Origin of the sequence: Kitasatospora sp. NPDC093806 (assembly GCF_040683335.1) — a bacterium.
In the GTDB taxonomy this organism is placed as follows: domain Bacteria; phylum Actinomycetota; class Actinomycetes; order Streptomycetales; family Streptomycetaceae; genus Kitasatospora.
Genome location: NZ_JBFBDO010000062.1, coordinates 1 through 49,160 on the forward strand (window position 1 = coordinate 1; position 49,160 = coordinate 49,160).

Sequence of the window (49,160 nt, forward strand, 5' to 3'; positions counted from 1 at the left end):
GGCGAGCGCGGCGCGGCCGTCGTCGCGGCGGCCGCCGTGCTCGGCGTCCCCGCCGACGAGGAACTGCTCACCGCCGTCGCCGGACTCGACCCGGAGGCCGGCGCGGACGGCCTGACGGAAGGGCTGCACGCCGCCGTCCTGCACGAGGTCGCGCCCGACCGCTACGCCTTCCGCCACCCGGCCGCCCAGCAGGTGGCCCTCCAGGGCGTCCCCGGTCCCCGCCGCCGGGTGCTGCACCGGCGCGCGGTCGCCGCGCTGGACGGCCTGGTCCCCCGTCCGCTGGCCCGGATCGCCCAGCACACGCTGGCCATGGGCGACCGGCGGGCCTGGCAGGACCTCGCCCAGGCCGCCGCCGACCAGGCCGTGGCGCTCGGCGACCCGGGCGGCGCCCGGCGGATGCTGCGCAGCCTGCTCGACGAGCCCGACCTCGACCCGCCGCGGCGCGGCCGCGCCGCCCTGGCGCTGGCCCGGATCGCGGCCGACGACGTCGATCCGGCGGCCAGCGTCCAGGTGCTGAGCGGCATGGTCGCCGATCCGCGCCTGCCGATCGCCGACCGGGGCGAGATCCGGCTCGCGCTCGGCTTCCTGACCGCCGTGCACAGCGGCAACCGGGCCGGCTTCGACCGGATCCGGGAGGCCCTGGACGAACTGGTGGAGCGTCCGGCCCGGGCCGCCCGGGCCATGGTGGCGATCGCCATGGACGAGCGGCACGGCGCGGGCCGCAACGCCCGGGACTGGCTCGCGCGGGCGGAGCGGCTGCTGGCGGACAGTCCGGACGAGGACGTGGCCGCCGCGGTGCAGGCCACCTCGCTCACCTTCCTGGCCCGCGACGGGGACCCGGCGGTCTGGGACCGGCTGGACGAGCTGCCGCGCGCCTCGGAGCGGCCCGAGGTGGTCCGGCAGACCACCCGGGCGCTGTACAACGCGGGTGAGATCGCCATCGAGCTCGGCTACGACCGCCGGGCCGCCCACCTGCTGGCGGAGAGCCGGCGGCTGGCGCGGCTGGCCGCCATCCCGTACCTGGAGTGCTACAGCCGGCTCGCGCTGATCCGGCTCGACGTGCTGGCCGGGCACTGGGCGGGGGTGGAGGAACGATTCGCCACGCTCGGGGCCGAGTTCGACGACCTGGCGATGGCCGGGGCGGAGCGTTCGCTGCTGTTCGGGCGGCTCGCGGCCGGCCGGGGGCGGCTGGCACTGGCCCGGGAGGAGTTCGAGATCGCGGCCCGGTTCGGTCAGCGGGAGTCCCAGGTGACCGTCGCGCTGCGGGCGGCCGCCGGGCTCGGCGGGCTCCAGCTGCTGGAGGGCGACGCCGCCGGGGCGGCCGAGACGGTGGGTCCGGCGCTGGCCACCGCGCGGCAGGCCGACGCGTGGGCGCGCACCGCCGAGCTGTTGCCGGTCGCCGTCGAGGCGCTGCTCGCGACGGGCGGGCACGCCGAGGCCCGGAGCGTCACCGAGGAGGCCGCGCAGGCCCTCACCGACCGGGACGCGCCGGCCGTCTCGGCGGCGCTGGACCTCGCCCGGGGGCTGGTGCTGAGCGCGGCGGACGAGCCCGGCGCCGAGGAGGCGTTCACCCTGGCCCGGGACCGGTGGCAGGACATCGGGCGGCCGTACGAGGCGGCGCGCGCCGACGAGCGGATCGCGGCGGCGCTCGCCGCGCACGACCGGGCCCGCGCGGCGGAGCGGATGGCCGCGGCCGAGCGGGTCTACGTCGACCTGGCGGCGACCACCGACACCGCCCGGTGCCGGAAGCTGCGCCGGGACCTCGACCTCGGCGGGATCGGCTCGCCGGGGCGCCGGGGCTACGGCAAGCGGCTGTCGCCGCGCGAGCGGCAGGTGGCCGAGCTGCTGGCCCAGGGGGCCGGGAACCAGGACATCGCCCAGGCGCTGTTCCTCTCGCCCCGGACCGTGGAGCACCACGTCGCCAACGTGCTGCACAAGCTGGCCACGAGCCGGGCGGAGACGGGGCGGGCGCTGGCCCGGGCGGACGCGGACGACGCGGCGGGCGCGGGCTGACCGGGGGCCAGCCCCCGAGCCGGGCTGCGCGGGCCCGGTCGTGCGGGCCCGGGGAGCCCGGCTGTGCGGGCCCGGTCGCGGGTGCCCCCAGGATTCGCGCGGGCCGATAGGTAGTCACCCGCATTGATCCGGCCGGTCCGGACCGGTTCCCTGGTGTCACGGCGAGCAGGGCAGCCGCTCCCCGACCAGGAAGGACCCGACGACATGAGCGCACGTCACCACGCACCGAGCGCGACCACCGCACCGACGCCGGGCGGGCCGCGCCCGGTCCGGTCCACGGTCCGGATCTCGCCGTCCCCGCGCAAGGCGGGCCACCACCCGCTCGCGCTGGTCCGGCTGGCCAGGCTGAGCCGGTCCGGCCCCGTGCACTGAGGACGCCCCCTGCACTGAGGTGAGGTGACCGCGCACCGGGTGTGCGCCGTACGGATGGAGCGGGGCCCTGCCTGATCGACCAGGCAGGGCCCCGCCGCGTGCACCGGCCGGGGGAGCGACCGGGGGCGGGTCGGCTCAGCAGCCCGCCGGCACGGCGAGGGTGACGGTGGAGGGCGGCCAGCCCCACTGGGTGACCTCCAGCGTGGCCGCGGCGGTCGCGCCGCACGGCACGACGCCGGAGAGCCGGCCCACCGAGGTGGTGGTCCCACCGATGACGACGGTGGGTGTCACCGTGCCGAGTTCGGCGCCGCCGACCACCGTGGCGGTGAACCGGAAGGAGACCGGGCGCGCGGTCCACGCGACGCTCGACGGGGCGGCCTGGCCGAAGAAGACGACCTGGTCGCCGTTGACGACGGCGCAGATCTCGTCGACCACGACGCCCCGGTAACCGGTGACGCAGGTCCCCGGAGCGGGCACGGACGACGCCCCCGCGGTGATCCCGGTGGTGCTCGCGACGGCGGGTCCGCCGGCGGGTCCGTCGGTGGTCCGCGCGGCGGCCTGGGTGACGCCGGCCGCGGTCAGAACGGCGCTGGTGGCGAGGATGGCGAGGGGCCGATTCATCGGGTGCTTCCCGTTCGTGGGTAGGGACGGCAATGTGAAGCCATGTGACATTTCACGCTTCACACCTCACATGATGCCATGGATTCAATCGGCCAATCGCCAACTAGCCTTCTTTTCCAAGTTGTCCACAGATTCAAGCCTTCATCTGGCCGATTCCTGCCGCTCTGACGCCCCGTCATGGCGCCCCGTTTCCGCCTGTGAACAGTTGATTGCAGCCGTTGCCCCCGCTCCGCCGCGCTGCGCAGGATGGGCGGGCCCGGCCACGCCGCAGAGCGCGCGGTCGCAGGGCGGCTGACAGGAGGCGATCGTTCGTCGTGCCCAGAAAACAGATCCACCTCGCCGCGTTCCTTCCCGGCACCGGGAACCCCACGGTCTGGTCCGACCCCCGGGCCGGCAGCCAGATCGGCTTCGACACCTTCACGCACGCGGCACGCACCGCCGAGCGCGGCAAGTTCGACTTCCTCTTCCTCTCCGAGGGCCTGCGGCTGCGCGAGCACAAGGGCGAGCTCTACGAACTGGACGTCGCGGGCCGGCCGGAGGCGCTGACCGTCCTCAGCGCGCTGGCCGCCGTCACCTCCCGGCTCGGACTGGCGGCGAACATCAGCTCGATCTTCAACGAACCCTACGAGGTGGCACGACGGCTGGCCGCGCTCGACCACCTGAGCGAGGGCCGCGCCGCCTGGAACGTGGTGACCGGCTGGGACGACTCCACCGGGGAGAACTTCCGCCGCGGCGACTACCTGCCGGAGTCCGAGCGGTACGCCCGGGCCGCCGAGTTCCTGCACACCGCACGGGAGTTGTGGGACAGCTGGGCGGAGGACGACCTGCCGGCCGACCCGGCCGGCGGCGAGTTCGTCCGGGCCGGTGCGGGCGCGTTCACCCACCAGGGGACGCACTTCGACATATCCGGCCGGTTCAACACACCGCGCTCGCCGCAGGGCCACCCGGTGATCATCCAGGCCGGCGAGTCCCCGCAGGCCCGGGCCTTCGCGGCCGCCGACGCCGACGTGATCTTCAGCCGGCACAACCGGCTCGCCGAGGCCCGCGGCTTCTACCGGGACATCAAGGGCCGCCTCCCCGGCCACGGCCGCTCCCCCGACGACCTGCGGATCCTCTCCTCCGTCTCGTACGTGCTCGGCGACACCACCGAGGAGGCGCACGAGCGCGCCGCGGAGATCCGCCGGGTCCAGACCAGCCCGCAGACGGCGATCGCCCACCTGGAGGCGATCTGGGGCCGCGACCTCTCCGACCACGACCCCGACGGCCCGCTGCCGGACTTCGACCCGGACCCGGGCGACGTCCTGCTCAAGGGCCACGCGCGGTTCCGGGTCGACCGGATCGACACCGCCCGGCAGTGGCGCCGGCTGGCCGGCGAACGCGGCCTGAGCATCCGGGAACTGGTCACGGAGGTCACCGGGCAGCAGACCTTCGTCGGCACGCCCCGCGAAGTCGCGGACGCGATGGACGCGTTCGTGCAGACCGGCGGCTCCGACGGCTTCGTCGTCACCCCGCACGTGACCCCGGGCGGCCTGGACGAACTCGTCGACCGGGTGGTGCCGCTGCTCCAGGAGAAGGGCGTCTACCGGACCGAGTACACCGGCACCACCCTGCGCGACCACCTCGGGCTGACCGACGCCCGCCGACCGAGCCGGGAGACCGCCGTATGAGCCGCCCCGCCGAGCACCGCCCGGACGAGCACCAGCCCACCGAGCCCCGGCCCTCCGCCGAGGGGCTGCCGCCGCTGCACCTCGCCGTCGCCCTCGACGGGGCAGGCTGGCACCCGGCCGCCTGGCGCGCCGAAGGCGCCCGCCCCGGCGAGCTGTTCACCGCCGGGTACTGGGTGGACCTGGTCACCGAGGCCGAGCACGGCCTTCTCGACCTGGTCACCTTCGAGGACACGCTGGCCCTGCCGTCGAGCTTCAACGGGCCCGCCGAGCGCACCGACCAGGTCCGCGGCCGGCTCGACGCCGTACTGATCGCGAGCCGGGTCGCGCCGCTCACCTCCCGGATCGGCCTGCTGCCCACCAGCAACGTCACCCACACCGAGCCGTTCCACCTCTCCACCGCGATCGCCACCCTCGACTACACCAGCCTCGGCCGGGCCGGCTGGCGGCCCCAGGTCTCCGCCCGGGCCGACGACGCCACCCACTTCGGGCGCCGCGCCACGCCACGGCTCGTCGAGGACGACCTGAGCTCCTCGCTGGCGATCTCCAAGCGGCTGGAACCGCTCTTCCACGAGGCCGCCGACGTGGTCGAGGTCATCCGCCGGCTCTGGGACAGCTGGGAGGACGACGCGGAGATCCGCGACACCGCCACCGGCCGCTTCCTCGACCGCACCCGGCTGCACCGGATCGACTTCACCGGCGAGCAGTTCGCCGTCCGCGGCCCGTCCATCACCCCGCGCCCGCCGCAGGGTCAGCCGCCGGTCGCCGTCCTGGCCCACGCCCCCATCCCGTACGAGCTGGCGGCGAAGGGCGGCGACCTCGTCTTCATCACGCCGTTCTCCGCCGAGGGCACCGCGTCGATCCTGGGCGAGGTCGCGACCGCCGTCACCGCCGTCGGTCGGCCCGCCGACCACCCGCTCAAGGTCTTCGCCGACCTGGTGGTCTTCCTCGACGAGCGCCCCGGCGAGGCCGCCCGCCAGAAGGAGCGGCTCGACGAACTCGACGGCGTGCCGCAGCACTCCGACGCCCACATCTTCACCGGCACGCCCGCCGAACTCGCCGACCTGCTGCTCGACTGGCAGACGGTGGAGACGGCCGGACTCCGCCTGGAGGGGTACCGGCTGCGCCCCGGTCGGCTGCCGCACGACCTGACGGCGATCACCCGTGGGCTCGTCCCCGAGCTCCAGAAGCGCTCGGCCTTCCGGACCGAGTACACCGCCGACACCCTCCGCGGCCACCTCGGGCTCCCCCGCCCCGCCAACCGGTACGCCACCGCCCGACCCGACGCGGCCCCGGAGCAGGCCCAGGCCCCGGACCAGGCCCAGGGCCCGGAGCAGGCCTGACGGACCGGCGGGGCGACCCCGGTCGCCCCGCCGTCCGCCCTTCCCTGCCTTTTCCCGGCCATGCGATTCCCCCTGTGGTCCACGGTGGCGGTGCGACGGACGGGCGGAGCGGTCCCGCGTGCCCGCGTCCCGTCCCCCGCGTCCGTGACCTGAACCTCCCCCGGGGTCACCCGGGCCAGTCCCCCGGCGGCCCCGGCGGCCGGGGTGCGAGCACGGCTCGCATACGGAGCTTCGCTCCGGGGCCAGCCGAACGTGTGGTTTCGCCGCCGGACCGGTCGCCGTGGTGCTCAGGCGCCCGTGCGCGGCTCCATCCGGAGGTCGAAGGCGGCGGTACCGGGGTCGAGGGCGGTGACGCCACCGTCCACGGTGAGGACCGCGCCGTTCACGTAGCCCGCGGCGGGCGAGAGCAGCCAGCCGACCGCGGCGGCCACCTCCGCCGGCTCGCCCGGCCGACCCGCCGGGGTCAGCCGGGTCACCTCGCCGTACGCCTCGTCGAGGCCGCCGGCCAGCCCCTCCTCCTCCGCGAAGCGGGCCATCCGACGGTCCGCCATGTCGGTGCGCACCCAGCTCGGGCAGACCGTGTTGGCCCGCAGGCCGAGCCGCCCGTAGTCGACCGCGAGCGAGCGGCAGAGCTGGAGCAGGGCCGCCTTCGAGGTGGCGTAGGCGGCGTTGCCGACGCCGTTGCGCAGCGCCGACACCGAGGCCACCGCGACCACGGCGCCGCGCGCGGCCAGCAGGTGCGGGAGCGCCTCGCGGAGCAGGAGGAAGGGACCGGTGAGGTTGGTCCGCATCACCAACTCCCAGTCCTCCAGGGTCACCTCGCCCACCGAACCGCCCCGGCCGACCCCGGCGTTGAGGACCAGCCCGTCGAGCCGGCCGTAGGCGGAGACGGCCGCCGCCACGAGGCTCCGGACGCCCTCCGGGTCGGCGGTGTCGGCCACGTGGGCGAGTGCGCCGGTCTCCCGCGCGAGGCTCTCCAGCGGCTCGGCCCGCCGCCCGGAGACCACCACCCGGTGCCCCTCGGCCCGCAGCAGCCGGGCGGTCGCCGCGCCGATGCCGGTCCCCCCACCGGTGACGATGACAACCCGCTGGTCCGACATGGCCGCTACCTCCGACGCTCGACGATCGATGCTCTGCGAACCATCGATCCTAGGCTCACGGTTCGTCAGCACGGTTCCGGGGGCGGTCCGGACGGCCGGTGAGCGGCCGTGCCGGTCACGCGGCGCAGCGTGACCCGGGCCCGTACCGCCGGGTTCGGGCCTTCACCCGTGCAGGCCCGAACCCACGACCCGGCTCCCCCCGGACACATACGCGCCGAAGACCGAGGTATCGAGATCCTTGAGGGACTCCAGGACCAGCGTGGCAATCGCGAAGCGCGGATCACGGCGATCAGCGGCCTCGGGAACGGCGACGACCGTCATCCGGGCTGACGCGCCGGCGAGGACGCCGGTGAACGAGTCCTCGATCACGATGCATTCGTCGGGTGACGCGCCGAGGGCGGCGGCTGCGCGGAGATAGGCGCCCGGGTGGGGCTTGCCGTGTTCGTCGTCCTCGGCCGAGAACACGGCGTCGAACGACCCGTCGAGGCCGGTGCTCGCGAGCGCAGCCCGGATCACCGACTCCGGCGAGGAGGACACGACGGCCATCGCCCTCGATGCGCGCGCGCACGTCGTGACGGCGTGTTCGGCGCCGGGTTTCAGCGCCACTCCCTCCAACCTGCGGCACACGGCGGCCACGATCTGCTGCTCGACGTCGTCGGGGTCGGCCTGGATGGTGGCCCGATCGAACCAGTAGGCCACCATGTCCCTTTGCCGCAGCCCGCGCGTCGCCGCCTGCGTCTCCGGTGTGAGGTGCAGACCGAGCGGACCGAACACTTCCCGCTTCGCCGCGTCCCAGATCGGCTCGGAGTCGATCAGAAGGCCGTCCAGGTCGAACAGGACGATCGGTTGCATCGGTTGCTCTTTCGTTGACGATCGATCGAGGACGAGGCGCGTTCGTGGCGGGCTCCGGCCCGGACAGAACCTCGCCGCCGCGCTGCCGGGCGGTCAGCGGTCGGCCGTGGCGGTCAGGCGGCGCAGTGTGGCCTGAGCCGGTGGGCCCCAGGTGGGCTTGCCGCCGGGGCGGCCGTGGACGCCGGCCTCGCCGATGAGGAGGCAGGAGAGGGCGCGCAGCACCGCCCAGCCGCGGGCGCGCCGTAGGGTGGCGGCGTCCGGGGTCGGCCGGTAGGCCTGGTGGAAGCGGTCGGTGGCACCGTCCGGCAGCAGGACCCAGGCGGCGGCGAGGTCGCAGGCCGGGTCGCCCGCGCAGAGGTCGCCGAAGTCGATCACGCCGCAGATGGTGCCGTCGGCGGTGAGGACGTTGGCCGGGTGCAGGTCGGCGTGGATCCACAGCGCCGGTCCCGTCCAGTCGGGTGCGGCGGCGGCGTCCGCCCAGACCGCGCGGACGGCGTCCGGGTCGGGGACCTGCCCCGTGTCGACGGCCGCGGCGAACATCTTCGCGAACCCCTCCGCGTAGTCGGCGAGCGGCCCGCCGCGGCCCCGGCCGGCGGGCGCGTCGGCCGGGGCGGGTCGGTGCAGGGCCGTCAGGAAGGCGGCCAGGGCGTCGGCCGCCTCGGTTCCGCGCGTGGCGGGGGCGCGGTCGGCGGGCTCGCCCGGCACCCAGGTGGTGACGAGCCACGGGCGCGGGAACCGCTCGGACGGCTCGCCGAGGCGCTGCGGGACGGGGACCGGCAGCGGGAGGTCCGGGGCGAGGGCGGGCAGGACGGCGTGCTCCTTGCGCAGCAGCGCGTCGGCGGACCCCGTCGCCCAGGGCAGACGGACGGCCAGGTCGTCGCCGAGCCGCCACAGTTGGTTGTCCCAGCCGCGCGCGCCGAGCGTCACGGGGTGGCCGGCCAGGTCGGGGTGCTGGTCGTGCAGCAGGTCCCGGATCAGCTCGGCGGTGATCTCCGTCTCGGTGTGGGTCATGCGGAGCAACGTTAGGCGGAGCAACGGTGGTACGGCGGCGGGTTGTGCCGCAGCTCACCCCGGACCCGTGTGTACGCCTGCGTATATGAGGCCTAGTCTGCTCATATACGCAGGCGTACATTCGGGGGCGCCGGACGGTGTCCCCGAGTCGGAAAGGCGGCATCGGTCATGAGACTTCCGCGCGCAGCCCACACTGCCCAGCCCTGGCGGATCCACGAGATCACCCGGGACTTCCGGACCGAGGACGTGTGGTCCTTCCGCACCCCCGGCGCCGGGCCGGACGACTTCCCCGTGATGCTCGCGGCCATGCGGGCCGGTGGCGGCTTCGACCGGCAGACCCCGGTGTCCCGGTTCCTGTTCGCGGCACGCTGGAAGCTCGGCACCCTGCTCGGCTGGGACGAGCCCGGGAGCGGCCTCGACGGCCGGGCCCACTCGCTGCGCGAACGCCTGCCGCGCGACCTGTACGAGACCATCGACGGCACCGAGCCCGGCGGCCTGCCGCTGACGCCCGTGTACCGGCTCGCCGACGAGCAGGTCGGCGAGCTGGCCAACAAGACCGCCCACGCCGTCATGCACCTGGGCTGGGTGGCGACCGGCACCGGCGGATACGAGCTGCGGATGGCCGTCCTGGTGAAGCCCAACGGCCGGTTCGGACGCTTCTACATGGCGCTCATCGCGCCGTTCCGCCATCTGATCGTCTACCCGGCGATGACCCGGCAGTGGGAGCGCGCCTGGCGGGACCGTCGGATCCTGCTCGCGGACGGTCCCGACCCGCGCGGGTAGCCGGCTCAGCGGGCAGCCGGACGGACACCCTGCCGGCCCGCGGACCGCGGGAGGCGGCCGGCGGGGCCGGGCGCCGCGCGGGTGGCGCGCAGTTCGGCGCCCACCCGGGCGGCGTCACGGGTGACGGCCACCAGGAAGCGCGAGCGCCGAACCCCGAGGCGGCGCAGCGCGCGCCCGTGGTCGACCGCGACGAACGCGGTGGCGGCCAGGGTCAGCCCGCGCCAGCCGGCCACCGCCAACGGGCGTAGCGGCGCCGGCAGTCGGGCCAGGAAACGGCGCAGGCGGTCGATGTGGAACGGCACGTGGCGCTCCTCGTCGGCGAGGATCCGGCCCGCCACCTCGCGGGTGAGCGGGTCGGCGGTGCCGTCCCGCAGGCAGCGGTAGTAGGTGACGGCGATGAGCTCCGCGACCATCAACACCATCAACTCCAGGCGCAGCCCGAGCAGTCGGCGGGCCTCGACGAAGACCCGGTCGCTCCAGTGGCCGCTCAGCAGCGGAACACCTCCGGCTCGCAGGAGTTCGGCGAGCAGCCGGGCGTGGTTCTGCTCCTCCGCGACGAACAGGCGGACGGCGGCGGCATAGTCGGCGTCACCGGCCCGGTCCGCCTTGGCGATCAGGTGGCCGCCGTCGCCGTCCTCACCGACCTGGAACCGCTGGAGGCTGCGCCAGACGGCGGCGGGCAGTCGCGCACCCCGCCGCCAGTCGGGCTCGCCGCGAGCGGCCCGCCGCTCGCGCTCGGCCTCGAACTCCGCCGACCAGTCCCCGAAGTGTCCGACACTCATCCCGCCCCCGATGCACGAACGCCGCCGCCCGACGGTCCTCCGGCGGGCGGATCGGTCTCACCCTAACCGAAATCTGAACACGTTCAACTGTCTCGCGTCAGGAGGATCCGGGGCGGGTGAGCGGTGCGCGGGGTGGCGGGGGTCGGCGGCAGGATGGCAGACGCGCGGGCCGGCCGGTGTCGGGAGCGACGGACCCGCGGGCACGTTCACGGCGGGACGCCTGCGGCAACGCGGGCCCGGCCGTGGCGGCGTGACAGACTTCCGGGTCATGGGTGAGAGCGAGGCGGGAGTGGCCGCACAAGGTGTTCCGTTGCTGGTCGTGGACGGTGCCAACGTCGTCGGATCGGTGCCGGACGGCTGGTGGCGCGACCGGCGCGGTGCGGCGGAGCGGCTGCGGGACGGGCTGGCGCCGGTGGCGGATGGCGGGCTGGTGGACGGCCGGTCCGGGGTGCCGGACTGGGCGCGGAGCGGGCCGCTGGAGGTGGTCCTGGTCGTCGAGGGTGCCGCCCGTGGCGTAACCCCGACGCCGCAGGTGCGGGTCGAGACCGCGTCCGGCAACGGCGACGACCTCATCGTCGAGCTCGTCGCCGCCGCTCTCGCCGCCCACCCCGGGCGGGCCTGCCTGGTCGTCACGGCGGACCGCGAGCTGCGGGCCCGGGTGACCGCCCTCGGCGCCGAGGTGACCGGCCCCCGGACGGTCCGGCCCGATGCCACGGATCAGAAGCCCGGAAGGCCCCAGCCGTAGGGCTCAGCCGTAGGGCTCAGCCGTAGGGCTCAGCCGTTGATCCCGGCCGTTGATCCCGGCCGGGACAGTCCCCCGGATCCCGTCGACGCAACCGGCCCCCAGCCGACCAGCCCGACGCGGCGGCTCAGAACCCCGGCGGGATCCAGCCGTAAGGCTCCGCCATCGCCCCCGGCAGGGACGGTCCCCCGCCGTCCTCCGGGTGCCGGCGGGCGACCGAGGTGGGCAGCATCACCAGGGCCACGAGCACGGCCGCGAGCACGAAGGTGCCGAATCCGGCGATGCTCAGTGGCAGGTCGAACCAGGTGCTGAGCCAGCTCACCAGCCACAGCTTCAGCGTGTTGCCGATCGTCGCGACGACCAGGCCGGCGGCCGTCCGGGGCAGCGGGCCGTGGCCCGGCAGCGAGAGGCGGGTGAACTTCAGGCCGAGCACCGCCCCGAGGACGAGCAGGGTGAGCAGTTGCCGCCAGCCCGGTCCGTCCGCGAGCTCGGCGCGGTCGAGCACGGCGAGCGCCAGCCCCAGTCCGGCGGCGGCGAGGAGGTGCCGGACGACGCCGAGCGCCGCGTCCCCGCCCGGGTCGCGGCCGACGAGGAGGTGCCACGACTGGCGCACCGTCACGCCGACGAGCATCACCACCAGCGCGGCCACCACGGTCGGGCCGACACCGGACAGCTCGACGGGCAGGCCGAACCGGTGGCCGAGCCGGACGGCCAGCCAGAGCGCCACCGGTTCCGCGACCAGCAGCAGCGGTGCCAGCAGGGCCAGCCCGAGACAGGCCGCGCAGGACCGCGCCGGGGCCAGCAGGCGGACCAGCCCGCCCGCCAGGACGTGCACGGCGACCAGGACGGCGGCGGTCCCGAGGATCACGGCCCACCGCGTCCCCGCCGGCCCGCCCAGGTCGAACCCCGTCACCACACAGGGCGCCACGGCGATGCCGGCCGCCGTGGCCACCAGATCCAGTAGATGGACGGCCGGTCCTGTGGCCGGCCTGACTCCGTTCGACATCCGTCCCCCCGGGGTCGGCGTGTACCCCCATGGTTCCCTGCCCGGCCCTCCGCGACGCGTCCTCCGGCCTGCCGCTTTCCGGCCGACGGGCCGGGGAACGGGGTCAACCGGCGCTCCGGGTCGGCGTGTTGACGCCACACGGTGTTGACGCCGCGTCGCCCGGGGCCGCACGGTCCGGAATATTCACTGTCCGATGATCGGAACACCGTGGTAGACAACCGCCGTGGAAAACACTCTGGACTTCTCTGACCGGCTGCGACTCATCGACGAGCGGTTGACCGCTTTCCGAGCCGTGGTCGCCGCCGCGCCCGACCTCGACGCGCAGGTGCCGACCTGCCCCGACTGGACTTTGTTCGACCTGGCGCAGCACATCGGTCAGAGTCGCCGCCGTTGGGCGGCCGTCGTCGCCGCCGGGCCCGCCGAGGCTCCCCCGGCCGGGTTCCTGCCGGAGAACGTCCCGGCCGCGCCCCGGGAGCGCGAGGTCCTGGTGGAGTGGCTGGCCGAGTCGTCCCGGCTGCTGCTGGACGCGCTGAAGGCGGCCGGGCCGGACCGCGGCTGCTGGACGTGGTGGGGTGACGGGCAGTCGCCGCAGAACTCCGGCGTGGTCGCCCGGCACCAGCTTCAGGAGATCTCCGTGCACACCTACGACGCCCAGCTCACCGTGGGCGCCCCGGCCGAGCTGCCGACCGACGTCGCGCTCGATGGTGTGGGCGACTTCCTGTACACCTGCTGCTCGACGACCTCCGCCTGGCCGCACGAGCCCGCCGTCGTCGAGTACTACAGCGCGGAGGGCCACTCCTGGCGCGTGCGGCTCGACGCCGACGGCGCCCTGATCAGCCCGCTCACCGCCGCCGACGCGGGCGACGGCGAGCCGGACGTCTCCGCCCGGGGCACGGCCGCCGAGCTGGTGCTGTTCTTCTACGGCCGCACGTCGCTGGACTCCGTGGAGATCGGCGGCGACCGGCGCGTCTTCGAGCGGCTCTTCGCCTGGGACCCGTCCGCGTAGGACATCCCGACGCAGGGCCCGAACGGGGGCGGAATCGATCGATTCCGCCCCCGTTCGGCGTTTCCGGTGCCGGACAGCCGGACAGCCGGACCATCCGACCCGGGCCTTAGCACGAACTGGCCCGTGCTCGTGGCAAGTTCACCCGTAGTCCGCTCGCATTGGCGAACTGCGCGCGGGCTCCGGTTCGGCGGGCGCCGGGCACGGTAAACCTGGTGCCAACACCGCCCCGGTCGCGGGCGCGGAGCCCGTCCGCGCCGCCGCTTCCCGGCCCCGAGAGGCCCTGAAAGGCCCGGTCCCGTCCTGTCCCCTACTCTTCCGATCGTTTGAGGATGCTGAATGCTTGGTGCTGGTTCGCCACCCGGACGCCGGCGCTCCGCCCCCGTGCTCGTCTGGCTCCTGCCCACCGTCGTGACGGCCGCCGTCGCCGCCGTCCTGGTGTCCACGGCCTCCCCCGGAGCCCGGGGCCGGGTGGCCCTGTGCGCGGCGGTCGGCACCGTGGCGGTGGTCCTGGTCGCCGTCGAGGCGGCCCGCCGGGGCCGGGCCACCGAGGCCCTGCGCGCGTGGTCGGTCCAGCGTGAGAGCGAGCTGATCCGCCGGCTGACCCGGCAGGAGGCCGAGTACCTCCGGCTCGCCAAGTCGGTCCTGCCCGCGGCCATGGCCCGGCTCTCCCGCGGCGAGGGCCTCGACGACGTCATCGACGCCTACCGGCTGCAGGACGTCACCGTCGGCGCCGAGTTCCGGGCCGCGCAGCAGACGCTGCTGCGGGCCGTGCTGGAGACCGTCGACAACGAGGAGGTGATGCGCGAGTCCGCCCAGCGCTCCTTCGTGAACATCGCGCGCCGCGTCCAGGCGATCGTCCACCGACAGGCCGCCGAGCTGCGCAGCATGGAGCACCTGCACGGCAACGACCCCGCCGTCTTCGACGACCTGCTGCTGCTCGACCACGGCAACGCCCTGATCGGCCGGCTCGCCGACAGCATCGCGGTGCTCGGCGGCGCCCGTCCCGGCCGCCAGTGGAACAAGGCGGTGCCGCTGTACAGCGTGCTGCGCGGCGGCATGTCCCGCATCCTCGACTTCCAGCGGGTCGAACTGCACCCGGTCTCCGAGGTCGCGGTGATCGGCCCGGCCGTCGAACCGCTCATCCACGCGGTGGCCGAACTCCTGGACAACGCCACCCGCTACTCCCCGCCGCACACCAGCGTGCACCTGACCGCCGTCGAGGTGCAGACCGGCATCGCGATCGAGATCGAGGACGGCGGGCTCAGCCTGAGCGAGGAGGGCCGGGCCCGGGCCGAGCGGATGCTCCGGGAGGCCCAGGCCGGCATCGACCTCAACGACCTCGGCGAGACCCCGCGCCTCGGCCTGGCGGTGGTGGGGCGGCTCTCGAAGGCGTACGGCTTCCAGGTGTCGCTGCGGCACTCGGCCTACGGCGGGGTGCGGGCCGTGCTGGTCGTGCCGCAGGAGCTGATCACCACCGCCCCGGCCACCGGCCGCGCGCACGGCATCGGCGTCACCGGCTCGTCCGGGCCGGTCGTGGTGGACGACCGCCGGCCGCACACCTCGCCGCCGCCCCGGCGGCCGCTGTCCGGCTCGCTGCCCGGGCCGCTCGCGGCACGGTCTGCGGCCCGCTCCGGCGGGGACGAGGTCCCGGTGGTGACCGAGCGGACCGCCAACGGTCTGCCACGACGGCGGCGGCACGCCGCGCCGTCACGGATCGGCGTCGCCTCGACCACGCGCTCACCGGCCCCCCGGTCGAACGGCACCCCCGCGTACGGCACGCCCGTGAACGGCGTCCCGGGGAACGGCACCCCCGTGAACGGCGGCGCCGGCGGGAGCAGCGGGTACGGCGGGAGCACCGGCGGGCCGGTGAACGGCCGCGGTCCGGCCCCGGCGCCCGCCCCGGGCCCGGACGCGCCGAAGGCGGTGGAACCCGGCCTCTGGCTGGCCGCCTTCACCGAGGGCGTGAACGGCACCGCGCCGTCCGACGGGACGGCCACGGACCACCACAGCGGAGAGTCGACGGGGAAGGACGAGCGGTGATTCAGCCACGGAGCAACATGGACTGGCTGCTCAAGCAGCTGGCGGACGAGGTCCCGCTCGTCCGGAACGTCATCGTGCTCTCCGCCGACGGCCTGCGGATGGCCCAGCACGGTACCGAGACCGACGCCGCCGACCGGCTGGCCGCCGCCTGCGCCGGTCTGCAGAGCCTGGCCGCGGCGGTGGGCCACGAGTTCCCGCACGGCGACGGCCGGATGCGGCTGGTGGTGATCGAGGTGGGCGGCGGGTTCTTCTACCTGATGGCGGCCGGCGCCCGGGCCTTCCTCGCGGTGCTCGCCGACGAGGGAGTGGACGCCGGGCTGATGGGCCAGCGGATGCGCGACCTGGTCGCCCGGATCGGCGAGCACCTCAGTACGCCTCCCCGAAGGGGCGAGCCCGTCGCATGAGCACAGCCGGCCGGGACTGGGGCGACGAGGCCCCGGAACGCCTCTACGTGATCACCCGCGGCCACCCCCAGCCGGCCGGACGGGCCGCGCTGGACCTGGTCACGCTGATCGTCGCCCGGGTGGAACCCACCCCCTCGATGCCGCCGGAGCACGCGGCGATCCTGCAGCTGTGCGGGTCGCCGCTGTCCGTCGCCGAGATCTCCGCCTACCTGCGGCTGCCGGTCAGCGCGGTCACCGTGCTGCTGGCGGACCTCGTGGCCGACGAACAGGTCGAGGCACGCGCCTCCGTCCCGGCCGCCCTTCTCCCCGACCGTGCCCTGTTGGAGGCGGTGATGCATGGACTTCAACGGCTCTGACCCGGTGCTGGGGCCGTCCGACCAGGATCTGCTGCCGGACTCGGCCACCGCCGCGGTCAAGGTGGTGATCGTCGGCGGTTTCGGCGTCGGCAAGACGACCCTGGTCGGCTCGGTCAGCGAGATCCGCCCGCTGACCACCGAGGAGACGATGACCCAGGCCGGGGCGGACGTCGACGACCTGGCCGGGATCGAGCGGAAGTCCGAGACCACGGTCGCCATGGACTTCGGCCGGATCAGCATCAGCCACGAACTGGTGCTCTACCTGTTCGGCACCCCCGGACAGGAGCGGTTCTGGTTCCTCTGGAACGGGCTGTTCGAGGGCGCGCTCGGCGCCGTCGTGCTGGTCGACACCCGCCGGCTGGAGGTCAGCTTCGACGTGATCGGGCGGCTGGAGGACCGCGGCGTGCCGTTCGTCGTCGCCGCCAACGTCTTCCCCGGGTCGCCCGACTACCCGGACGACGAGCTGCGGCTGGCCCTCGACCTGCCGCCCGAGGTCCCGATCGTCGCCTGCGACGCCCGGGTCCGGGAGTCCGGGCGGGACGTGCTGCTCGCCCTCATGCACTACCTGTACGACCTCGCGGGGCCGTCGGCGCGCTGAACCCGCCCGTCCCCCGCTGTCCCGCCCGCTTTTCCGCCGCCGCGACCGCCGATGACCTCCGGAGACACTGTGACCACCCCGTTCCGCGACGACGCCGCCCTCGTCCCACCGGCCGGCTGCCCCGCCCACCAGGCCGGCGGGCCGGCCGACCTCCCGGCGGCCCGGTCCGGCGAGCCCGGAGCCGCGTCCGCGTCCGCCGCGGACCTGGCGGCCGCGGAGCCCGGGCTCGACGAACTGCCCGTCGAGGGGCTCCGGCGGCTGTACGGCCCCGAGGCCGAGGCCGACCCGGCCGGCCTGTACGAGCGGCTGCGCGCCGAGTACGGCGAGGTCGCGCCCGTCCTGCTGCACGGCGACCTCCCGGCCTGGCTGGTGCTCGGCCACTCCGCGAACCTCACCGTGATGCGCACCCCCTCGCGCTTCTCCCGGGACTCGCGCCGCTGGACGGCGTTCCAGGAGGGCCGGGTCGCCGCCGACTCGCCGCTGATGCCGGTCATCGCCTGGCAGCCGCTCTGCGTGTTCGCGGACGGCGCGGAGCACCGGCGGCTGCGCGGGGCCGTCACCGACGGCCTGGACGGCACCGACCGGCGCGGCACCCGGCGCTTCGTCAACCGGTACACCGCGGAGCTGGTCGCGCGGTTCGGCGCGACGGGCCGGGCCGACCTGGTGAGCCAGTTCGCCGAGCACCTGCCGATGCTGGTGCTGACCCAGCTGGTCGGCATGCCCGAGGAGTACGGTCCGCGCCTGGTCGAGGCCGCCCGGGACCTCATGAAGGGGACGGACACGGCGATCGCCAGCAACGACCACGTGGTGGCCTCGCTGGGGCGGATGGTCGAGCGCAAGCGCACCGACCCCGGCCCCGACCTGTGCTCGCGGCTGATGGCGCACGACGCCGGACTCACCGACCAGGAGGTGCTGGAGCACCTGCGGGTGGTGCTGCTGGCCGCGAACGAGACCACCGTCAACCTGATCGCCGACACGCTGAAGATGATCCTCACCGACGACCGGTTCCGGGCCCACCTGTCCGGCGGTCACATGACCGTGCCGGACGCGCTCGACCAGGTGCTCTGGGACTCCACGCCGATGCTGCTGATCGCCGGCCGGTGGGCCACCGGCGAGACGGTGCTCGGCGGCCGGCGGATCAAGGCGGGCGACATGCTGCTGCTCGGCCTCGCCGCCGGGAACGTCGACCCGGTCGTCCGCCCCGACCTGGCCAAGCCGCTCCACGGCAACCGCTCCCACCTGTCCTTCGGCAGCGGCCCGCACGAGTGCCCCGGCCAGGACATCGGCCGGGCCATCGCGGAGAGCGGCATCGACCGCCTGCTCACCCTGCTGCCGGACCTCCGGCTCGCCGTTCCGGAGGAGGAGCTGACCTGGTCCTCGGCCTGGTTGTCGCGGCACCTGGTCGAGCTGCCGGTCGAGTTCACCCCGGTGGAGCCGGAGGTGGCGGAGCAGGCCCCCGCCCCGTCGGGGCCGCCGGCCGCCGAGCCGGTCCCGGTGGCCGCGGCGGCTGCTGCGGTGGTGGCCGCGGCGGTGACGGCGGGGGACGGCGCGAACGCGGGCGCGAGCTCGGGCGAGGGTGACGGGGCCGGGGCGCTCGGCGAGGCGGCCCCCGCGAGCCCGTCGGGACGGCGGCGCGGCTGGTGGGCCGCGTTCCTCGGGTGGTTCCGGCGCTGAGGGCCCTACGGGTGCCGTGGGTGCCGACGGCGGCCGCGGGCCGGTGCCGCCGGAAGGCGTCGTCGGCCCGGCGCGGATAGAGTCGGCCCGAGCCGGGCCCGGCCCCGCCGCCGCCCCGGAGGAACGCCGATCACCCGAGGTGCCCCCGTGTCCCTGGTACGCGTCCACAACTTCTCGGTCTCGCTCGACGGCTACGGAACCGGCGAGGGCCAGAGCCTGGAGGCACCGTTCGGCCATGCGGGCGAGCGGCTGCACAGCTGGTTCTTCCGGACCCGGACCTTCCGCCGGATGCAAGGTGGGGAGGGCGGCGACACCGGCGTGGACGACGCCATGGCGAGCGCCTGGGGCGACGGGATCGGCGCCGAGATCATGGGGCGGAACAAGTTCGGCCCGCAGCGCGGCCCCTGGCAGGACCACGAGTGGAACGGCTGGTGGGGGCCGGACCCGGTGTTCCACACGCCGGTCTTCGTGCTGACCCACCACCCCCGGCCGACGGTCGAGATGGCGGGCGGCACCACCTTCCACTTCGTCGACGGCACGCCGAACGAGGTGCTCGCCCGGGCCCGGGAGGCCGCGGGCGGGCTGGACGTCCGGATCGGCGGCGGGCCGAGCACGATCCGCGCGTTCCTCGCCGCGGACCTGGTCGACCACCTGCACGTGGTGGTGGTCCCGATCGTGCTCGGCCGCGGGGTGCGGCTGTGGGACGGCCTCGAAGGGCTGGAACAGCGGTTCAGGACCGAGGCGGTGAGCAGCCCGAGCGGGGTCACCCATCTGACCTTCACCCGGCCCTGAGCCCGGCCTCCGGGGGCCGGCGCCACCGACGATCGGTCAGGCGTACCGGTCGAACAGGGCTTGCAGGTAGTCCTCCAGGCGGGCGGTCAGCAGGGCCGGGGTCAGGTCGGTGCGGCCCAGCTCGCGCCAGGGCCCGGCGACCTTCTCGGCGTCGGGGGCGAAGGCCAGGGCGTCGAGGAGGCGCCAGTACAGGTGGGCCGGGCCGGCCGCGGCGAGGGTGCCGCCGGCCCCGAGGTAGCGGTCGGCGAAGCCGAGGCCGAGCGGCACGCCGTGCAGCAGGGCGAGCGCCGTCGAGCAGTGGGCCACGTCGAGGTCGGCCGGTCCCCAGGAGGTCTCCACCCAGTCGACGACCCCGCTGATCCGCAGCCCGTCGTCATCGCCGCGACCTGCTGCGTCGCGTCCGCCTTCGAAGAGCACGTTGCCGGGGTGGAAGTCCCGGTGCAGGAAGGTCCCGGCGTACTCCGGCGGCTCGCGGCGGATGGCGTCCACCGCCCGCCGCCAGAGCTCGGGCCGACCGGTGGCCGCGGGCACCGCGACCCGCTCCGGGGCGGTCCAGGCCTGGTAGTCGCGCGGCCTGGTCGCCGCCGTCACCTCGGTCCGGTGGATGCGCAGCAGTTGGGCGGCCAGCAGGTCCGCGCGCCGGTCCGCGCCGGCGTCGTCCAGCCGGACGGTCCCGGGGAGCAGCGTCATCAGCAGGGACGGGTGGTCGCAGTGCCGGGCGGTGGCGTCCACGTCGACGAGCGTGGCGGCGGGGACGTCCGTCCCGGCGAGCAGTCGCAGGATCGCGGCCTCCCGGGACAGCAGGCCCTCGGCGTGCCGGAGGAAGAACGGTTTGACGAAGGAGCGCAGGACCAGCGCGCGCGGACCGGACGGCCCGGCGACGCTCAGCCGGCGCATCCGCGAGGTCCAGCCGCCGCGCAGCGGTTCGGCGTCGGTGAGGTGCTCCGCCGGGCCGAGCCCCCGCTCGACCCAGGCGCGCGTGCTGCTCCAGTCCTCCCCGCCGTCGCCGTCATCCTGGTTCCTGTGGCCTGTCGCGGCGTCCGCTCCCCTGATCACCAGGGCAGGCTATCGCGTGGCCCGACAGGACGAAACCGCCTTTCCCGCACGCTCGGTGAGTACACGTGGGATCCGGCGCACCCGCCCGTACCCACCCCGCACCCACCCCGCGGCGACCTCGGCGTCGGGGTGTCGGCGGGGCCCGGCATACTGGCGCGGTGCCGATAGCCGATGACCCCCGTCCGCGTCCCTCCGACGAACCCGAGCCCGGGTCCGGGCCCGGTCCCGCGTCCGGGTCCGGGTCCGGGCCTGCCGCCGCGTCCGCCGCCGGCGCGGGCGACGGGCGGGATCCGTGGGACGGGCTGGTGCTGGACGAGCGGTTCGTGCGCGCCGCCGCCGTCAAGGAGCCGACGGCGCGCACCCGGATGCTGACGGCGCGCTGGCGGAAGGAGGCGCCGGTGGATCCCGGGGGCCGGCGCTGGTCTCCCGGACCGACCGGACCGGCCGGCGCGGCGCGGGCGGGCGGGTCGCGCCGGCCCCGGCCGCGCTGGCAGGTGTGGCTGGTGATCGCCGTCGTCGCCGCGCTGGTGGTGATCGGGCTGGGGCCCGGCGAGGGGCTGAACTGGTCGGGCAGGTCGGCCGACCTGCCCGCGATGGACGCCGGCGAGCCCGGCAGGCCCCGGCCCGCCGCGGACGTCGCACTGCCGGGCGGTGGCGTGTTCGCCGGCAGCAAGTGCGGGGTGCGCGGCTACCACCACTTCGCGCTGCCCGGCAGGCCGGCCGAGGGTCCCACCGGGGTCCCCGGTCCGCAGGCCCTCCTCGGTTCCTACGGGTTCTCCCGCTCCTCGGCCACCGACGCGGGCCGGTTCGAGGTGAGCCTGCTGCTGGGGCCAGGCCGTGGCCGGGTCCCGCTGGACCTGGCCCCGCCGCTGGGGGCGCAGGGCGTGGCGGTGGAGATCGAGGGCCCGGACGGGCTGGTCGGCGGGGCGTACGGCCTCCCGGTCACGGTGGATCCCGACGTGCCGCGCACCGCGGACGGCGGTGTGCGGGTGGACCCGAACCTGGGTGCGGCGGTGGAGGTGACGCTGCCGGCCCAGGCGTTCTGCCCGGGCGTCGACCCCTTCGCGCTGCAGCGGAAGCTCGTCCCGCCGACCGATTCGCACAACAGCGTCGTCGGCCCGCCGCCGTACACGCTCACCGTCTCCTTCGCCGACCCGGCGGTCGGCGCGTCGCGCCGGGCGGCCGGGGCCCCGGTCTCCGGCGACGTGCTGAGCGCCGACAACCAGCGCGACCACGTGGCGGGCGCGCAGGAGGCCCGGCCGGCGTGACCCCGTCCGCCCCGGATGCGCCCGGGGCGGACCTCCCCGGGCGGGTTTGGCACCCCCTCGCCGGTGCGATATCCGAGGCTCCGGACCGGATCCGACGCTCCGTCGGTCCGGCCCGGCCGAGGGAAATCGACCGAGGGAGGGGACAGCACCATGACGGACACCCACCGGTCGGCGCTGCGCTACACCGCCGACATCACCGCGGAGGACATCGACGGCCTGGCCGGTTTCATCGACCGGCGGATCGCCCTGGTCCGCACGGCGGCGCCCGCGCCCGGCAGCGAGCCGGAGCGGGTCGGCGAGTCGCTGGCGCGGACGGTCGCCGCCCTGACCGGGAGCGCGCGGGAGCTGGTCGACGGGCTCGCCGGGCGCGCGGCGGAGGCCGCCGACCCGGACGGGGAGCGCCCGGAGGCGGACGAGGAGTCGATGGTCCGGCTCAGCACGCTCTGGCGGTACCTGCTGACGGCGGCGGAGGAGTGGAGCCACCTGCCGGACTACGACGTGGTCCGCTGGCGGCTGGACGGCCACCTGGACGCCGAGCACGAGGCGCGGGCGCGCTGGCAGGAGGCCGGCGAGCCCTGGTGAGCGGCCGACGGGCCGGCCCCGGCCCGGGATGGGCGGGGCCGGCCGTCGTGGGGGCTCCGGTCGTGGGGGCTCCGGCGGCCGGGTGGTCAGCTCCAGGGGTTGGCGCGCTGGTCGTTGATGGCGGTCCAGAAGCGGACGCCCTTGGGGAGGTTGCCGGAGGCCCAGAAGGTCCAGCCGCCGGTCTCCGCGTAGTTGGCGCCGAAGTGGCCGTCGTGGAACTCGGCCTCGCGCCAGTTGCGCCCGAAGGTCGACCGGCAGACGCCGTCGGCGGCGTCGCGGCTGGTCAGCTCGGAGCCCTTCACCGGGCGGCTGAGCGCCACGCTCCCGAGGGCCCAGCCGTTGTAGAAGCCGAGGCTGATCCCGGCCGGCGCGGGCCGGCCGTCGACGTTGAGGCAGAGCACGGGCAGCGAGGCCCAGGGCGCGGTGTCGCCGTAGTAGGCGTTGCTCGCGCTGCCGCCCGGGCCGCCGACCTGGACGGTGTTGTCGGGGCCGTAGTTGAGGACCTCCCAGGTCATGCCGTAGTGCGTGGCCTCCGAGGTGGTGGCGTTCGCCGGGGCGGCGGTCAGCGGGACGAGCACGGCCACGGCGGCGGCCGTCGCGGCGGCGAGACGCTTGATGCGCTTCATGGGGATCTTCCTCCGGGACATCGGGATCGGTGGTCTGCACGGCGCCGGGCCGCCGGGGCCCGGTGCGGATCGAGCCTCCCAACCGCCGACATTGTTCTGGCATGATCCGGTCATGAGCCGTCACCGGACGCGCCGTCCGCCCGGCGGGCCGTCAGGGGGCTGCGGGCGGGTGTCGCCCGGGCGGGTGAGTGACGGGCCGGGACGGCACGGCGGGTGGGGGCCTCGGGGCACGGCGTGTTCGGATGGCGGGGTCGTGTGCCCGGGGAGCGGTGCGGCGGGCGGGATCCGGTGGTGGCGAGGGGGACGATGCGGCGGCGGTTGCGGCGGTTCAGAGCGGTCGCGGCGGTGGTGTCCGCGGCCGTGCTGGCCACGGCGGCGGTCGCGCCCGCCGAGCCGGCGGACGGCGGGGAGGGCGGCGCGGAGCGCTCCGCGGAGCAGGCCCTGGAGGGGATCGGCGGGGTCACCGGCCTCGGCGCGGTGACCGGGTTCAGCGGCTTCGGCGGCGACCGGTTGCGGGTGCTCGCCGGGGTACTGCGGCAGGACCGGCCCGGGAGCGGCTGGTACCTGGTCGGCGGGGCGCACCTGGTGCTCGGCCTGGAGGTCGCGCGCGCCGACCACCAGCAGATCGTGCTGCGCTTCCCGCCCGCCCGGCGGGTGGTGTCCGTGCTGTGCGGGCCGGACGAGACGTACGCGCCGCTCGGCTACACCTGCGGCGCGTCCGTCTCGCTGGACGAGGTGACGGTCCGGCTCGGCCGGGGCGGGCGGCTGGCCGACCCGACCGTCACCGCCGCCGGGCGGTACGCCAACTTCTGGCTGCTCGGGCTCGTCGAGCGGCGGTGAGGCGGGCAGCGGTGAGGCGGGCGGCGGTGAGGCGGGAAGCGGTGACGGCAGTGCCCGGGTGGTGGGCGCGGCGTCCGGTCAGGACTGGTCCCAGGCCTCGATGGTGAGCGACCGGTCCGGCGGGCAGACGGCCATCCGGTCGGCGTACAGGTCGCGGGGCCGGTGCGCGGCGCCCCACCCCGTGTCGGGGACCGTCCCCCCGGCGAGCAGCGGCAGCACGTCCCCGGCCCGGGCGGTGTAGCGGTTCGGGTAGCCGTTGTGCGACAGCTGCTCGGCCTTGCCCGCCTCGACCAGTCCGCTGAGCCAGTCCAGGCCGCCGAGGCCGGCCTCCCACTTGGCGAGGACCACCGATCCCCGGGTGTCGGCCGTGGGCCGGTCCGGGCGCTGCGGGTCCGGGGCCGAGATGACGATCCACCAACCAAGCATCGCGACACGCTCCCCTTCGGTCCGCTGCGGTTCGGGACGAGCCTACGCCCGTCGGCACGCGGTCCGAGGGGTACTGGGCGATGCGGGCCACCGCGCGCTGCCGGGGTACTCCGACGCGCCGCCCCGACGCGCCGCACCCGGAAGGTTCGTCCACGCTGGACCGAGGACGCACCGCCGCGCCCGGCAAGACGCACGAACACGCACCGTTCGGGAGCACCCTATGAACACGCCCCCCGCCCCCTCCGGCGACGCCGCCGGACCACCCCCGCTGCCCGGCTGCGCCGAGGACCCGGCCGGCGCGCTGCGGGCGATGTTCGTCGGCCTGACCCAGGGCGGCCGGATCTCCCACGGCCAGGACCCGGTCCGCCGGCCGGTGTTCCTCAAGCCGCACGGGGTGGCCCACGGCACGCTCACCGTCGACCCCGACCTGCCGGCCCACCTGCGGATCGGCTTCCTGCGGGCGGCCCACGAGCAGGCCGACGGGCTGGCCGCCTGGGTCCGCTTCTCCAGCGACACCGTGCCGTCCCGACCCGACCTCGACAGCACGCTCGGCCTCGGCCTCAAGCTGTTCGGGGTGCCCGGGCCGAAGCTGCTGCCCGGCGAGACCGAGGCGGGCACCCAGGACCTGCTGCTGCAGAACCACGACGTCTTCTTCGTCGACACCGCCCAGGACATGTGCGAGTTCACCCGGGCCGGCGTCGTCGACGGCGACTACGAGGCCTACCTGCGCGAGCACCCGGTCACCCGGGAGGTCCTGGACGCGATGGCGAAGTTCGAGGCGAGCGTGCTGACCGCGACCTACTGGGGCGTGCTGCCCTACGCCTTCGGCCCCGACCGCTTCGTCAAGTACCGGCTGTCGCCCGCCGGGTGTGCGGCCGCCGACCCGGACGCGGTGCCGCCCGACGAGGACCCCGGCTACCTGGGCGCCGACCTGCGGCACCGGCTTTCGGCCGGGGAGGCCGCCTTCGACCTGAGCCTCCAGTTCCGCGCCGACCCGGAGCGGATGCCGCTGGACCGGGCCACCGTGCGCTGGGAGGAGGCGGAGAGCGAGCCGGTGACGGTGGCCCGGCTGACCCTGCGGCGGCAGGACGTCACCGCCCGCGGCCAGGCCGGCTACGGCGAGAACCTGGCCTTCAACCCGTGGCACTGCCTCGCCGAGCACCGGCCGGCGGGCAGCATCGCCGAGGCGCGCCGGACCGTCTACCAGGCCTCCGCCGAGCAGCGCCGCGACGTCAACGGCATCCCGGTGGCCGAACCCGGCGCCGCCCGCCCGCAGCTCACCCCGCCGCCCGGCCGGGACACCCGGATCGTCCGCGCCGCCGTGCACCCGGCGATCGGCGTGGCCCGGGTCGGCGACAGCGCGGACGAGTACGTCCTCGGCCCCGAGGTCGACCGGCCGGCCCCGCTGCCGTTCGGCAGCCACAAGGACGCGACCGGCGCGCTGAAGCGCCAGGCCGCCCGGTTCCGGGTCTACGGCTACAACGCGGCCGGCCAGCCGGTCGCCGAGCTCACCGCCGACAACGCCGACCTGCGCTGGACGGTGCACGTCGCCAACTCCAAGGCCGCCTGGTACCAGTTCCAGCTGGCCCTCGACATCCCGGAGGCGGACCGGGCGGAGGACAGCAACCTGCGCAACCCCAAGGTCCCGGCCGCCGACCGGGCCCGGCTGGTGATCGACCCCGGACGGCGGTCGGTGCGCGGGCGCAACCGCTCCGGCGGTCCCGAGCTCAGCTTCGACACCGGCACCTTCCTGGGCCGGCCGGTCTACCTCGGCGAGCTGCGCACCGACGACAGCGGCCGGCTGATCTTCCTCGGCGGCCGCGGCGTCTCCGCCTCCGCCACCGAACCGCCCACCCCCGCCGACACCTTCGCCAACAACGACGGCTGGCACGACGACGTGTCCGACGGCCCGGTGACCGCCGAGGTCCGGATCGACGGCCGGCCGATCCCGGTCGACCCGGCCTGGGTGGTCACCGCGCCACCGAACTACGCGCCCGAACTCACCTCCGTACGCACCATGTACGACCTGGTGCGGGACGCCTTCGTGACCGCCGGACTGCTGCCCGAGCCGCCGCAGGTGTCCTTCACCCGGGACGTGCTGCCGGTCCTGCGCCGCCTCGCCGACCTGCAGTGGGTCAACCGCGGCATGGCCGTCCAGCTGGGCCACGGCGGGCGCGAGGACCTGCTCGCCCCCGACCGCCTCGCCGCCCTGGCCGACCCCTCGCCGGTCAACCGGGAGCTGCGCCGGCAGGTCTGGCTGACCATCCGCGACTACGACCGGGACGGCCAGTCCCCGGTGCCGTGGCCCGGGGTGTACGGCGACGCGATGAACGTGCCGCCGCAGTCCGTGCGCCAGCACGTCACGCTGTCGCCGCTCCAGTACCGCCTGCTCAGGCTCTGGGCGCGCGGGCAGTTCACCGCCGACTTCGATCCGGCGGCGGCGGCGCCCGCCGCCCTCGCCGAGGTCCCGCTCGCCGAGCAGCCGGAGACCCTGGACCGGGCGGCGCTGTCGTTCTGCCTCGCCGACGCCTTCCACCCCGGCTGCGAACTCACCTGGCCGATGCGGCACACCACGCTGTACGACCGGCCGTTCCGGATCCGCCCGCGCGTCCCGGACCTGCCCGGGCCCGCCTACGGTCCCCGGCTCACCCCGCAGCTCGCACTCGCCTACGACGGCCCGCTGTACGCGCAGGGGCCGGGCGACCTCACCCGGTGGATGGCGGTGCCCTGGCAGACCGACACCGCGAGCTGCCGCTCCGGCTACGAGTACCTCTCAGGCTTCGGCAACTACGACCCCTACCTGCCCACCTTCTGGCCCGCCCGGGTGCCCAACCACGTGCTCGCCGAGGAGGAGTACGCCGTGGTGATGGACACCGCGCGGCCGTTCGCGGAGCGGCTGGCCGCCTTCGGGAACCGGCGGGCCTGGCTGCGCTGGCTGCCGCCGGGCTACCTGGACGCGATCAACGCGATGGTGACGGACTTCGGCCGGCTCGGGGTCGTCGAGCGGCGGCCGGGGCCGGTGGACGATCCGCGGCTCCCGGCGGAGCTGCTGGTCGAGTCGGAGGTGAGCTTCGCGCCGGAGCCCGCCCCGCCGGCCCTGCGCAACCTGGTCACGGTGCACGTGCCGCTCGGCGCCGACCCGGTGCTCGGGGAGGCCGCGCTGGCCACCGCCGTCACCATGGCGGAGGCACCGGACGAGGAGGTGTCGGCGGGCTACATCGACAAGGTCAAGCGCCTGCGGCCCACCCGGTGACGGGTGGTCGGCGGGTAGCGGGGGGTGCGGGCGCGCCGCACAGCTCGGCGCGCGCTTCCGTAGCCGGCGCGGCGCACTGCTCGGTGGAGGGCCCAGTGGGCGCTTCCGCGCGCGGTTCGGTGGAGCTGGTGGACGCCGCCGTGGCGGGTGGTGGGCCGGCCGGGGCCGTCGCGGCGCTCGTGCTCGCGCGGGCCGGGCACCGCGTCGTGCTGCTCGACGGGGAGCCGACCGTCGAACCGCCGACCGTCGAAGCACCGGCCACCGGACCGGCGTCCGCAACCCCGGCCGCGTTCAAGATCGGCGAATCCCTGCCGCCCGCCGCCCGCCCGCTGCTGCGCGACCTCGGGCTGCTGGACGGCCTGCTGGCCGCCGGCCACCCCCGTTCGACCGGCGTGGACGCCGCCTGGGGCTCGTCGGCCCTGCACGGCACGAGCCACCTCTTCGACCCGTACGGGCACGGCTGGCACCTGGACCGGCTCCGCTTCGACGCCTTCCTGCGGGACGCGGCCGTCGCGGCGGGCGCCGAGCCCCGGCACGCGACGGTGCTGGCCCGGATCGGCGACCGGCTGCTCGTCCGCGAGCGCGGCGGCGGCGCCGTGACGGAGCTGCGGGCCCGCTGGGCGGTCGACGCCACCGGCCGGCGCTGCGTGATCGGCCGCCGGTACGGGCGGCGGCACCGCCAGGACCGGCTGGTCGCCGCGTACGCCGTGTTCCGCGACCGCCGGTCCCCGGCCGACCGGCCGCACCCGGCGGACGTCGAGGCGCGCACCGTGGTCGAGGCCGCGCCGCACGGCTGGTGGTACACCACCCCGGTGCCGGCCGGGCGGCTGGTCGCCCATCTGACCGACGCCGACCTCGCCGACCCGGCGCTGCGCACGGCCGAGGGCTTCCGGCGCGGCCTCGCCCGCACCCGGCACGTGGCCGCCCGGCTGGCGGGCCACGACCTCGCCGCGACACCCGTGCCGCGCTGGGCGCCCGCGCACGGCCTGCGGCTCTCCCCCGCCGCCGGTCCCGGCTGGCTGGCCGCCGGGGACGCCGCCCTCGCGTTCGACCCGGTCTCCTCGCAGGGCATCCTCGCCGCCCTGCACACCGGCGCCCGGGCCGGTGCGACGGTGGCCGCCTGCCTGGCGGCCCCGGCCCGGACGGCCGCCGCGCTCGACGGGTACACGGCGTTCCTGGACGGGATCGCCACCGCCTACGCCCGCAACCACGCGCACACCTACGACCAGGAACGGCGCTGGCCGCTCAGCCCGTTCTGGCGGCGCCGGCGCACGGGCCCGGTGGTCCCGGTCTGACTTCTCACTCGTTCGGGTACAGCTGACCGGCGGTCAGTTTGGCACCGCAGCCCCGGAGCATGATCCCGCCCGCACGGCGCCCTCCCCGGGTGCCCGACTGCCTGCGAAAGGGCGGTTCGTATGACTACTGCCGGCGGAGAGCCGATCCCCTCGATCACCGACGCGACACTCGACGACATCGCGGCCACCGGCCTCTGGCGCGATGGCCTCGACGTCAACCCGTCGGTGCTCGCCGTCGCCCGAGCACTGCTCGCGGCCCTCCAGGGCACGGCCCCGGCCGGCACGCTCCCCGACGAGCTGCGGGAGCTGGTGGCCCGCGTGCTGGCACAGGCCGGGGTGACCTTCCCGCGGATTCCCGTGGCGGAGGGCGTCGCCCTCTCCGCGTTCGCGATCAAGCAGCAGACCACGGAGCAGCGCCCGGTGGTGATCGTGCCCGCCGGCTGGAACCCGTACGGCTGGCTGCCGTTCATGGTCGGCTACCTCTCGCTGGCGGCACGCGGCTACCACGTGCTGGCGTACACCCCGCGGGGGTTCGGCAAGGTAGGTGAGATCTACAGCTCCAACGGGTTCATCGGCGTCGCCGGACCGGACGACGTGGCGGACGGGTCGACCGTGATCACCCACGCGGAGGAGCTGTTCTCGCCGAGCAAGGTCGGGCTCATGGGCCTGTCCTACGGCTCCGGGATCAGCCAGCTGGTCGCCGCGCACGACGCGGACAACCGGGTCGCCGTCGTCGCCGCCCTGAGCACCTGGGGCAACCTCGCCACCAGCCTCTACGACCACGGCACCCGGCACGAGAAGGCCGTGGAACTGCTGATCGCCTTCACCGGAGCCGAGGAGGGCAAGGAGAAGGAGCGGTTCGACGAGGACACCTGGCGCATCCTCCAGAACTTCCGGCTCGGGCAGGAGATGGAGGAGGTGGTGGACTGGGGCACCGATCGTTCCCCGGACAAGTACGTCCACCTCACCAATGCGAAGGGCGTCCCCACCTTCTACTCGAACACCTGGCACGAGAGCCTGTTCCCGGCCGCCGAGGCGATCGCCACCTTCGAGAAGCTCACCGTCCCCAAGCACCTGAACCTGTGGATCGGCGACCACGGCGCCCCGGAAGGGCTCGGCTTCACCGGCTTCCCGAGCGGCGCGCCCTTCGTCGGCTCGCTGACGCCGACGCTGGAGGCGTACGCCTGGCTCGACCACCACCTGTTCGGCAAGGCCAACGAGGTGCCGGACTGGCCGGTGGTGAACAGCCAGGTCATGTTCACCTACAAGACCGTCCCGGCCATCGGCGGCGGCCGGCAGATCACCGTCCCGGCGCGGCGCGAGCCGCTGGAGTCCTGGTCGGCCGCCACCATCAGCCGCGAGTCCTGGTACCTGAGCGGCAACGGCGGCGACGCCGACGGAGCGCTGTCCGACAAGCCGTCCACGGGCTGGAGCCGCGGGTTCACCGCCGGCTACGAGACCGCCGCCACCGCGATGGACGCCATCATGGAAACCGGGCAGAAGGAGTGGTTCGGCAGCCCCAAGAGCTACCAGCCGGCCGGGTTCGAGCGGGCCCGGCTGCTGGTCTGGTCCACCGACGCGCTGGCGGGCGGCCGCCGGGTCCGCGGCGCCGCCAAGGTGCGGCTCGCGGTCCGGGTCGAGGAGGGCGACGCCGCGACCCTGGTCGCCTACCTCTTCGACGTGGCCCCGGACGGCACCGCCCGGATCATCACCCATGAGCCGTTCACCGCCACCGGCCTGACCGCCGGTACGCCCCGGACGGTCGGCTGGCCGCTCCAGCCGGCCGCCTACGACGTGCCCGACGGCCACCGGCTCGCCCTGGTCGTCAACAGCCGCGACCAGCTCTACGCCTTCACCGGCACGCAGGGCGGCACCACCACCGTCACCTCCCTGGCCGAGGAGGAGGCCGTGCTGGAGCTGCCACTCGGCTGAGCACACCCTCCGTCCTGCCGTGCTCGACCGACCGCGCGACGCCGGGGCGCCGGTGTGAGACCTTGGACGGGGGGCGACCCGGGGGGCTACCCGCTCACCTAGGAGGCTCGATGTCCTCGAAGCGACGCCGGAAGAAGAAGGCCCGCCGCAAGCACGGCGCCAACCACGGCAAGCGGCCCCAGTGCTGAACCGCCGCCCCGGCCCGGACGCCCGTCCGGGCCGGGGCATTGCGCGGGCCCGGGCACTGCCGGCGCCCTGAGACTGCCGGGGCCCCGACTCAGGCGCCCGCCGGCTCCGGCGCGTAGTAGAGGCTCGCCATCTCGGCGCGGACGGTCCAGCCCAGCGCGGTGTAGAGCGCCCGGCCGTCCGGGGTGCCGACCAGGATGCCGGTGGTGGCCCCGTCGCGGTACGCGATGTCCTGCAGGGTCCGCATCACCAGGCCGCCCAAGCCACGGCGACGGTGCTCGGGAGAGGTCGCGATCTGGTCGGCGACGGCGGTGGCCCCGGTGACCGCGAGCTGGCCGCGCGCGGCGAAGTGGCCCTCCGCGGTGCGCACCAGCACCCGGACCACGCCTCCGCGCCGCCAGGAGGTGAGGGTGTAGCCGTCCGGCACCTCCGGGCGCTCGGCGGCGAGCGGGACGGTCATCAGGTAGCCGGGCAGATCGTACCGCCAGCCCGGGCCGAGCCAGGGACGGACGGTGTCGTCGTCCGCGAAGAGCTTCAGCCAGGTGCCGGGGGCGGTGGTGGCGGCCACCAGCTTGCGGACCTCGGCCTCGGTGGGCTCCGGCAGGACGTGCCGGGCCACCTGGTTCTCCTGGCCGACGTCGATCGTCCAGCCCCACGGCTCGTCCATCGGGTCGCCCGCACCCCGCGACACGATCCAGCCGTCGATCCAGGCCCGCACCAGCTCGCTGACGGTGGGTTCCTGCACCGCGCACCCCCTGTAATAGTCAATATTGTATTTCATACATTACACGATCGGGTGAACCTGGTGCGGGGCGGTTAACGCGCGCCCTGGTACGGGCGCGCCGAACGTACCAAGCTCGATGGGTCCGCTGCGTCCGAGCACCCCTTCGAGGCAGGAGACCACGTGGCCGCCCGTCACCCCACCGAGCCGGCCGAACCGGCCGGGTCCCCCAGCGAGCAGTTCCTGTTCGGCGGATCGCTGCGCTACGACTACAACTTCGACGACCACGAGCAGACCATGCTCCGGGTCGGCTTCCTGACCGTCGCCCGGCAGATCCCCGGGCTGCTGCGCACCGCGGTCGTCCTCGCCTGGCAGGCCGACCGCGCCGCGCTGGTCGTGGTCGCCGCCGCCGAGCTCGGCCGCGCGGCCGCCACCGCGTTCGGCCTGCTCGCCACCAACCAGGCCCTCGGCTCGCTGTTCACCGCCGGCCGCGCCGACCAGTCGCTGCGCGCCGCGCTCCCGGCCGTCCTCGCCATCGGCGCCGCCGCCGCGTTCTCCGCCGTCATGGGCGTGCTCTCCACCTGGGCGTCCGCGCGGCTGGAGCCCAAGACCGAACGCGCCGCCACCGACGCCTACCTGCGGCGCACCGCCCGGGTCGAACTCGCCGCCCTGGAGGACCCGGAGTTCAGCCGGCTGCTGGAGTCGGCGCGCTTCGGCACCGCCGCCGTCCGGCGCCTGATCAACCAGGGCGTGCTGGTGCTGGCCTCGCTGCTGAGCATGGTCGCGGCCGGCGGGGTCCTGCTCAGCCTGGACCCCGTCCTGCTGCCGATGCTCGTGCTGATCGCCGCACCGAAGGGCTGGGGCGCGGTGCGCTCGGCGCGCCGGCGCTACGGCTCGCTGATGGCCTGGCTCCAGCACCACCGGGCCTCCTCGCTGCTCGCCCAGGTGGTCTCCCAGCCGAACGCGGCGCCCGAGGTCCGGGTGCACGCGGTCGGGCCGTTCGTCCTCGGCCACTACCGGGAGATGGCGCGCGCCTCCGAGCAGGAGCAGAACCGGCTGGCCCGGGCCGGCGCGGGCACCTCACTGCTGGCCTCGGTGCTGTCCGGGCTCGCCACCGGCGCGACCTTCGCGCTGCTCGGCCTGCTGGTGCACTACGGGCGGATGGACCTGGCGGTCGCCGGCACCGCCGTGGTGGGCGTCCGCACCGGCGCGGCCGACGTCACCCAGCTGGTCTCCACGGTCAACGGCCTCTACGAGGAGGCGCTGTTCGTCCGGGACCTGGACAACCTGCAGCGGGAGGCCGAACGCCGGGCCATCCCGTCCGGCGGCGCGGACCTGCCCGAACGGCCGGAGGTGCTGCGGGTGGAGGACGTCTCCTTCAGCTACCCCGGCCGCGGCGCCAAGGCGCTGGACGGGGTCACGCTGGAGATCCCGCGCGGCAAGGTCGTCGCACTGGTCGGCGACAACGGCTCGGGCAAGTCCACCCTGGTCAAGCTGCTCTGCGGGCTCTACCTGCCGGACACCGGCCGGATCCACTGGGACGGCGTGGACGTCGCCGGGGCCGACCGCGACCAGCTGTTCGCCTCCGTCACCCTGCTCGAACAGGACTTCCAGCGCTGGCCGTTCACCCTGCGCGCCAATGTGCTGATCGGCCGCCCGGAGGTCGGCGACGCCCCCGGCCGGCTCAAGGCCGGCGCCGACCACGCCGACCTGCACCCGCTGGTCGAGGCCCAGGAGAAGGGCTGGGACACCCTCGCCGCCCGCGGGTTCCGCGGCGGCGTGCAGTTCTCCGGCGGCCAGTGGCAGCGGATCGGCATGGCCCGCGCCTACCACCGCGCCACCACCACCGGCCCCGACGGCCGCCGGCCCTACCTGGTCATCGCCGACGAGCCGACCAGCGCGCTCGACGCCAAGGCCGAGGTGGCCGCCTTCGCCCGGATCCGCGCCCTGGCCGACCTGGGCCTGACCGTCGTGCTGATCACCCACCGCCTGGCCGCCACCGCCGAAGCCGACCTCATCCACGTGCTCCACCAGGGCCGCCTGGTCGAACAGGGCACCCACCAGGAGCTGATGGCCCACCCCGACGGCCACTACCGCTCCTCCTATCTCACCCAGGCCCGCCACTACGGCCACCACTACGGCCACCACGGCGGCGGGCCCGACGGCGGGCTCGGCGTCGAACCGGTCTGACGGGCGTCCGCCCGACGTTCCGTTCGCTACGCGGTGTGCTCGCGGATGATCTCGCCGATCCGCCGGGGAAGTCCGGGCGAGAACAGTGTGTGTCCCATGCCGGAAATCGGCCGGAACCGGGAGTGCGGGATTTCCGCGGCGACGGCACGGCCGTGCGGCAGCGGACGCAGCGGATCCTCCGTACCGTGCACGACCAGTGTCGGGGCCTTGATCGAGGACAGCGGAACGAGGCGGTCCGCGGTCATGTGACGTCCGGCCAGGTCGTGATTGAGGGCCGCGCCGGGGTCACCGGTCCGGTCGAAGGAGGCCGCCACGAAGCGGCGGGCGGCAGGCTCGTCGAAGGGCAGCACCTCGCCGTTGAGCACCCGCCACGTCTCCAGGTTCGCCGTGACGTACTCCTCGCGCGTCCCCTGCGGGAGAGCGGCGCGTCCTGCGAGGTGCGTCAGGAGGCGTGCCGCGGGTGGCGGCAGGTCGCCGGGGTCGGGCGCCTGGCCGGCCATGGCGCGCGCCCACGCCGGGCCCGCGCTGTGGCCCATCGGGCCGGTCATCATCACGGTCAGGGTCAGGACGCGCTCGGGGCGGTGCACGGCCAGCCACTGGCCGATCGCGCCGCCCAGAGAGGCCCCCACGATGTGCGCGGCGGCCACGCCGTGGCCGTCGAGCACGGCCGCCGCATCGGCGGCCAGGTCCGCCAGCGCGTAGGGGCGGGTGGCGAAGTCCACGCAGCCGGACCGGCCGGTGTCCCGGTGGTCGTAGCGGATGACCTGGCGGCCGCCGGCGACCAGCACCTCCACCAGCTCGTCCGGCCACCCGATGCCCGGTGCGGCGGTCCCCATCACCAGCAGGACCGCCGGATCGTTCGAGTCGCCGATCCGCTCGGTCCACAGTCGCAATTCGCCGGATTCGACAATTAATTCAGCACTCGCGGTCATGAACGCCAACATAGCGAACAGGCTGTCAATTTTCCATATTTTCAATGGATATGACTTTCCATCATTATTCTGGTAAAATGTCGAATGGTTCGCGAGACCTACACAGCGACCGCCTGAACATATGACAATTCACCCTTGCCGGTGCGGTTTCCATACACACGATGTGTGATTCCACTGCCACGTGCTGTCATAGCTCTGCCAGATCCCCCAGTACGCATGGCACTTCGCGGGAAGGCAGGAAGATGGGCAGATCCACGTTCGCGGTCACGAGGGCGGCCGCCGCGCTCATGGCGTCGGCGTTGCTCGGCGCCGTGGCGAGTCCGGCCCACGCCGAGGCGGGGCAGGACAACATCGGCATGTACAAGCAGGAGAAGACCCAGTGGTGCTGGGTCGCCTCCGGGCTGACGATCGCCAAGTTCCAGGGCTACGGCAGCACGCAGGCGGACTTCTGCACCCGGGCCAATCCCTACTACGGCTGCAACAACCAGCCCGCCACGCTCGACGACATGGCCCGGGGCTGGAGCAGCCTCGGCATGAGCCACCCCGGTTCGGGCCTGAACAGCGCGGCCACGTTCAACCAGATCTACACCGACGTCAAGGCGGCCCGGCCGGTCGCCGCCCGCATCGGGTGGACGTCCGGCGGTGGCCACATGAACGTCGTCTACGGCTTCGACACGTCGAACAACACCATCGGCGTCGCCGACCCGTGGCCGGACACCGCCACCTACACCTGGTGGAACTACGACGACTACGTCAACAACAGCTCGTTCAGGTGGACCCACTCCCGGATCGGCATCTCCCGTTAAGGCAGGCGGCATGCAGGAAACCAGAACGTCCAGCGCGCGGGCGGGCTCCCGGCTCTCCCGCCTGACCACCCTCGCGGTGCTGAGCGCGGCCGCGCTGCTGTCCGTGGCCGGCCCCGCGCACGCGACCGCGCCCATGGACCCGCTCCCGGCCGACATCCCGGACTACCAGGCCGCCCTCGACCTGGTGAAGTCGGCCGACGTCCGCGACACCGTCTGCCGCTTCCTCAGCGTCCCGGTGCCCCAGGGCGACGGGGCGGTGCAGCCGCTCCCCGACCAGGCCGACCCGTGCGAGGGCCTACCCGCGTTCACCGTCCAGGACCCGTTGGCGCTGAACGAGATCACCCCCGGCTTCGTCGCGGGGACCGCCCTGCCGATCCCCACCGAGGCGGTCCGGCTGAGCCATCTGGTCTCCGCGCTGGACGCCCCGGTCAACGGCCGGAACGCCACCGTCATGCTCGCCCCCACCCGGGGCGGCGGGTGGCACCTGGCGGCCGTGCGCGACGGCGACAGCGACGCCGCGTACGCGGGCAGGGCCACGGCGGGGACCCTGGTGTTCACCGAACCGCAGATCCGCGGCTGGTACCAGCTGCGACTCACCACGGTCGAACCGCTCAACGACCAGGCGCGGCAGGGCCTGGACGGCCGGTCGTCGGTCTCGCTGGGCGACTACCAGAAGCTGGTCAAGGCGCGTTACGCCGACAAGCTGCCCGGCTCGGACTACGACAGCACGGGCTTGTCCAGCGGCTACGGCGCCGCGGGGAAGGCGGCGCCCGCCTCCTCCTCGACGCCCGTGCTCGTCGGCGGTTCGGGCGCGGCCCTGGCGCTCGCGGGCGGGGCGTTCGCCCTCCGCCGGCGGCGGCGGACCGGCGTCTGAGCCCGGCCGCTTCGCCCCGACCACTTCGCTCCAGCGCCTTCGCTCCAGCCCCTTCGCCCCGGCCTCGGTCGGGGCGAAGCCGTGTCCGCGCGCGCCGGTTCACTCGATCCGGACGGCGACCAGGCAGGTGTCGTCGTCCGTGTCGGCCGGACTGAGCTCCAGCAGCAGGTCCAGGTACCGCTCCAGGTCCGGGCCGGGCGGACCGGCGGCGCGGATCAGGTGGTCGACCGACTCCTCGACCGAGCGGTCCCGGCGCTCGACCAGCCCGTCGGTGTAGAGCAGCAGGACGTCCTCCGGGCCGAGCCGGGCGGTGGCCTCCTCGTACTCGGCGTCCGCCAGCGCGCCGAGCAGGACCCCGTGCGGCATCGGCAGCACCTCGGCCCCGTCCGGGGCGAGCCTGATCGGCGGCAGGTGACCGGCCCGGGCCCAGCGCAGCCCGCCGTCGGCCGGGGTGAGGAGCACGCAGACGGCCGTCGCGGTCACCTGCTCCGGCTCGCGCACGGCGACGGTGTTGAGCCACCACAGCAGCCGGCCCGGGCCCGCGCCGGTGACCGCGAGGCCGCGCAGCGCGTGGCGCAGCCCGACCATGCCGGTGGCCGCGCCGACCCCGTGGCCGGCCACGTCGCCGACCGCCAGCAGCACCTGGCCGCCGGGCAGGTCCAGCACGTCGTACCAGTCGCCGCCGACCCGGTCCCGCTTGGCGGCGGGCCGGTAGCGGACGGCGGCGCGCAGGCCGGTGGCGCCGAGCGGCGGCGGAGCGGACGGCAGGATCGCCCGCTGGAGCCGCAACGCCAGCCGCTCGCGTTCGGCCGCCTCCTGCTCGCTGTCGGCCAGCCGCTCCCGGGTGGCCCCGAGCGCGACCTCCGTCCAGTGCTGCGCCGACACGTCGTGGTAGGCGCCGCGCACCCCACTCAGACCGCCGTCCTCGGCCAGCACCGGCTCGGCCACCACCCGGGTGTAGCGCTGTGTGCCGTCCGGGCGGAGCAGCCGGAACACGGCGGAGGCGGCGCGGCGGCGGAACTGGACGGTGTCCACCAGCCGCCGCACGGCCGGTTCGTCGTCCGGGTGGACGTGCCGGGCGAGCCGGGCCAGCGGGACGGCGGGGGCGTCGGGGGGCAGGCCGAACAGCTCGGTCAGGCCCTCGTTCCAGAGGATCCGGCCGGTTCCGGGAGCCGTGCCGGGGCGTTCCTCGAACCCGGCGACCCGGGCCAGCCGCTGGGCCTGGCGCAGCAGGGCCGTCTGGTCGGACTCGGTGGGCTGGTCGGCGTCCAGCTGCCAGCTGACCAGGAGCCGGCCGCCGAGCGGGGCGACGGCGAGCCGGAGGGAGGTGGGCAGGGCGATCCCGCCGCTCTGGAAGACCGGGCGCAGCCGCTCGCCGGACCGGGCTTCACCGGTTTCGTGGGCCCGCAGCAACGGCGCGAGCAGGCCGGTCGCGCAGGCCACCGGGTAGGCCTCCAGCAGGGAGGTGCCGTCGAGCCCGCTGCGGGGGCGGCCGAGCGGGTCCTGGAACCGCGCGCTGGTGCGGAGGATGGTGAAGTCGACGGCCCGCCCGTCCCGCAGGACCGGTTCGAGCAGCAGGGCGGGGGTGAGCAGACCGTCGAGCAGCTCGGCCTGCCGCTCCGGCGGGACGGGGTCGTCGGGACGGCCGAGGACGGTGGCGCAGAGGTCGGCGAGGGCGCGGAGCCGACGGCGCTGCGGCGCGGTGAGGGCGGGCGGCGGGTCGGGCCAGAGCACCTCGAGCGCGCCCTGGCGGCGACCGGCGTCGAGCAGCGGGAGGACGGCCCGGGGCGTGTCCGGCCCGCCGACGGAGGCGCCGGGCGCGATCCCGCCGTCGGGCCAGTGCTCGGCGCCGGTGGCCACGGCCTCCCACGCGGGGGTCGCGACGCCGGGCGGCACCCGGCTCCACGCCTCGGCCTCGTCGGCGGACAGCCCGGCCTGGGCGGCGAGGGCGAGGGCACCGGCGGGCAGCCGCTGCCAGACGAGGACGGCGTGGGCCCCCGGCGGCGCGACGCCCTGCCGGAGCACGGCCTCGACGGCACTCGCCAGGTCGCCCACGGCGGCGATCGCCCGCCCGGGCACGGCGAGCGCGAGGCCGGGAGGCGGCGGAGTGGGGGGCGGGGTACGGGGTGGGACGGTGGGCGGGGCTGTGGGCGGGGTGCCGGGCAGGGCGGTGGGCGGGGCTGTGGGCGGGGTGCCGGGCAGGGCGGTGGGCGGGGCGGTCGGCGAGGTACCGGACGCGACCGTGGACGTGGCAGCTGGCGGCGCGCTGGGCGGGACCGCAGCCGGGACAACGGGCGACGCACTCGGCGAGGCGGTCACCGAGGCACCGGGCGGGGCAACGGACTCGGCACCTGGCGGCACGCCGGGCGGGACCGCAGCCGGAGCAGCGGGCGAGGTACCGGGCACCACCGTGGACCCGGCATCTGGCGGCGCACCGGGCGGAACCGCGGCGGGGACAGCGGGCGACGCACTCGGCGCGGCGGTCGCCGAGGCACCGGGCGGGGCAGCGGACTCGGCACCTGGCGGCACGCCGGGCGGGCCCGCAACCGGGGCAGCGGGCGGCATACCGGGCGGGACGGCGGACGGGGCGGCGGGTGACGCACCCGGTGCCGTGTTCGGGGCCTCCGGGGGGACGACCGTCGGGGCACAAGGCGGCTCAGCGGCCGGAGCGCCGGGCAGGGGCGTGGACTCGGCACCCGACGAAGCGCCGGGCGGAACCGCAGCCGGGACAGCGGGCGATGCCGTGGGCTGACCTTCCGCTGGGTCGGTGGTCGAGGCACCAGGCGAGTCAGCGGCCGGTGCCCCGGGTGGTACGGCACTCGGGGAAGTGGGCGCGACGCCCGACGGCGCGCCAGCCGGGGCAGCGGGCGGGACCGCAGGCGCCGCCTCGGGCAGAGCACCCTGTGGGTCGGCGGCCGGGGTGCCGAGCGGGGCCGCCGACGGGACGGTGGACGAGCCGCCCGGCGGAGAATCCGGCCGGGTGGGGGTCCCCTCGGCCACGCCGGCCGGCGTCGGTGACGGAGCGCTGTGCCCGGGCAGTCCCGGCGGCGGCGCGGGTGATGAGCCTTCCGATGCCGGTGCGGACGGCCGCAGCGGCGGCGCGGGCTCGGACCGCCCGGACCGCTCACCCTCAGCCCCCGTACCTGATGTGACCGGCTCGGTCGCGGTCTCGCCGGCCGACCGACCGACGATGTCGGCGGCCAGCGTGGTGGCCGACACCCCCGCTTCCCGGGCCAGCCGGGCCAGGCGGGCGGCGGCCTCGACGGGCGGCACGGCCAGCCGCTCGGCGAGCATGCCGGTGGCGAGGTCGACCAGTGCCCGGGTGCCCTCCTCGGCGCGCATCCGATTGGCGGCCTGCTGGAGCCGGCGGACGGTCCCCGCCAGGTGCCGGGCGACGGCCGCGTCGCTCTCGGCGGCACCCGTCCCGTCCTCCCGGCCGGCCCCCGGCTGGCCACCACCAGCGGAATCGTCCCGGCTGTCCGCCGACCGGCCACCACCAGGGGAATCCGCACGCCCACCCACCCCCTCCCCCAAGCCGCCAGCATCCGCCCCGCTACCCAGGGGGCTCTCCTGCGGGTCGGTGGTCATGCCGCGTCCAGCCAGTGCCGCATCCGCTCCATCAACTGGCGGGTGTCGACGGGCTTGCTGACGTGGTCGTCGGCGCCGGCGGCGAGGCTCTTGGTGTCGTCGCCGGGCATCGCCTTGGCGGTGACGGCGACGACCGGGAGCCGGGCGAAGCGCTCGTCCGCCCGGATGGCGGCGATGGTGGCGTAGCCGTCCAGGCCGGGCATCATGACGTCCATCAGCACGAGGTCGGTCTCGGGGTGCGCGCGCAGTTCGTCGAGTCCGGCGCGGCCGTCGGCGGCGTGCAGGACGATCAGGCCGCGCTGTTCGAGGGCGGCGGCGAGGGCGAAGACGTTGCGGACGTCGTCGTCGACGATCAGGACGGTGCGTCCGGCGAGCGGTTCGCCTGCGCCGACATCGGACTCGCCATCGGCCGCGGCAGGCCCGCGGCCGCCGAACAGCGCGATCAGTCGCCCGCGCAACTCGTCCAGCCCGGAGGGTAGTTCCAGCCCTCCGCCGAGCAGCCCGGCGGCGCCGGCCGGGCCGTCGCCCCGGTAGCCGAGGACGGGTGTGCCCTCGGCGAGGCCGGCGATCAGCACGGGGGCGAGGTCGCCGGAGCGGGTGAGGTCGAGGACGGCGCAGCGGTAGGGGCCGTCGGCGAGGGCGACGCGGAGGGCCGGTTCGTCGCCCTCGCTGCGGACCCGGACCGCGGGGTCGGTCCCGCCGGGCGGGTCGACGGCGTCCCGGACGAGGTGGGTGAGGAGGGCGGGCGGGTCGGGCTCGACCACCAGGACGCGGGATTCGGCCGCTGCGGCGGCGGGTCGTTCGCGGGCGGCGAGCGGCAGGTAGAGGCTGAAGCAGCTGCCCCGGCCCGCGGTGGAGCGGACGGTGAGGGCGCCGCCGAGCAGGCGGGCGAGTTCGCGGCTGATGGAGAGGCCGAGTCCGGTTCCGCCGTAGCGGCGGCCGGTGGTGCCGTCCTCCTGCTGGAAGGCGCCGAAGATGGTGTCCAGGTGGGCGGGGTCGATGCCGATGCCGGTGTCCTCGACGTGGAAGGCGACGGCGGCCTCCGCCGGGCCGAGTTCGGCGGGCAGTTGCGGGCCGGTCGCGTGGTCGATGCGCAGCTCGACCCGGCCGGTGTCGGTGAATTTGATCGCGTTGGACAGCAGGTTGCGCAGCACCTGACGCAACCGGGCCTGGTCGGTGACGAGTTCGGCCGGGACCCGGTCGTCGACGGCGATCCGGAAGGCGAGGCCCTGCTGGTCGGCGAGCGGCTTGAACGCGGATTCGACGTAGGCCAGCAGCTCGCGGACGGCGAAGGGTTCGGGGCTCAGCTCCATCTTGCCGGCCTCGACCTTGGACAGGTCGAGGATGTCGTTGATGAGTTGGAGCAGGTCGGAGCCGGCGGAGTGGATGACGCCCGCGTACTCGACCTGTTTGGAGGTGAGGTTGCCGGTCGCGTTCTGGGCGAGCAGTTGGGCGAGGATGAGCAGGCTGTTGAGCGGGGTGCGCAGTTCGTGGCTCATGTTGGCGAGGAACTCGGACTTGTAGATCGAGGCGAGGCTCAACTGCCGTGCCCGTTCCTCCAGCTCCTTCCGACCCTGTTCGATCTCCAGGTTCTTCGCCTCGATGTCGTGGTTGCGTTCGGCGAGCAGCGCGGCCTGTTCGGCGAGTTCGGCGTTGGAGCGCCGCAGCTCCTCCTGACCTCGCTGCAACTCCTCGGAGCGGGCCTGGAGTTCGGCGGCGAGGCGTTGGGACTCGCCGAGCAGTTCGTCGGTGCGGGCGTTGGCGAGCAGGGTGGCGATGTTGACGCCGCAGGCTTCGGCGAACTGTTCCAGGAAGGCGCGGTGGACGGCGCTGAACGGGTGGACGGAGGCGAACTCCATGACGCCGAGCAGCCATTCCTCCACGGCGATCGGCAGGATGACGAGCGAGCGGGCGTGGGTGGCGCCGGTGCCGGAGGTGATGGTCGCGTAGCCGGGCGGGAGGTCGTTCACGGTGACGGTGCGCCGGCCGCGGGCGGCCTGGCCGACCAGCGACTCGCCGAGCCGCAGCCGTTCGGGGACGGGCGGGGTGCCGGCGGGGCGGCCGTAGTCGCTGATCCGAACCAGGACGGTCTCCTCGCCGTCCTCCTGGGCGAGGTAGAACGCGCCGTACTGGGCGCCGATCAGCGGGGTCAGTTCGCCGGTGACCAGGTCGGCGACGGAGCGGATGTCGCGGCGCCCCTGGATGGTGCCGGCGAAGCGGGCGAGGTTGGTCTTCAGCCAGTCCTGTTCCTCGTTGGCGAGGGTCTTCTCGCGCAGCGACTCGACCATGAAGTTGATGTTGTCCTTGAGGTCGGCGACCTCGCCGGCGGCGTCCACGGTGATCGAGCGGGTGAGGTCGCCGGCCGCGACGGCGCTGGTCACCTCGGCGATGGCGCGGACCTGCCGGGTGAGGTTGCCGGCCAGCTCGTTCACGTTCTCGGTGAGGTCCAGCCACGTCCCGGACGCGCCGTGGATCCGGGCCTGGCCGCCGAGCCGGCCCTCGGAGCCGACCTCGCGGGCGACGCGGGTCACCTCGGAGGTCACCCGGGCGAGCTGTTCGACCATGCCGTTGAAGACGGCCTCGATCTCGCCCGGAACCCCGGGGAGGCCCGGCCCGAGCCGGGCCCGGAAGTCGCCGTCGCGGACCGCCGTCAGACCGGCGAGCAGCTGCCGCAGGCCCTGTTCGGTCTGCCGCTCGTGGTCCGGCGCCTCGCGCTCGTCCATCCGTCCACCGCCCGGATCGACCGCACGGCCGGGGGCCCGACGGACTGCCCGGCCGGTGGGGACGGCGGGCGCCGTCCCGCCTCCCACTGTGCCACCCCGGCGCGGAGCGGGACAGGCGGGACAGGCGGGGCCGGGGTGGCGGTGGTTTGCCGCCGGGCGGCCGGGTAGACGCGTGCGGCGGAGGGACACCACCGAGAGGAGCGCCGCCATGCCCCGGGGATCGAACGCCAAACGGGAACGCCAGTACGAGCACATCAAGGAGAGCGCGCTGGACCGCGGCGAGAGCGAGCAGCGGGCCGAGGAGATCGCCGCCCGGACGGTCAACAAGGAACGCGCCCGGCACGGCGAGTCGAAGACCGCGAACCGCAGCTCCACGCACGACATGTCCTCCGGCCGGCGGGGCGGGCTGCGCTCGCACCGGGGCTCCGGCGGGCCCACCTACGACCAGCTGTACAACGAGGCGAAGCACCGCAACATCAAGGGCCGTTCGAAGATGAACAAGCGCGAGCTGGCCCACGCGCTCGGCCACTGATCCCGATCCACTGCGGCCGCCCAGCTTTCCGGCCGACCGGGCCCGCACGGCCTCACCGGGCCCGGTCGGCCAGCGGCGACGGAACCTCCAGCCAGACCGCCTTGCCCTCGTCCTCGGGCCGCGAGCCCCAGGCCCGGGCGAGCCGGTCCACCACGCGCAGCCCGTGCCCGCCCGGCCGTCCGGGGTCGGCGTACGGGCGCAGCCGCGGCGGGACCGGGCTGTCGTCGGACACCTCCACCCGCAGCCGGGTACCGTTCCAGCACAGCCGCAGTTCGCGCGGGCCGCCGGGGGCGTGCAGACAGGCGTTGGTGACGAGTTCCGAGACCATCAGCAGGACGTCCTCGAAGACGGCGAACCGCTCCTCCTCCCCCCGAACCCCGGCGTCGGCGGACAGCCACTGCCATTCGAGCAGCGCCCGGCGGCTGAAGTCGCGGCAGCGCTGGACGGCGCCCTCGCTGCCGACCAGCGTCAGCCGTCGCACCTGGTCCCGGTCGGGTGCCGGGCCGACCTCGGGAACGGTCACCACGACCCCCTCACCTGCCGCCGGACGGGCGGCCGTCATCGGGGGCCACGCTGCCGGGGGCCGCGTTGCCGGGAGTCGTGCCATCGGGAGCCGGGCGATCGGGAGCCGCGCCGCCGGACTCGCCCGCCGTCAGTGCGGCGGCGACGCCGGGGTGGATCCGCAGCACGGTGTCCGCCTCGGTCACCGCGAGCAGGCGGGCGACAGCGGGCCGCGGACCGGCCAGTTCCAGCCGGATCCCGGCCCGCTCGGCCGCCAGCCGGGCCCGCAGCAGGACGTTCAGGCCCGTCGAATCGCAGAAGCCCAGCCCGGCGAGGTCGACCAGGATCCGGTCGAGCCCTTCCTCGGGCGAACCGTCGAGCGCCGCGCGCAGTCCGTCCACCGAGTCGCGGTCCAGCTCGCCCGCGACGGCGACGATGCGCACGGTGCCGACGCGGCGCACCTCGACGCGCAACGCCCCGGTCTCCGCCCCCGATCCTGCGTCCCCCGTGTCCCCCGTGTCCCCTGTGTCCCCCGTGCCCCCTGCTGGCAGGTGCATGGCCGGCTCCTGGTCCGGTCGGGACGGCCCGGCGCCGTCCACACCATCATGCCGCCCGGCCGGAGGGGCCGCGCGGAGAGCGGGGGCTCGCCGGGCCGGTGCCCGACCGGGTGGGGCCGGGCCGGGCGGCGCCGGCGGTGCCAGGGTCGTCGCGTCCACACTCCCGCGTCTGCCCGGCGGTGGCCCGGCTACACCGGGGGGACCCGGGGGATCCTGGGGCGGAGCCGGGTCCGATGACCGCACTCCCCACCGCGAGGGGCCGGACCCGCGCCGGACGCCGCCGCTCCCGGAGCCCCAACCCGGCCCCCCGGCCCCGCCCCCCGGAGAGTCGATGATCAGACTTCCCGGCCCGGCCTGCGGCGAACGGGTGGTCCGCCGGGGCGATCCCGCGCCCGGCGGCGTTGCGCACGGGCCGGGCCCGCCCGCCCGGCGGTACACCTGAGGCCGCCCACCGCGTCGGTGTGGGCCCGGCACGGGACGACCTGGGGTGAGACGGTGCGTACGGGGGTGGAACTCCTGCTCTGGTGGGGCCTGTTGCTGCTGCTCGACCTGGTGCTGATCAGCTCGGTCACCGCCCTGGAGATCGCCGTCGGCGGCGCCGTGGCCGCGCTCGGGGCGGTCGGCGCGACCGCCGCCCGCCGGACCTCGGGCGCCACGCCCGGCGGCCGGGCCGGCTGGGCCCGGGCCCTGTGGGCCTTCCCCGGCACCCTGCTCGCCGACACCGGCCGGCTCGCCGCCCTGGTCCTGCGCACCCTCGTCCGGCGCGCGCTCCGCCGGCCGGACCGGCGGCCACCCGACAGCGGGTTCCGGCAGCTGCGGCTCACCCCCGGCACCGGCGCCGCCTGGGCCGGTGCGGTGCTCTCCACCACGCCGGGCGGCTACGTCGTCGAGGTCCGCGGCGACGTACTGACCGTGCACACCCTCGACGGCTCGTCCTCCGCCCTGCAACGGGCCTTGACCGGCGGACCGACGGACGGCGCGCGGTGAACGCCTGGCTGGTCGCGGCCGCCGTCCTGACCGTCGGCGGGTTCGGCCCCTGTCTGCTGCTCGGGCTGCGCGGCGCACCCGAACAGCGGCTCGCGGGCCTGAACCTCGCCGGGACCGTCACCTCCGCCGTCCTGCTGCTGCTCGCCCAGGGGTTCGGCCGCAGCTCCTACACCGACCTCGCCCTGGACCTGGCCGTCCTCGCCCCGGCCGGAACCCTCGTCTTCACCCGCCTGCTGGCCGGTCAGGAGCCCCGATGATCCGTCACGCCGTCGCCCTGGCCCTGCTCTCCCTGGGCACCGCCGCGCTGCTGCTGGCCGCGCTCGGGCTCACCGTGCTGCCCGGGCCCCAGCTGCGCCTGCACGCCCTCTCCCCCGCCGGCGCCCTCGGCGCACCGCTGGTCGCCCTGGCGCTCGCGGTGGAGACCGGACCGGGCCGGGCCGCCCTCAAGCTCCTCCTCATCGGCCTGCTGCTGGCCGCCGGCGGCACCGTCACCACGATGGCCGTCGGCCGGGTGACCCACCACGCGACCCGGGCGGCCGACCGGTGACCGACACCCTGATCACGCTCGCCCTGCTGCTGACCGCCGGCACCGCGACCGCCGCCGCGCTGACCCGCGACCCGGTCCGGCAGGCCGTCGTCCTCGCCCTGCTCGGGCTCTCGCTCACGCTGCTGTTCACCGTCCTCCAGGCGCCCGACGTGGCGCTGTCCCAGCTCGGCGTGGGCAGCGCGATCACCCCGCTGCTGATCCTGCTCACCGTCCGACGGATCCGCCGCGGCGCGCGGTCCGAGGACGACCCGGGCCCGGGCGGCACCGGATGAGCCGGGCCGCCCGGCTGCGGCTGTTCCTGACCGGTGCGGCCGTCCTCGCGGCCGTGCTGATCGCCGCCGCCGACGGGCTGCCGGCCTTCGGCGGGCCGGACCACCCGTACGGCGACCGGGCGGTGGAGGCGGGGCTCGCCCGGCGCGCCGCCAACATCGTCTCCTCCGTCAACTTCGACCAGCGGGCCTTCGACACCCTCGGCGAGGAGTCCATCCTGTTCGCCTCGGTGCTCGGCGCGACCATGCTGCTGCGCCTCGCCCGGGACGAGCACCGGCGCCGGCCGGCCCCCGCACGCGTGCTGCCCAGCACCCGGCTTTTCGGCGCCACGCTGCTGCCGGTGGCCCTGCTGACCGGCGGCTATCTGGTGGCGCACGGCCAGTTGACCCCGGGCGGCGGCTTCCAGGGCGGTGTGGTGCTCGCCACCGCCCTGCACCTGGCCTACGTCGCGGCGGACTACCGGGTGCTGCGGCGGGTCCGTCCGCTGGCCGTGCTGGACGTCGCGGACGCCCTCTCGGCCGGCGCCTTCGCCGCACTGGGGCTGATCGGGCTGGCCGCCGGCGCCGGCTACCTGGCCAACACCCTGCCGCTGGGGACGTTCGGCGCGCTCTTCTCCGGCGGCCTGGTCCCGGTGGTCAACGCCGTGGTCGGGGTGGAGGTCGGCTCGGGCGTGGTGGTCCTGCTCGCCCGGTTCCTCGACCAGGCGGTGGAGGTCGTGCCCGACCGCGCGGGAGCGCGCGGTACGGACGGAGGGGAGGGCTGATGGGTGTCCTGCCCTACCTGGTGGCCGGCTGGATCCTGCTCGCCGGCCTCTACGGCCTGGTCACCAGCCGCGACCTGGTGCAATCGGTCGGCTGCCTGGCCGTCGCCCAGTCGTCCACCTATGTGCTGCTGCTCGCGGTCGGCTACCGCCGCGGTGCCACCGCGCCCGTCTTCGCCGACCTGCCGCCCGGCTCGCCGGTGGTGGACCCGGTGGTGCAGGCGCTGGCGCTGACCGACATCGTGGTCGGCGCCACCGTCACCGCGCTGCTGCTCGCCCTGGTCGTCCAACTGCGCAAGCGGCACGGCACGGTGGACCCGGAGGCGCTCACCGGGTTGCGCGGGTGACCGGTTGACCGCCGCCACCGTCGCCACCGGCACCGTCGCCATCGCCCCGCTCGCCGCCGAGCTGCTGCCCGCCACCGACCTGCTGCCGCTGGCCGTGGTCGTCCCGCTGCTCGGCGCCGCCGTGCTGGCCGTCGCCGGCCGGTGGCTGCCGCGGATCGCCGTGGACGCGCTGGCCACCACCTGGGCGGCGGCCGAGGTGCTCTGCCTGGCGTTGCTGTGGATCCGCACCGACCCCGACGGGCGCGCCGTCTCCTGGATCGGCGGCTGGACGCCGCGGGGCGGCCACAGCGTCGGCGTCGTCCTGGTCGCGGACCGGCTCGGCGGCGGGATCGCGCTGCTCGCCGCCGTCCTGGTGCTGGCCGTCCTCTGCTACGCCTGGCGGTACTTCGCCGAACCGGCCGGCGCGCACGGCGGCGTGTTCCCCGCGCTGCTGCTGCTCTTCGAGGCCGGGATGTGCGGCTTCGCCCTCACCGGCGACCTCTTCGACGCCTTCGTCTTCTTCGAACTGATGGGCGCCGTCGCGTACGCGCTGACCGGCCTCCGGATCGAGGACCCGCGCCCGCTGCAGGGGGCGCTCGCCTTCGGCGTCGTCAACTCGCTCGCCGCGTACTGCTCGCTGCTCGGCATCGGACTGCTCTACGCCCGCACCGGCGAGCTCGGCCTCGCCCAGCTCGGTGCCGCCCTCGACCAGCGGGCGGCCGGTGGCCACGGCGGCCCGGACGCCCTGCTGGTCTGCGCGTTCGTGCTGGTCCTGGCCGGACCGCTGGTCAAGGCGGCGACGGCCCCGTTCCACTTCTGGCTGCCGGACGCGCACGCCGTCGCGCCGAGCCCGGTCTGCATGCTGCTCTCCGGCGTGATGGTCGAACTCGGCGCCTACGGGGTGGCCCGGATCCACCGGGTGGTGTTCGCCGGGCCCGGCGGACTGCCCGACGGCGCCGTCCGGACCACCCTGCTCGCCGCCGGGCTGGTCACCGCGCTGGCCGGCGCGGTGATGTGCTGGCAGCAACGCCATCTGAAGCGGCTGCTGGCGTTCTCCACCGTCGGCCACACCGGCCTCTTCCTGATCGGCGTGGCCCTGCTCACCCCGGCCGGGCTGGCCGGCTCGGCCGTCTACCTGGCCGGTCACGCCGGCGTCAAGGCCGCGCTGTTCGGGCTCACCGGCGTCCTGCTCGACCGCTTCGGCTCGGTGGACGAGCGCGGCCTGCACGGCCGGGGGCGCCCACTGCGCGTGCCGGGGCTGCTGTTCGTCATCGGCGCGCTGGCGCTGGCCGGTCTGCCGCCGTTCGGCACCGGACTGGGCAAGGCGCTCACCGAGGAGGCCGCCGGGGAGTGGCTGGGCTGGCTGCCGGTGGTGTTCGTCCTCGTCTCGGCGGTCACCGGCGGCGCGGTGCTGCGGGCGGGGCTGCGGGTGTTCGGCGGAATCGGCGCACCGCCGTCCGAACAGCCGTGGGAGGCGAGCACCAGCGGGGAGGGCGAGGAACCCGAGGTGCGCGATCCCGGGCGGCCGCTGCCCGCCCCGATGCTCGTGGTCCCCGGGCTGCTGCTGCTCGGCTGCCTGGCCGTCGGCGTGCTGCCGGGCGTGGCCCGGGCGCTCGCCGAGGCGGCCACCGCGTTCACCGACCGCGCCGGCTACCTCGCCGACGTCCTCGCGGCCCCCGCCCCTGCCACCACCGGCCCCGCCATCGCCGCCGAGAGCGGGTGGACGGCGGCCGGCGTCGGGCTCGGTCTGCTCTCCGTCCTGCTGGCCGTCGCCCTCGCCACCGCCGCCGTCCGCCGCGACCCGGGCCGGGGCCCCGGCCCGCTGTACCGGGCCACCGTCCTGCCGCTGCGCCGACTGCACTCGGGGCTGCTCGGCGACTACGTGGCCTGGCTGACGGTGGGCCTCGCGGCCCTGGTGGTGGCGCTCGCCGCACAGCTCTGACCGCAGCACGGAGCCGGGTCACCGCACGTGTGGATGCGGGCGAGCCGGGCACACGCATGGTCCGGATGTTCCGTCGACCACCGAAAGGCGGCCAGAGATGCTTCTCATCGTCCTCGTCCTGTTGCTGGCACTGATCCTCGGCGGAGCGGGGTTCGCCATCCACGCGTTGTGGTGGATCGCGCTCGTGGTCCGGGCGGCCGAGGCCGGCCACCGGGTGGTCGGCTACGACGTGGACGAGCGCCGGATCAAACGGCTGGCCGTCGGCGAGTCGTACGTCGAGG

45 protein-coding genes and 1 pseudogene are annotated in these 49,160 nt (G+C 75.4%); 31 read left to right on the forward strand and 15 right to left on the reverse strand.

Features of this window, described 5'->3' with window-relative positions; translation table 11 throughout:
• The coding region (locus AB0N76_RS25495; RefSeq protein WP_363560674.1) for a LuxR C-terminal-related transcriptional regulator at positions 1–2,013 on the forward strand (2,013 nt) is incomplete at its 5' end.
• Positions 2,014–2,217: 204 nt separating this feature from the next.
• A complete protein-coding gene (locus AB0N76_RS25500; RefSeq protein WP_363560676.1) occupies positions 2,218–2,385 on the forward strand; it encodes a hypothetical protein in 168 nt (55 codons plus the stop codon).
• Positions 2,386–2,520: 135 nt separating this feature from the next.
• On the opposite strand, the gene AB0N76_RS25505 is transcribed toward AB0N76_RS25500, so the two are convergent.
• Entirely contained in the window at positions 2,521–3,006 is a 486-nt protein-coding gene (locus AB0N76_RS25505) for a hypothetical protein (RefSeq protein WP_363560678.1), read from the reverse strand.
• A 314-nt stretch (positions 3,007–3,320) separates the two neighbouring features.
• Here AB0N76_RS25505 and AB0N76_RS25510 point away from each other — a divergent pair, with 314 nt between their 5' ends.
• Positions 3,321–4,673, forward strand: a complete 1,353-nt coding sequence (locus tag AB0N76_RS25510) for an NtaA/DmoA family FMN-dependent monooxygenase (RefSeq protein ID WP_363560680.1) — start codon at positions 3,321–3,323, stop codon at positions 4,671–4,673.
• Positions 4,670–6,013 carry an LLM class flavin-dependent oxidoreductase gene (locus tag AB0N76_RS25515; protein WP_363560682.1) on the forward strand — a complete coding sequence of 448 codons (1,344 nt, stop codon included), beginning with the start codon at positions 4,670–4,672 and terminating at the stop codon, positions 6,011–6,013. The genes AB0N76_RS25510 and AB0N76_RS25515 overlap by 4 nt, the downstream gene beginning before the upstream one ends.
• Before the next feature lie 287 nt (positions 6,014–6,300).
• Here the strand turns inward: AB0N76_RS25515 and AB0N76_RS25520 are convergent, their stop codons facing one another.
• The 3 genes from AB0N76_RS25520 to AB0N76_RS25530 form a co-directional block, all read right to left on the reverse strand.
• Complete coding sequence (locus tag AB0N76_RS25520) at positions 6,301–7,113, reverse strand: SDR family oxidoreductase (RefSeq protein ID WP_363560684.1); 813 nt, start codon at positions 7,111–7,113, stop codon at positions 6,301–6,303.
• Between the two features lie 162 nt (positions 7,114–7,275).
• Positions 7,276–7,965 (reverse strand): HAD-IA family hydrolase, encoded by a 690-nt coding sequence (locus AB0N76_RS25525; protein ID WP_363560686.1) that lies wholly within the window; start codon positions 7,963–7,965, stop codon positions 7,276–7,278.
• A gap of 93 nt (positions 7,966–8,058) precedes the next feature.
• Complete coding sequence (locus AB0N76_RS25530; RefSeq protein WP_363560688.1) at positions 8,059–8,976, reverse strand: aminoglycoside phosphotransferase family protein; 918 nt, start codon at positions 8,974–8,976, stop codon at positions 8,059–8,061.
• Positions 8,977–9,144: 168 nt separating this feature from the next.
• On the opposite strand from AB0N76_RS25530, the gene AB0N76_RS25535 reads away from it, so the two are divergent.
• On the forward strand, positions 9,145–9,759 hold the full coding sequence (locus AB0N76_RS25535; RefSeq protein WP_363560690.1) for a DUF2867 domain-containing protein: 615 nt from the start codon (positions 9,145–9,147) through the stop codon (positions 9,757–9,759).
• Positions 9,760–9,764: 5 nt separating this feature from the next.
• Here AB0N76_RS25535 and AB0N76_RS25540 read toward each other — a convergent pair whose 3' ends face one another.
• The gene (locus AB0N76_RS25540; protein WP_363560692.1) at positions 9,765–10,541 is read right to left on the reverse strand and encodes a ferritin-like domain-containing protein; all 777 of its coding nucleotides are present in this window, start codon (positions 10,539–10,541) and stop codon (positions 9,765–9,767) included.
• Between the two features lie 268 nt (positions 10,542–10,809).
• Here AB0N76_RS25540 and AB0N76_RS25545 point away from each other — a divergent pair, with 268 nt between their 5' ends.
• On the forward strand, positions 10,810–11,286 hold the full coding sequence (locus tag AB0N76_RS25545) for an NTP pyrophosphohydrolase (RefSeq protein ID WP_363560694.1): 477 nt from the start codon (positions 10,810–10,812) through the stop codon (positions 11,284–11,286).
• A gap of 124 nt (positions 11,287–11,410) precedes the next feature.
• Here AB0N76_RS25545 and AB0N76_RS25550 read toward each other — a convergent pair whose 3' ends face one another.
• Complete coding sequence (locus tag AB0N76_RS25550) at positions 11,411–12,235, reverse strand: hypothetical protein (protein ID WP_363560696.1); 825 nt, start codon at positions 12,233–12,235, stop codon at positions 11,411–11,413.
• A 277-nt stretch (positions 12,236–12,512) separates the two neighbouring features.
• On the opposite strand from AB0N76_RS25550, the gene AB0N76_RS25555 reads away from it, so the two are divergent.
• The 7 genes from AB0N76_RS25555 (at position 12,513) to AB0N76_RS25585 (ending at position 19,159) form a co-directional block, all read left to right on the forward strand.
• Positions 12,513–13,295 carry a maleylpyruvate isomerase family mycothiol-dependent enzyme gene (locus AB0N76_RS25555; RefSeq protein ID WP_363560698.1) on the forward strand — a complete coding sequence of 261 codons (783 nt, stop codon included), beginning with the start codon at positions 12,513–12,515 and terminating at the stop codon, positions 13,293–13,295.
• A gap of 336 nt (positions 13,296–13,631) precedes the next feature.
• Positions 13,632–15,335, forward strand: a complete 1,704-nt coding sequence (locus tag AB0N76_RS25560; RefSeq protein WP_363560700.1) for an ATP-binding protein — start codon at positions 13,632–13,634, stop codon at positions 15,333–15,335.
• On the forward strand, positions 15,332–15,739 hold the full coding sequence (locus tag AB0N76_RS25565) for a roadblock/LC7 domain-containing protein (RefSeq protein WP_363560702.1): 408 nt from the start codon (positions 15,332–15,334) through the stop codon (positions 15,737–15,739). Before AB0N76_RS25560 ends, AB0N76_RS25565 begins: the two co-directional genes overlap by 4 nt.
• Positions 15,736–16,095, forward strand: coding sequence for a DUF742 domain-containing protein (locus tag AB0N76_RS25570; RefSeq protein WP_363560704.1), 360 nt, complete (start codon positions 15,736–15,738; stop codon positions 16,093–16,095). Before AB0N76_RS25565 ends, AB0N76_RS25570 begins: the two co-directional genes overlap by 4 nt.
• A complete protein-coding gene (locus tag AB0N76_RS25575; RefSeq protein ID WP_363560706.1) occupies positions 16,076–16,693 on the forward strand; it encodes an ATP/GTP-binding protein in 618 nt (205 codons plus the stop codon). Before AB0N76_RS25570 ends, AB0N76_RS25575 begins: the two co-directional genes overlap by 20 nt.
• 204 nt (positions 16,694–16,897) lie before the next feature.
• Positions 16,898–18,367 (forward strand): cytochrome P450, encoded by a 1,470-nt coding sequence (locus AB0N76_RS25580; RefSeq protein WP_363560760.1) that lies wholly within the window; start codon positions 16,898–16,900, stop codon positions 18,365–18,367.
• Between the two features lie 147 nt (positions 18,368–18,514).
• Positions 18,515–19,159 (forward strand): dihydrofolate reductase family protein, encoded by a 645-nt coding sequence (locus AB0N76_RS25585; RefSeq protein ID WP_363560708.1) that lies wholly within the window; start codon positions 18,515–18,517, stop codon positions 19,157–19,159.
• Positions 19,160–19,195: 36 nt separating this feature from the next.
• On the opposite strand, the gene AB0N76_RS25590 is transcribed toward AB0N76_RS25585, so the two are convergent.
• Entirely contained in the window at positions 19,196–20,215 is a 1,020-nt protein-coding gene (locus AB0N76_RS25590) for a phosphotransferase (protein WP_363560710.1), read from the reverse strand.
• Positions 20,216–20,520: 305 nt separating this feature from the next.
• Here AB0N76_RS25590 and AB0N76_RS25595 point away from each other — a divergent pair, with 305 nt between their 5' ends.
• Entirely contained in the window at positions 20,521–21,483 is a 963-nt protein-coding gene (locus AB0N76_RS25595; protein ID WP_363560712.1) for a hypothetical protein, read from the forward strand.
• A gap of 150 nt (positions 21,484–21,633) precedes the next feature.
• Positions 21,634–22,065, forward strand: a complete 432-nt coding sequence (locus AB0N76_RS25600) for a hypothetical protein (protein WP_363560714.1) — start codon at positions 21,634–21,636, stop codon at positions 22,063–22,065.
• A gap of 86 nt (positions 22,066–22,151) precedes the next feature.
• Here the strand turns inward: AB0N76_RS25600 and AB0N76_RS25605 are convergent, their stop codons facing one another.
• A complete protein-coding gene (locus AB0N76_RS25605; protein WP_363560716.1) occupies positions 22,152–22,691 on the reverse strand; it encodes a hypothetical protein in 540 nt (179 codons plus the stop codon).
• A gap of 318 nt (positions 22,692–23,009) precedes the next feature.
• On the opposite strand from AB0N76_RS25605, the gene AB0N76_RS25610 reads away from it, so the two are divergent.
• Positions 23,010–23,531: a hypothetical protein gene (locus AB0N76_RS25610; RefSeq protein WP_363560718.1), complete on the forward strand. Its 522-nt coding sequence runs from the start codon at positions 23,010–23,012 to the stop codon at positions 23,529–23,531.
• A gap of 78 nt (positions 23,532–23,609) precedes the next feature.
• Here AB0N76_RS25610 and AB0N76_RS25615 read toward each other — a convergent pair whose 3' ends face one another.
• Positions 23,610–23,957, reverse strand: coding sequence for a hypothetical protein (locus tag AB0N76_RS25615; RefSeq protein WP_363560720.1), 348 nt, complete (start codon positions 23,955–23,957; stop codon positions 23,610–23,612).
• 220 nt (positions 23,958–24,177) lie between these two features.
• On the opposite strand from AB0N76_RS25615, the gene AB0N76_RS25620 reads away from it, so the two are divergent.
• The 3 genes from AB0N76_RS25620 (at position 24,178) to AB0N76_RS25630 (ending at position 30,437) form a co-directional block, all read left to right on the forward strand.
• The gene (locus AB0N76_RS25620; protein WP_363560722.1) at positions 24,178–27,210 is read left to right on the forward strand and encodes a LodA/GoxA family CTQ-dependent oxidase; all 3,033 of its coding nucleotides are present in this window, start codon (positions 24,178–24,180) and stop codon (positions 27,208–27,210) included.
• 95 nt (positions 27,211–27,305) lie between these two features.
• Positions 27,306–28,505 carry a tryptophan 7-halogenase gene (locus AB0N76_RS25625; protein ID WP_363560724.1) on the forward strand — a complete coding sequence of 400 codons (1,200 nt, stop codon included), beginning with the start codon at positions 27,306–27,308 and terminating at the stop codon, positions 28,503–28,505.
• A 120-nt stretch (positions 28,506–28,625) separates the two neighbouring features.
• A complete protein-coding gene (locus AB0N76_RS25630; protein ID WP_363560726.1) occupies positions 28,626–30,437 on the forward strand; it encodes a CocE/NonD family hydrolase in 1,812 nt (603 codons plus the stop codon).
• Positions 30,438–30,714: 277 nt separating this feature from the next.
• Here the strand turns inward: AB0N76_RS25630 and AB0N76_RS25635 are convergent, their stop codons facing one another.
• Positions 30,715–31,368, reverse strand: a complete 654-nt coding sequence (locus AB0N76_RS25635) for a GNAT family N-acetyltransferase (protein WP_363560728.1) — start codon at positions 31,366–31,368, stop codon at positions 30,715–30,717.
• Positions 31,369–31,527: 159 nt separating this feature from the next.
• Here AB0N76_RS25635 and AB0N76_RS25640 point away from each other — a divergent pair, with 159 nt between their 5' ends.
• Positions 31,528–33,534: an ABC transporter ATP-binding protein gene (locus tag AB0N76_RS25640; protein WP_363560730.1), complete on the forward strand. Its 2,007-nt coding sequence runs from the start codon at positions 31,528–31,530 to the stop codon at positions 33,532–33,534.
• Positions 33,535–33,560: 26 nt separating this feature from the next.
• Here the strand turns inward: AB0N76_RS25640 and AB0N76_RS25645 are convergent, their stop codons facing one another.
• Positions 33,561–34,466, reverse strand: a complete 906-nt coding sequence (locus AB0N76_RS25645) for an alpha/beta fold hydrolase (RefSeq protein WP_363560732.1) — start codon at positions 34,464–34,466, stop codon at positions 33,561–33,563.
• Positions 34,467–34,708: 242 nt separating this feature from the next.
• Between AB0N76_RS25645 and AB0N76_RS25650 the strand changes: the two genes are divergently transcribed.
• A complete protein-coding gene (locus AB0N76_RS25650; protein WP_363560734.1) occupies positions 34,709–35,272 on the forward strand; it encodes a papain-like cysteine protease family protein in 564 nt (187 codons plus the stop codon).
• A 10-nt stretch (positions 35,273–35,282) separates the two neighbouring features.
• Positions 35,283–36,146 (forward strand): hypothetical protein, encoded by an 864-nt coding sequence (locus AB0N76_RS25655; RefSeq protein ID WP_363560736.1) that lies wholly within the window; start codon positions 35,283–35,285, stop codon positions 36,144–36,146.
• A 99-nt stretch (positions 36,147–36,245) separates the two neighbouring features.
• Here the strand turns inward: AB0N76_RS25655 and AB0N76_RS25660 are convergent, their stop codons facing one another.
• Together AB0N76_RS25660 and AB0N76_RS25665 are read right to left on the reverse strand one after the other, a co-directional pair.
• Complete coding sequence (locus AB0N76_RS25660) at positions 36,246–38,201, reverse strand: SpoIIE family protein phosphatase (protein WP_363560738.1); 1,956 nt, start codon at positions 38,199–38,201, stop codon at positions 36,246–36,248.
• Between the two features lie 1,529 nt (positions 38,202–39,730).
• A complete protein-coding gene (locus AB0N76_RS25665) occupies positions 39,731–42,457 on the reverse strand; it encodes an ATP-binding protein (protein ID WP_363560740.1) in 2,727 nt (908 codons plus the stop codon).
• A 208-nt stretch (positions 42,458–42,665) separates the two neighbouring features.
• On the opposite strand from AB0N76_RS25665, the gene AB0N76_RS25670 reads away from it, so the two are divergent.
• On the forward strand, positions 42,666–42,989 hold the full coding sequence (locus AB0N76_RS25670) for a plasmid stabilization protein (RefSeq protein ID WP_363560742.1): 324 nt from the start codon (positions 42,666–42,668) through the stop codon (positions 42,987–42,989).
• A 52-nt stretch (positions 42,990–43,041) separates the two neighbouring features.
• Here AB0N76_RS25670 and AB0N76_RS25675 read toward each other — a convergent pair whose 3' ends face one another.
• Together AB0N76_RS25675 and AB0N76_RS25680 are read right to left on the reverse strand one after the other, a co-directional pair.
• The gene (locus AB0N76_RS25675; RefSeq protein WP_363560744.1) at positions 43,042–43,512 is read right to left on the reverse strand and encodes an ATP-binding protein; all 471 of its coding nucleotides are present in this window, start codon (positions 43,510–43,512) and stop codon (positions 43,042–43,044) included.
• A gap of 10 nt (positions 43,513–43,522) precedes the next feature.
• The gene (locus tag AB0N76_RS25680) at positions 43,523–43,963 is read right to left on the reverse strand and encodes an STAS domain-containing protein (protein WP_363560746.1); all 441 of its coding nucleotides are present in this window, start codon (positions 43,961–43,963) and stop codon (positions 43,523–43,525) included.
• Between the two features lie 579 nt (positions 43,964–44,542).
• Here AB0N76_RS25680 and AB0N76_RS25685 point away from each other — a divergent pair.
• The 8 genes and pseudogenes from AB0N76_RS25685 to AB0N76_RS25720 form a co-directional block, all read left to right on the forward strand.
• Positions 44,543–45,034 (forward strand): hypothetical protein, encoded by a 492-nt coding sequence (locus tag AB0N76_RS25685; RefSeq protein ID WP_363560748.1) that lies wholly within the window; start codon positions 44,543–44,545, stop codon positions 45,032–45,034.
• Complete coding sequence (locus AB0N76_RS25690) at positions 45,031–45,291, forward strand: monovalent cation/H+ antiporter complex subunit F (protein WP_363560750.1); 261 nt, start codon at positions 45,031–45,033, stop codon at positions 45,289–45,291. The genes AB0N76_RS25685 and AB0N76_RS25690 overlap by 4 nt, the downstream gene beginning before the upstream one ends.
• Positions 45,288–45,581, forward strand: coding sequence for a monovalent cation/H(+) antiporter subunit G (locus AB0N76_RS25695; protein WP_363560752.1), 294 nt, complete (start codon positions 45,288–45,290; stop codon positions 45,579–45,581). The genes AB0N76_RS25690 and AB0N76_RS25695 overlap by 4 nt, the downstream gene beginning before the upstream one ends.
• Positions 45,578–45,853: a DUF4040 domain-containing protein gene (locus AB0N76_RS25700; RefSeq protein ID WP_363560754.1), complete on the forward strand. Its 276-nt coding sequence runs from the start codon at positions 45,578–45,580 to the stop codon at positions 45,851–45,853. The genes AB0N76_RS25695 and AB0N76_RS25700 overlap by 4 nt, the downstream gene beginning before the upstream one ends.
• Positions 45,850–46,614 (forward strand): MnhB domain-containing protein, encoded by a 765-nt coding sequence (locus AB0N76_RS25705; RefSeq protein ID WP_363560756.1) that lies wholly within the window; start codon positions 45,850–45,852, stop codon positions 46,612–46,614. The genes AB0N76_RS25700 and AB0N76_RS25705 overlap by 4 nt, the downstream gene beginning before the upstream one ends.
• Positions 46,614–46,958: an NADH-quinone oxidoreductase subunit K gene (locus AB0N76_RS25710; RefSeq protein ID WP_363560758.1), complete on the forward strand. Its 345-nt coding sequence runs from the start codon at positions 46,614–46,616 to the stop codon at positions 46,956–46,958. The genes AB0N76_RS25705 and AB0N76_RS25710 overlap by 1 nt, the downstream gene beginning before the upstream one ends.
• Before the next feature lie 64 nt (positions 46,959–47,022).
• Positions 47,023–48,879: a proton-conducting transporter membrane subunit gene (locus AB0N76_RS25715; RefSeq protein WP_363560762.1), complete on the forward strand. Its 1,857-nt coding sequence runs from the start codon at positions 47,023–47,025 to the stop codon at positions 48,877–48,879.
• A gap of 97 nt (positions 48,880–48,976) precedes the next feature.
• A pseudogene (locus AB0N76_RS25720) lies at positions 48,977–49,160 on the forward strand (hypothetical protein); the annotation flags it as partial.

Excerpts from the sequence above, each read along its gene's own strand:
- AB0N76_RS25545 (WP_363560694.1), top strand. The coding sequence starts at position 10,810 with ATGGGTGAGAGCGAGGCGGGAGTGGCCGCACAAGGTGTTCCGTTGCTG.
- AB0N76_RS25500 (WP_363560676.1), top strand. The coding sequence starts at position 2,218 with ATGAGCGCACGTCACCACGCACCGAGCGCGACCACCGCACCGACGCCG.
- AB0N76_RS25520 (WP_363560684.1), bottom strand. The coding sequence starts at position 7,113 with ATGTCGGACCAGCGGGTTGTCATCGTCACCGGTGGGGGGACCGGCATC.
- AB0N76_RS25570 (WP_363560704.1), top strand. The coding sequence starts at position 15,736 with ATGAGCACAGCCGGCCGGGACTGGGGCGACGAGGCCCCGGAACGCCTC.
- AB0N76_RS25505 (WP_363560678.1), bottom strand. The coding sequence starts at position 3,006 with ATGAATCGGCCCCTCGCCATCCTCGCCACCAGCGCCGTTCTGACCGCG.
- AB0N76_RS25535 (WP_363560690.1), top strand. The coding sequence starts at position 9,145 with ATGAGACTTCCGCGCGCAGCCCACACTGCCCAGCCCTGGCGGATCCAC.
- AB0N76_RS25710 (WP_363560758.1), top strand. The coding sequence starts at position 46,614 with ATGGGTGTCCTGCCCTACCTGGTGGCCGGCTGGATCCTGCTCGCCGGC.
- AB0N76_RS25665 (WP_363560740.1), bottom strand. The coding sequence starts at position 42,457 with ATGGACGAGCGCGAGGCGCCGGACCACGAGCGGCAGACCGAACAGGGC.
- AB0N76_RS25650 (WP_363560734.1), top strand. The coding sequence starts at position 34,709 with ATGGGCAGATCCACGTTCGCGGTCACGAGGGCGGCCGCCGCGCTCATG.
- AB0N76_RS25620 (WP_363560722.1), top strand. The coding sequence starts at position 24,178 with ATGAACACGCCCCCCGCCCCCTCCGGCGACGCCGCCGGACCACCCCCG.
- AB0N76_RS25600 (WP_363560714.1), top strand. The coding sequence starts at position 21,634 with ATGACGGACACCCACCGGTCGGCGCTGCGCTACACCGCCGACATCACC.
- AB0N76_RS25560 (WP_363560700.1), top strand. The coding sequence starts at position 13,632 with ATGCTTGGTGCTGGTTCGCCACCCGGACGCCGGCGCTCCGCCCCCGTG.
- AB0N76_RS25615 (WP_363560720.1), bottom strand. The coding sequence starts at position 23,957 with ATGCTTGGTTGGTGGATCGTCATCTCGGCCCCGGACCCGCAGCGCCCG.
- AB0N76_RS25575 (WP_363560706.1), top strand. The coding sequence starts at position 16,076 with ATGGACTTCAACGGCTCTGACCCGGTGCTGGGGCCGTCCGACCAGGAT.
- AB0N76_RS25630 (WP_363560726.1), top strand. The coding sequence starts at position 28,626 with ATGACTACTGCCGGCGGAGAGCCGATCCCCTCGATCACCGACGCGACA.
- AB0N76_RS25540 (WP_363560692.1), bottom strand. The coding sequence starts at position 10,541 with ATGAGTGTCGGACACTTCGGGGACTGGTCGGCGGAGTTCGAGGCCGAG.
- AB0N76_RS25645 (WP_363560732.1), bottom strand. The coding sequence starts at position 34,466 with ATGACCGCGAGTGCTGAATTAATTGTCGAATCCGGCGAATTGCGACTG.
- AB0N76_RS25525 (WP_363560686.1), bottom strand. The coding sequence starts at position 7,965 with ATGCAACCGATCGTCCTGTTCGACCTGGACGGCCTTCTGATCGACTCC.
- AB0N76_RS25655 (WP_363560736.1), top strand. The coding sequence starts at position 35,283 with ATGCAGGAAACCAGAACGTCCAGCGCGCGGGCGGGCTCCCGGCTCTCC.
- AB0N76_RS25705 (WP_363560756.1), top strand. The coding sequence starts at position 45,850 with ATGAGCCGGGCCGCCCGGCTGCGGCTGTTCCTGACCGGTGCGGCCGTC.
- AB0N76_RS25695 (WP_363560752.1), top strand. The coding sequence starts at position 45,288 with ATGATCCGTCACGCCGTCGCCCTGGCCCTGCTCTCCCTGGGCACCGCC.
- AB0N76_RS25515 (WP_363560682.1), top strand. The coding sequence starts at position 4,670 with ATGAGCCGCCCCGCCGAGCACCGCCCGGACGAGCACCAGCCCACCGAG.
- AB0N76_RS25670 (WP_363560742.1), top strand. The coding sequence starts at position 42,666 with ATGCCCCGGGGATCGAACGCCAAACGGGAACGCCAGTACGAGCACATC.
- AB0N76_RS25605 (WP_363560716.1), bottom strand. The coding sequence starts at position 22,691 with ATGAAGCGCATCAAGCGTCTCGCCGCCGCGACGGCCGCCGCCGTGGCC.
- AB0N76_RS25530 (WP_363560688.1), bottom strand. The coding sequence starts at position 8,976 with ATGACCCACACCGAGACGGAGATCACCGCCGAGCTGATCCGGGACCTG.